Source organism: Hydrogenispora ethanolica (assembly GCF_004340685.1).
Taxonomy (GTDB): domain Bacteria; phylum Bacillota; class UBA4882; order UBA8346; family UBA8346; genus Hydrogenispora; species Hydrogenispora ethanolica.
In genome coordinates this window covers 1-57,671 of the sequence record NZ_SLUN01000031.1, presented here as the reverse complement: position 1 = coordinate 57,671, position 57,671 = coordinate 1, and the positions used below count along the sequence as shown (strand labels likewise).

At 58.5% G+C, this 57,671-nt stretch carries 51 protein-coding genes and 3 tRNA genes (1 of these 54 running past the window's edge); 12 read left to right on the top strand and 42 right to left on the bottom strand.

The window, feature by feature from the left end:
* The 9 genes from EDC14_RS20185 to EDC14_RS20145 all read right to left on the bottom strand — a co-directional run.
* Positions 1–317 carry the 5' portion of an ABC transporter ATP-binding protein gene (locus EDC14_RS20185; protein ID WP_132016123.1) on the bottom strand. It extends 472 nt beyond the left edge of the window, so only the first 317 of its 789 coding nucleotides appear in the window; its start codon is at positions 315–317; its stop codon lies off the left edge, out of view.
* A complete protein-coding gene (locus EDC14_RS20180; RefSeq protein WP_132016122.1) occupies positions 318–1,136 on the bottom strand; it encodes an ABC transporter permease in 819 nt (272 codons plus the stop codon).
* A 429-nt stretch (positions 1,137–1,565) separates the two neighbouring features.
* A complete protein-coding gene (locus tag EDC14_RS20175) occupies positions 1,566–2,477 on the bottom strand; it encodes a sulfite exporter TauE/SafE family protein (RefSeq protein WP_132016121.1) in 912 nt (303 codons plus the stop codon).
* Between the two features lie 7 nt (positions 2,478–2,484).
* Positions 2,485–3,915, bottom strand: a complete 1,431-nt coding sequence (locus tag EDC14_RS20170) for a lactate racemase domain-containing protein (RefSeq protein WP_132016120.1) — start codon at positions 3,913–3,915, stop codon at positions 2,485–2,487.
* Between the two features lie 84 nt (positions 3,916–3,999).
* The gene (locus EDC14_RS20165) at positions 4,000–4,950 is read right to left on the bottom strand and encodes a triose-phosphate isomerase (RefSeq protein WP_243663046.1); all 951 of its coding nucleotides are present in this window, start codon (positions 4,948–4,950) and stop codon (positions 4,000–4,002) included.
* Between the two features lie 54 nt (positions 4,951–5,004).
* Positions 5,005–6,105 (bottom strand): class I mannose-6-phosphate isomerase, encoded by a 1,101-nt coding sequence (locus tag EDC14_RS20160; protein WP_132016119.1) that lies wholly within the window; start codon positions 6,103–6,105, stop codon positions 5,005–5,007.
* Positions 6,106–6,135: 30 nt separating this feature from the next.
* Complete coding sequence (locus EDC14_RS20155) at positions 6,136–7,302, bottom strand: class II fructose-bisphosphate aldolase (RefSeq protein ID WP_132016118.1); 1,167 nt, start codon at positions 7,300–7,302, stop codon at positions 6,136–6,138.
* A 36-nt stretch (positions 7,303–7,338) separates the two neighbouring features.
* Positions 7,339–8,493 carry a diphosphate--fructose-6-phosphate 1-phosphotransferase gene (locus EDC14_RS20150; protein ID WP_132016117.1) on the bottom strand — a complete coding sequence of 385 codons (1,155 nt, stop codon included), beginning with the start codon at positions 8,491–8,493 and terminating at the stop codon, positions 7,339–7,341.
* Between the two features lie 57 nt (positions 8,494–8,550).
* Positions 8,551–9,609 carry a LacI family DNA-binding transcriptional regulator gene (locus EDC14_RS20145; protein ID WP_132016116.1) on the bottom strand — a complete coding sequence of 353 codons (1,059 nt, stop codon included), beginning with the start codon at positions 9,607–9,609 and terminating at the stop codon, positions 8,551–8,553.
* A 430-nt stretch (positions 9,610–10,039) separates the two neighbouring features.
* Between EDC14_RS20145 and EDC14_RS20140 the strand changes: the two genes are divergently transcribed.
* A complete protein-coding gene (locus EDC14_RS20140) occupies positions 10,040–11,152 on the top strand; it encodes a response regulator (RefSeq protein WP_132016115.1) in 1,113 nt (370 codons plus the stop codon).
* Between the two features lie 98 nt (positions 11,153–11,250).
* On the opposite strand, the gene EDC14_RS20135 is transcribed toward EDC14_RS20140, so the two are convergent.
* Positions 11,251–14,550 (bottom strand): hybrid sensor histidine kinase/response regulator, encoded by a 3,300-nt coding sequence (locus tag EDC14_RS20135; RefSeq protein WP_165908173.1) that lies wholly within the window; start codon positions 14,548–14,550, stop codon positions 11,251–11,253.
* 360 nt (positions 14,551–14,910) lie between these two features.
* On the opposite strand from EDC14_RS20135, the gene EDC14_RS20130 reads away from it, so the two are divergent.
* The gene (locus tag EDC14_RS20130) at positions 14,911–15,798 is read left to right on the top strand and encodes an HD-GYP domain-containing protein (RefSeq protein ID WP_132016113.1); all 888 of its coding nucleotides are present in this window, start codon (positions 14,911–14,913) and stop codon (positions 15,796–15,798) included.
* A 51-nt stretch (positions 15,799–15,849) separates the two neighbouring features.
* On the opposite strand, the gene EDC14_RS20125 is transcribed toward EDC14_RS20130, so the two are convergent.
* Positions 15,850–16,044, bottom strand: a complete 195-nt coding sequence (locus tag EDC14_RS20125; protein WP_132016112.1) for a hypothetical protein — start codon at positions 16,042–16,044, stop codon at positions 15,850–15,852.
* Positions 16,045–16,476: 432 nt separating this feature from the next.
* Here EDC14_RS20125 and EDC14_RS20120 point away from each other — a divergent pair, with 432 nt between their 5' ends.
* Positions 16,477–16,806 carry a LysM peptidoglycan-binding domain-containing protein gene (locus EDC14_RS20120; protein ID WP_132016111.1) on the top strand — a complete coding sequence of 110 codons (330 nt, stop codon included), beginning with the start codon at positions 16,477–16,479 and terminating at the stop codon, positions 16,804–16,806.
* A gap of 202 nt (positions 16,807–17,008) precedes the next feature.
* Here the strand turns inward: EDC14_RS20120 and EDC14_RS20115 are convergent.
* The 9 genes from EDC14_RS20115 to EDC14_RS20080 form a co-directional block, all read right to left on the bottom strand.
* A tRNA-Arg gene (locus tag EDC14_RS20115) sits at positions 17,009–17,084 on the bottom strand.
* Positions 17,085–17,342: 258 nt separating this feature from the next.
* Positions 17,343–17,705 (bottom strand): P-II family nitrogen regulator, encoded by a 363-nt coding sequence (locus tag EDC14_RS27415; protein ID WP_243663045.1) that lies wholly within the window; start codon positions 17,703–17,705, stop codon positions 17,343–17,345.
* Positions 17,705–18,091, bottom strand: a complete 387-nt coding sequence (locus tag EDC14_RS27410; RefSeq protein ID WP_243663044.1) for a P-II family nitrogen regulator — start codon at positions 18,089–18,091, stop codon at positions 17,705–17,707. Before EDC14_RS27410 ends, EDC14_RS27415 begins: the two co-directional genes overlap by 1 nt.
* Positions 18,084–18,779 (bottom strand): DUF1538 domain-containing protein, encoded by a 696-nt coding sequence (locus tag EDC14_RS20105; RefSeq protein WP_341540179.1) that lies wholly within the window; start codon positions 18,777–18,779, stop codon positions 18,084–18,086. The genes EDC14_RS27410 and EDC14_RS20105 overlap by 8 nt, the downstream gene beginning before the upstream one ends.
* 29 nt (positions 18,780–18,808) lie before the next feature.
* Positions 18,809–19,498 carry a DUF1538 domain-containing protein gene (locus tag EDC14_RS20100; RefSeq protein ID WP_341540178.1) on the bottom strand — a complete coding sequence of 230 codons (690 nt, stop codon included), beginning with the start codon at positions 19,496–19,498 and terminating at the stop codon, positions 18,809–18,811.
* Positions 19,499–19,911: 413 nt separating this feature from the next.
* A tRNA-Ser gene (locus EDC14_RS20095) sits at positions 19,912–20,003 on the bottom strand.
* A 39-nt stretch (positions 20,004–20,042) separates the two neighbouring features.
* Positions 20,043–20,130 (bottom strand) — tRNA-Ser (locus tag EDC14_RS20090).
* Between the two features lie 405 nt (positions 20,131–20,535).
* Positions 20,536–23,025, bottom strand: coding sequence for a sugar phosphate nucleotidyltransferase (locus EDC14_RS20085; RefSeq protein ID WP_132016108.1), 2,490 nt, complete (start codon positions 23,023–23,025; stop codon positions 20,536–20,538).
* Between the two features lie 102 nt (positions 23,026–23,127).
* Entirely contained in the window at positions 23,128–24,396 is a 1,269-nt protein-coding gene (locus tag EDC14_RS20080; RefSeq protein ID WP_132016107.1) for a glycosyltransferase family 4 protein, read from the bottom strand.
* Between the two features lie 450 nt (positions 24,397–24,846).
* Here EDC14_RS20080 and EDC14_RS20075 point away from each other — a divergent pair, with 450 nt between their 5' ends.
* The 6 genes from EDC14_RS20075 to EDC14_RS20050 all read left to right on the top strand — a co-directional run bounded on the left by EDC14_RS20075 (position 24,847) and on the right by EDC14_RS20050 (position 31,945).
* Positions 24,847–26,379: an ABC transporter substrate-binding protein gene (locus EDC14_RS20075; protein WP_243663043.1), complete on the top strand. Its 1,533-nt coding sequence runs from the start codon at positions 24,847–24,849 to the stop codon at positions 26,377–26,379.
* 171 nt (positions 26,380–26,550) lie between these two features.
* Positions 26,551–28,083 carry an ABC transporter substrate-binding protein gene (locus tag EDC14_RS20070; protein WP_132016106.1) on the top strand — a complete coding sequence of 511 codons (1,533 nt, stop codon included), beginning with the start codon at positions 26,551–26,553 and terminating at the stop codon, positions 28,081–28,083.
* Positions 28,084–28,273: 190 nt separating this feature from the next.
* Positions 28,274–29,065, top strand: coding sequence for a serine hydrolase (locus tag EDC14_RS20065; protein WP_132016105.1), 792 nt, complete (start codon positions 28,274–28,276; stop codon positions 29,063–29,065).
* Positions 29,066–29,080: 15 nt separating this feature from the next.
* Positions 29,081–30,193 (top strand): dipeptide epimerase, encoded by a 1,113-nt coding sequence (locus EDC14_RS20060; protein ID WP_132016104.1) that lies wholly within the window; start codon positions 29,081–29,083, stop codon positions 30,191–30,193.
* 39 nt (positions 30,194–30,232) lie between these two features.
* Positions 30,233–30,733 (top strand): GNAT family N-acetyltransferase, encoded by a 501-nt coding sequence (locus EDC14_RS20055; RefSeq protein WP_132016134.1) that lies wholly within the window; start codon positions 30,233–30,235, stop codon positions 30,731–30,733.
* Between the two features lie 141 nt (positions 30,734–30,874).
* Complete coding sequence (locus tag EDC14_RS20050) at positions 30,875–31,945, top strand: HD-GYP domain-containing protein (RefSeq protein ID WP_132016103.1); 1,071 nt, start codon at positions 30,875–30,877, stop codon at positions 31,943–31,945.
* Positions 31,946–31,987: 42 nt separating this feature from the next.
* Here the strand turns inward: EDC14_RS20050 and EDC14_RS20045 are convergent, their stop codons facing one another.
* The 4 genes from EDC14_RS20045 to EDC14_RS20035 all read right to left on the bottom strand — a co-directional run bounded on the left by EDC14_RS20045 (position 31,988) and on the right by EDC14_RS20035 (position 34,115).
* Complete coding sequence (locus tag EDC14_RS20045; RefSeq protein ID WP_132016102.1) at positions 31,988–33,259, bottom strand: multidrug effflux MFS transporter; 1,272 nt, start codon at positions 33,257–33,259, stop codon at positions 31,988–31,990.
* A 187-nt stretch (positions 33,260–33,446) separates the two neighbouring features.
* Positions 33,447–33,674, bottom strand: coding sequence for a HepT-like ribonuclease domain-containing protein (locus tag EDC14_RS27405; protein WP_243663042.1), 228 nt, complete (start codon positions 33,672–33,674; stop codon positions 33,447–33,449).
* The gene (locus EDC14_RS27400) at positions 33,671–33,817 is read right to left on the bottom strand and encodes a hypothetical protein (RefSeq protein ID WP_243663041.1); all 147 of its coding nucleotides are present in this window, start codon (positions 33,815–33,817) and stop codon (positions 33,671–33,673) included. Before EDC14_RS27400 ends, EDC14_RS27405 begins: the two co-directional genes overlap by 4 nt.
* Positions 33,810–34,115 (bottom strand): nucleotidyltransferase family protein, encoded by a 306-nt coding sequence (locus tag EDC14_RS20035; RefSeq protein ID WP_132016101.1) that lies wholly within the window; start codon positions 34,113–34,115, stop codon positions 33,810–33,812. The genes EDC14_RS27400 and EDC14_RS20035 overlap by 8 nt, the downstream gene beginning before the upstream one ends.
* Positions 34,116–34,221: 106 nt before the next feature.
* Here EDC14_RS20035 and EDC14_RS20030 point away from each other — a divergent pair, with 106 nt between their 5' ends.
* Entirely contained in the window at positions 34,222–34,452 is a 231-nt protein-coding gene (locus tag EDC14_RS20030; RefSeq protein WP_132016100.1) for a hypothetical protein, read from the top strand.
* 79 nt (positions 34,453–34,531) lie between these two features.
* Here the strand turns inward: EDC14_RS20030 and EDC14_RS20025 are convergent, their stop codons facing one another.
* The 14 genes from EDC14_RS20025 to EDC14_RS19960 form a co-directional block, all read right to left on the bottom strand.
* Positions 34,532–35,002, bottom strand: coding sequence for an NADH-quinone oxidoreductase subunit B family protein (locus EDC14_RS20025; protein WP_132016099.1), 471 nt, complete (start codon positions 35,000–35,002; stop codon positions 34,532–34,534).
* A gap of 72 nt (positions 35,003–35,074) precedes the next feature.
* Entirely contained in the window at positions 35,075–36,646 is a 1,572-nt protein-coding gene (locus tag EDC14_RS20020; protein ID WP_132016098.1) for a hydrogenase large subunit, read from the bottom strand.
* Positions 36,643–38,115 carry a proton-conducting transporter transmembrane domain-containing protein gene (locus EDC14_RS20015; RefSeq protein WP_132016097.1) on the bottom strand — a complete coding sequence of 491 codons (1,473 nt, stop codon included), beginning with the start codon at positions 38,113–38,115 and terminating at the stop codon, positions 36,643–36,645. Before EDC14_RS20015 ends, EDC14_RS20020 begins: the two co-directional genes overlap by 4 nt.
* 6 nt (positions 38,116–38,121) lie before the next feature.
* On the bottom strand, positions 38,122–38,802 hold the full coding sequence (locus EDC14_RS20010; RefSeq protein ID WP_132016096.1) for a hypothetical protein: 681 nt from the start codon (positions 38,800–38,802) through the stop codon (positions 38,122–38,124).
* A 36-nt stretch (positions 38,803–38,838) separates the two neighbouring features.
* On the bottom strand, positions 38,839–39,771 hold the full coding sequence (locus tag EDC14_RS20005) for a respiratory chain complex I subunit 1 family protein (protein WP_132016095.1): 933 nt from the start codon (positions 39,769–39,771) through the stop codon (positions 38,839–38,841).
* Between the two features lie 210 nt (positions 39,772–39,981).
* Positions 39,982–41,967, bottom strand: a complete 1,986-nt coding sequence (locus EDC14_RS20000; protein WP_165908172.1) for a proton-conducting transporter transmembrane domain-containing protein — start codon at positions 41,965–41,967, stop codon at positions 39,982–39,984.
* Between the two features lie 182 nt (positions 41,968–42,149).
* Positions 42,150–44,765 (bottom strand): aminotransferase class III-fold pyridoxal phosphate-dependent enzyme, encoded by a 2,616-nt coding sequence (locus tag EDC14_RS19995; protein WP_132016093.1) that lies wholly within the window; start codon positions 44,763–44,765, stop codon positions 42,150–42,152.
* Between the two features lie 405 nt (positions 44,766–45,170).
* A complete protein-coding gene (locus EDC14_RS19990) occupies positions 45,171–46,100 on the bottom strand; it encodes a glucodextranase DOMON-like domain-containing protein (RefSeq protein WP_132016092.1) in 930 nt (309 codons plus the stop codon).
* 61 nt (positions 46,101–46,161) lie between these two features.
* Positions 46,162–46,404, bottom strand: coding sequence for a lipoyl domain-containing protein (locus EDC14_RS19985; protein WP_132016091.1), 243 nt, complete (start codon positions 46,402–46,404; stop codon positions 46,162–46,164).
* Complete coding sequence (gene alr / locus EDC14_RS19980; protein WP_243663040.1) at positions 46,391–47,545, bottom strand: alanine racemase; 1,155 nt, start codon at positions 47,543–47,545, stop codon at positions 46,391–46,393. Before alr ends, EDC14_RS19985 begins: the two co-directional genes overlap by 14 nt.
* A gap of 55 nt (positions 47,546–47,600) precedes the next feature.
* Positions 47,601–49,115 carry an NAD(P)H-hydrate dehydratase gene (locus EDC14_RS19975; protein WP_243663039.1) on the bottom strand — a complete coding sequence of 505 codons (1,515 nt, stop codon included), beginning with the start codon at positions 49,113–49,115 and terminating at the stop codon, positions 47,601–47,603.
* A complete protein-coding gene (acpS, locus tag EDC14_RS19970; protein ID WP_132016090.1) occupies positions 49,084–49,449 on the bottom strand; it encodes a holo-ACP synthase in 366 nt (121 codons plus the stop codon). The genes EDC14_RS19975 and acpS overlap by 32 nt, the downstream gene beginning before the upstream one ends.
* Positions 49,446–50,243, bottom strand: a complete 798-nt coding sequence (locus EDC14_RS19965) for a CheR family methyltransferase (protein WP_243663038.1) — start codon at positions 50,241–50,243, stop codon at positions 49,446–49,448. Before EDC14_RS19965 ends, acpS begins: the two co-directional genes overlap by 4 nt.
* 292 nt (positions 50,244–50,535) lie before the next feature.
* On the bottom strand, positions 50,536–51,159 hold the full coding sequence (locus EDC14_RS19960) for a nitroreductase family protein (RefSeq protein WP_132016089.1): 624 nt from the start codon (positions 51,157–51,159) through the stop codon (positions 50,536–50,538).
* A gap of 301 nt (positions 51,160–51,460) precedes the next feature.
* Between EDC14_RS19960 and EDC14_RS19955 the strand changes: the two genes are divergently transcribed.
* Complete coding sequence (locus EDC14_RS19955) at positions 51,461–52,108, top strand: outer membrane beta-barrel protein (protein ID WP_132016088.1); 648 nt, start codon at positions 51,461–51,463, stop codon at positions 52,106–52,108.
* A gap of 137 nt (positions 52,109–52,245) precedes the next feature.
* Here EDC14_RS19955 and EDC14_RS19950 read toward each other — a convergent pair whose 3' ends face one another.
* Positions 52,246–52,851 carry a TetR/AcrR family transcriptional regulator gene (locus EDC14_RS19950; protein WP_132016087.1) on the bottom strand — a complete coding sequence of 202 codons (606 nt, stop codon included), beginning with the start codon at positions 52,849–52,851 and terminating at the stop codon, positions 52,246–52,248.
* A 384-nt stretch (positions 52,852–53,235) separates the two neighbouring features.
* On the opposite strand from EDC14_RS19950, the gene EDC14_RS19945 reads away from it, so the two are divergent.
* Positions 53,236–54,222 (top strand): magnesium transporter CorA family protein, encoded by a 987-nt coding sequence (locus EDC14_RS19945; RefSeq protein ID WP_132016086.1) that lies wholly within the window; start codon positions 53,236–53,238, stop codon positions 54,220–54,222.
* A gap of 363 nt (positions 54,223–54,585) precedes the next feature.
* On the opposite strand, the gene EDC14_RS19940 is transcribed toward EDC14_RS19945, so the two are convergent.
* From EDC14_RS19940 to EDC14_RS19930, 3 genes are all read right to left on the bottom strand, one after another.
* Complete coding sequence (locus tag EDC14_RS19940) at positions 54,586–55,422, bottom strand: carbohydrate ABC transporter permease (protein ID WP_132016085.1); 837 nt, start codon at positions 55,420–55,422, stop codon at positions 54,586–54,588.
* A gap of 251 nt (positions 55,423–55,673) precedes the next feature.
* Entirely contained in the window at positions 55,674–56,552 is an 879-nt protein-coding gene (locus EDC14_RS19935; RefSeq protein ID WP_132016084.1) for a carbohydrate ABC transporter permease, read from the bottom strand.
* A gap of 66 nt (positions 56,553–56,618) precedes the next feature.
* Positions 56,619–57,671, bottom strand: a 1,053-nt coding sequence (locus tag EDC14_RS19930; protein ID WP_207930761.1) for an ABC transporter substrate-binding protein, incomplete at its 5' end; no start/stop codon positions are given.

Sequence of the window (57,671 nt, the reverse complement as noted above, 5' to 3'; positions counted from 1 at the left end):
AACATCGGCCCGAACTCCACGTTCTGGCGGACCGTCATCCAGGGAAACAACGCGTACTGTTGAAAGATGACGCCCCGGGTCGGCGAAGGCCCGGTGATCACTTGGCCGTCGATGAGGGCCCGGCCCGAAGAGGCTTCCTCCAAACCGGCCAGAATGTTCAATAGCGTGGTTTTGCCGCAGCCGCTCGGCCCGACCACCGTAATAAACTCCTGCGCGTAGATGTCCAGGTTGACCTGGTCCAGCGCGACCACCGGTCCGATCCGGCCTTGATATACTTTGGAGACTCCCTCGATTGCGATTTTTACCGGATTGTTCATTTACGCCACCTTCTCTTGCCAGCCGGCCAGTTTTTTCTCAAGGAACAGAATGAGTTTGTCCATGATCAACCCCAGGGCGCCGATAAGGAAGATACCCAGATACATCACGGCGGGTTGAAAATAGACGCCAGCCTCGGTGACCATGTATCCCAAGCCCCGCGAAGCGGCAATTAATTCCGAGGCGACCAGCGTGGTCCAGCTGGCGGCCGAGCCGAGCCTGGCCGCAACCAGGATATACGGGAATGACGCCGGGATCGCGATGTGGCGGAAGATATCATAATTTTTGGCTCCCAGTACCCGGGACGCCTTGATCAGATTGGGGTCGATATTTTTGATGCCCTGATAGACCGTGATGACAATAGTTAAAAAGGCGGAAAGCCAGATGACGATGATCTTGGAGGGCTCGCCGATCCCCACATACAGGATGAACAGCGGGATCAGTGCGATGGCCGGAATCATTCTAAAAAACTGCACAAAGGGCTCGATCATGCCGCGAACCACCCGATACCAGCCCATCAGGAATCCCAACAGGATTCCGCCGATCATCGCCAGGCAAAAAGCGGTAAAGACCCGGTACATGCTGGCCACGACGTGTTGCAAGAGCAAGCCGGATTGCCATTTTTCCACCCCGGCTCCGATCACCTGGAACGGACTGGGGATCAAAAAATTCTTCGGTGCAATCACCGACGTATAAAAGATCCAAATCCCAAAGAAAACCACGATCGCCAAAATATTCAGCGTCAGATTGGAGATGCCGGTCTTCGAGCGGGCCGACCCTGCCGGAGCGGACCCGGCGGCCGTATTCGCTGTTTTTGCCAAAATATTCACTCCTGTTCGTGCTGGATTATCGATGTAACATCAATTTCATTATAACGACACCTGACGTTCATGATAAGTTGTAACTATTTTCAAACTTTTTAACGAATTTTCACAAGGAAACACGCCAGCAATTTTCGAAACATCCGGGGTACTATCCTTGACAATGCAGCCCGACTACGCTTTTGAAGCGAAGAAGGAGTCACTGTGGCCATACCGTGAAGGATCCCCCAGTCTTTACTTTATCGGTTCCATTTCCAACTTCTTTAATGCACCCTCCTCTTTCGCCAATACATAACGGCATAAAAAAAGCCCGGCTTGGAAGCCGGACTCCAGGGGAAAACACTTGTTGTATCGCTGGGTGTTATGAGGAATGAATCCCATTTTCTTTTTTCCACCCCTTTACGGATGGAGCGGATAGTCTATCGATTTTTAAAACCAAATCTCGCCGACCAGATCCCAGATGATGACGGCGATTCCCAGCCCTATCACCCAGGCAAAATATTTGCGCAGCTTGCGACCGCCGAAAAGGTGGGAGAGATAGACTCCGAACCGCACTCCCGCCAGGGAGCCGACCAGCAGCAGCAGGACTAGAAGGAGCTCCACATGGCCTTGCCAGGCATGCCGCAACGCTCCGTATCCCGAGGCAAAAAGGATCTGAAAAGCGCTGGTTCCCACCGCCACATAGGTCGGAACCCCGATCACGTAAACCAATAAGGGAAAATTGATGAACCCGCCGCCCACCCCGAGCAAACCGGTGAGGATCCCCACCAGGAAACTGGCGATCAAGGGTATCCATAAACTTAACGAGGGGATGTTCGACTTGGGAAAAGCCATTTGCGGCGGCATCCGATAGCCCTGCAGATTTTGCGCGATGGCCGACGCCACTTCATCGCCGCTGGAATGGGACGCCTCATGCTGGATATACAGTCCCGTGACTGTCATCAGCACCAAAAACAGCCCGCTCATGACCAGATCCGCTACGGTGAAGGTCCGGGAATTGAGAATAACCGTTCCTCCGGTGCCCAGCTGCTTCAAAAGCGAGACCCCGATGTCCGTCCCCGCCACGGCGCCGCCGGTCATGAGCAATCCCATGCGCAGATCGATGTTGCCGTTTTTCCCGTGTTTCCAGGTGGAGTAGGTTCCCGCCAAAAAGATCTGGGCCAACCCGCTGCCCACCGCCACCGGATAGGGGATGCCGAATAAAATCTTCAGGCAGGGGGTGAGCAGGAATCCTCCGCCGACCCCGAACATGCCTGTCAAAATTCCGATAAACCCGCCCAGCAACAGTAGTCCCGGCCACCAGACATCCATCTGGGCCAATGAAAGATGAATATGCCACATCGGAAGCTTACTCCTTCATGCCGAGATGGACCGCGGCTACTTTAAAGGTTTTGGGCAACGCCAGAATGTTCGGCTGATTCCCCACATACTTCGCGGCATCTTTGAGCGCCTCCTCGAAGGTGGCCCGGGTCTTCATGCCCATTCCCCGGGCATAGCCGGGTTCGTAAGCCCCGACGATATAGATCGCGGCGCAATTCATCTCGGCGATGTGGCCGCAGGAGATCATCGAAAAGGCGTGGTACGGATGATAGCCGTAGTTAAAACGGTATTTGTCGATGTATTCCTGGTTATGGGAGAAGGCTTCGCCGTATTTTTCGAGATCCGGCAGCGTGTTGTGGTAGTCTTGCTGGAAAAGCTCATAGAGCGGCCGGTACGCCGGGAACTCCTGATCATGGAAGTAGCCGTTGCAGATCGAGGAGCAAATCACCACGCAATTATCCTTCATGATCCGTTTGTGACGGATGATATTGGCGGAGATGGCCTGGAGCATCAGGATGGGGTTGGTGCCCATGCCGTTCCCGTAGTGAAACGCCTGGGGCATGCCGAAGACCATGACGTCATATTTTTTCTCGGCCCAAGGGACATAGGTCCGGCGGTCCGCCACTTCCCAGGCGAGCGGCTGAATCTCCTTGGCATAGCCCGTGAATACCGCGATCTGGCGTTGATAGGTATCGAGCACCGCGTCGCAGGTGAAAAACTTCTTGCCCATGCATTGCTCCATGTATTGGCCGATGGAGTCAAATTTCTCCCGCATCAGGCTATGGTTGGAGACCGGCGTAAAATCGCCCCGGTGCATCACATGCGGCACGTGATGCGCGGCAATGGATTTCCAATGGGTGATTCCGGTGGTGCAATGCTTGTACCCGCCCGAATAGCCGCCGTACGGATTGCCCAGCGCATGGCCGATCAACACCGCGAAATCGGACTCATAAACCTCTTTGTTCATGATCACCCGGTTGCCCATGCCATCGCAACCGAGATCGATGAGGTTATCCCAGTCTTCGCTGTCGTGATTGACGATCTGATGGGTCCACCAGAACTCGTTGAAGGTCTTCTCCCCGAGCAAGCTCTTAATCTCTTCGCGGGTATTCTTACGGTGCAGGCCGTTGCTGCAGATCAGCTTGATATCCTGCTTGGCCACGCCCGCTTTTAAGCATTCCTCGATGATGATCGGGATGGCCACCTTGCGGTGGGAGTTCTCCTGAAAACCTCCCTTGACCCGATCGGGAAAGACGATGGTCACTTTGGAGCCGGGCTTCACCGAATCGGCGATCGGCGGCATGCCGATGGGATTCAAGATCGACCGCCGCGTCTCCCCGGCGATGTCTTCCAAAACCGGCGGATCGGGCACGGTCTCCCCGGGGATGAATACATCCGTTGAATCGGGCAGATTCGCCTCCATCAATCCTTGTCCATATTCGAACGCTAGCTTCTTCATTTGACTGCCCCTCCTTAATATCCCGTCTTTGCGGGAATGACTGGTCCTTTAAAATCCATAACGCTTCATCGTTAGCTTGCCCATTCACCGGCCCGCTGCCGAACGGTCGATGGCGGCGATAATTTCATTCAATCCCGCCGGCTCAAAACCGATCGTGCCGCTAAAACGGGTCAAGGCGACCAGACCGCCGTCGATGGCGTCGATCCCGGCGATGGCCGCCGCGTTCTCCAGTTTGAGGCCTCCGCCGTATACCACCGGGAGCGTCTGCCCCCAAAGTTCCTGGATGATGTTCTTGATGGTGCCGGCCACAAAGGCGATATATTCGGCTCCCGGCGGCGTCTTGCCCGGCCCGATCGCCCAAACCGGCTCATAGGCGATGGCGATCTGCCGCTCCGGCAGGAACTCCCGCACGCCCTGGAGGCCCGCCTCGAGCTGGGACCGTAGCACTGCGGCGATCCGCGGCTGCTGCTCCGCAAAAGAACCTTCCCCTTTTTCGGCGGCAGTTTCGCCGACGCATAACAGGACATTCAATCCGGCCCGCAAGGCGCAGACGGTTTCGGCGTGAATCAGCCCGTCCACCGCCCGGTTGGCCCGATTCTGCCGGCTTTCCTCCGCCAGGATGCTCGGATCGTAGGCGGCGATCACGCCCAGTTTATCCTTTCGTTCTTCGGAATGGCCGGTCATCGCCCAGGAGCAGCCCATGTTCCGGGCGGCGCTGGCCGGCCGGTTGGTGGTAAATGCGCCGAAGTTACCTCCCGGCGCCACATCCTCGCGGAAGACCCCCTGGCAGCCGAGGCGCAGCGACCGGGTTGCCTCGGCCGGGAATGACGACAGCGCGTGGGCCGCCTTCAACAGCAGCCCCTCGGGCAGAAACAGGGTGAGCTCCAGGTCGTCCCGCCGCCCCAGGCCATACTCGACGCATTGGGCGATCACCCATTCCATCCATTGCCCCGGATCGTGCTCCGGGCAGACTCCGCCCAGCGCCCGGGGGATGTCAAACCGTTTCAAGTTTACGAAGATTTTGCGTGTTGCCACGTTCCCATACCCCTTTCTTTATCCATACTTACTAATCCCTCTGCGAACCGCGGATCATAACGGCGGCAGACAATGAATCACATCCAAGGTCTGCCCCGGATCCGCTTCCCAAACGACCGGCCCCACGGCGGCCGGGAGGAACAGCTCAGCCGCGGGTCCGACCGGAAGCGTTCCGCCATGCCAATGCAAGACTCCGCTCCCTTGCCACACCACCGCCACGGAGAAACGCTCTTCCGCCGGCAGTTCCAACCGCCCCCAGATCTCGAGCCGGTTCATGGCGAAGAAGGGGGTATCCTGGTACGTAAGCAATTGCCGGATCCGGCCGCCCGGGGCGCACCGCGCGATTTCCGGAACCAGGCGCCAACGCCGGAGAGTCTCCGCTTCGCTCAAGCCTTCATAGCGGAAGCAATCCAGCATCTTTTGGAAACCGATCCCCTGATGCAGCTGTTCGTCGGAGAGCCGGGCGCCGGAAGGTCCGATCCGCTCGACCCGCATGGTAAAATCGGTCGGTTCCTGAATCTCCATGAAGCAGCAGCCCGGACCGGCCGCGTGCGGAACGCCGCCCTCGACCAGGAAGGTCTGACCGGCCTTCACCGGGAAACGGTGCAGGGCGTCCACCATGCCCTCGACATCCTGGCGTTCGAACAGGTCTTGCCAGACGGCGCGGGTGATTCCCGGTTTGAAGCCCAGCAACACATAAGGTTCCACCCCGTCGATCGCCCGGCCGCCCAGAATATGCCAGGCTTCCGTCTTGCCGAACGCCGAATTCAATTCAGCCCGGGCGAAATCGCGGTCCGGATGGACCTGGAGCATCAACCGGCTGCACGAATCGAGCACTTTGACCAGAACGGCCGGTTGCGGCCCGTGTTTCCGGACATGGGCCGCTCCCAAAAACAGCTCGGGAGCTTCCCCAATCAACTCGGGCAGCGGCAGTGCCGGCCCCTCCGCCGGGAGCACCCGGCTGACGCCTTCCTCCGGGATGGGTTGGGGATTCCGCGCCGCCAGGGTCGAAGCCACCCATTCCTCGGCCTGAAAATCATCGCGCGGATCGGGCCGGCCTTGCCAGCGGTCGAGCAGGAGGCCGCCCCGGAACGGGCGTCTGACCCGGTTCATTTGTAATCGCAAAGGCTGATGGGCCCAATCATGCTGCCGCATCAACAATCACCTCTTTCGCCGTACCTCCTGTCACCGGGGGCGCGCTGCATTGCGGTACCGCTTGGCCATGGCTTCCAGGGAAACCTGCTCCACCCGGGAGGCGAATCCGACCGAGCCGAACTGCACAATCAGCGTTCCCACCACTTCATGGACGCCCCGTTTGATGCAACCGACCAGATCCAGGAGATCGGGGTCGGTAATCGCAGCGCCGGTAATCAACGGTTCCATCACCGGCGGTAAGTAGACTCTGGGGTCGAACTGCTCCGGCTTCTGCTCCATCAGCTCCCAGACCGGCCCGATGGATTGGCTGGCGCGTTGGGCGGGGTGATTGGCAAAATATTCCCGGATATTCCGGGTAACCGCCAGCCGGATGTCGGTATCGACATTGATCTTGCCCACGCCGTACGGAATGACCGCCCGCAGCTCTGCGATGGGAATGCCGTGGGCGCCGCTCACCTTCCCGCCGAGCTGGTTAAGCTCTGCCACGATATACTGCGGCACCGTGGAGGAGCCATGGGAGACCAGGACGCCGAAGATGCCTTCATGGCGCAGATTCTCCATGGCGGCGATGGCGATCTCCTTGCGCAGCTTGACGTGCTCGCCCTTGACCGCGCCATGCTTGGTCCCGTAGGAGATGGCCAGGCAGTCCACTCCGGTCTTTTTAAAGAATTCGCAAACGGTCATCGGATTGGTATAGGTGGAATGTTCGGCGAAGACATCATCCTCCACTCCGGCCAGCACCCCCAGCTCGCCCTCGACGGTGACCCCGAGCGGGTGCGCGTATTGGACGACTGCCCGGGTGAGTTCCACATTTTCGGCGAACGGCAGATGCGAACCATCGATCATCACAGAGGTATAGCCGTTATCGATGGCCACCTTCACCGACTCAAAGTCTTTGCCGTGGTCCAGATGGAGCACGACCGGAACGGGCGAGTCCGCGCCGAACTTCCGCACCGCGGCGGCGATCCGTTGGGCGCCGCGGCGTTTATCTTCCAGCGTTCCGTTCAGGAAATCGGCCCGCCCGCCCATGAAGGCGTTGGCCAGATCCGCTCCCTGCAGAATGGCGGCGGAACGAAACTGTTCATGAACCTCGATCACCGCTTGGGCCTGGGCGACCGCATTGACATTAAACGCCCCGTGGGCGAAACCATGTTGTAAAGAGGCCTCTAGTAAAGGCCGTAAAGGGACTAAGGGCACTGTGACTCATCCTTCCTCATGTTGACGTTTTTCTTCTTACCGCAGCTCGGAAAAGCGCGGCAACGCCTCGCCAATCAAGGGGCGGCAATAGGATAAAAATTCGTCGGTCACGTCGTTGCCGCGCGCATTGATGTAACGATCGGGCATTTTCCTTTCATTCAGCATTACTTCGGCCAGGGGAATTAAGACTGTTTCACAGGAATAGGGCTCATCGGACACTCGGCGATAGCCCACCATATAGCCGGTCTTGCCTTCCAGCAGCGACTGGACTGCGAACTCGCCGACCCGGATCGCTTCTTCCCGATCCACCGCCGATTGCAGCGCGATCGAGGCCCGGCCGAGGATCCCCGGTTTCTCACTGCGGGCTTTAATGCCCAGTTCCTTCATGACCAGCACCGCCAGGTGAGTCCCGACATCCCCGAAATAGACATCCCGGCCTTTGGTCAACAGCGGCTCGACGATGGGACGGCCGTCCGCATTCACCAGACCTTCGCTGGCGACCACCACCACTCCGCCTAGCTCTTTGTGCAACCGGTCCACATCTTCCAGAAACTCCTCCGGATGAAAGGGCCGTTCCGGCAGATAGATCAGATGAGGCGCCATTCCGGCGCGACGGCGCGCCAGGGCGCTGGCGGCCGCGATCCAACCGGCATTCCGCCCCATCGCCTCAATGATGCTGACATGAATCGGCAATGCCTGCACATCCTGGGCCGCTTCAGCCACTGACGTCGCCAAATACCGCGCGGCGCTGCCGTATCCGGGACAATGATCGGTCACGGCAATGTCGTTGTCGATAGTCTTTGGGATGCCCAGCACTTGAATACCGTGGGCCGACGCCAGCTCCTGGATCTTGCCGCAGGTGTCCATCGATCCGTTGCCGCCGTTAAACAAGAGATAGCGGATGTTGTTCCGTTTCAGGATGGAGACGATCTGCTGGTAATCCTCAGCCAGGAGTTTGGTCCGGGAAGTGCCGAGAGCCGAGGCCGGCGTCCAAGGCAGCCGCTGGAGCTGTTCCTCGGGTTGTTGCAGTAAATCAATCCATGCTTCGCGGAAAATTCCGTCCACGCCGCCGACCGCGCCGTAGACCGCCACTTCGGGATGGCGGGCCGCTTCCTGAATCACACCGTACAGCGAGGCATTTATGACCGCTGTAGGCCCTCCGCCGTGAACGACTAAAATCTGATCTTTCATCTTCATGCTCCCTTCGCCAAATTTGTTCCAAACCTTTGGATAAGCGCGAAAAATTTTTTACTGGCCGTTCGGGGCGGCACAACTTTCGCGAACTACCAGTTCAAAAGGGATGTCCAGCCGCACTGGCAAGGTGTGGCCGCCCTCGATCCGGTCGATTAAAATCTTCGCCGCGAATTTACCCAGTTCTTCTTTGGGGACCCGGATGGTGGTCAGGGCCGGAGTCACATAAGCCGCCATTTCGATATCGTCGATTCCGACCAGCGACAGATCCTCCGGTATCCGCAATCCCGCTTCGCGGGCCGCTCGCATGGCGCCGATGGCCACGGTGTCGTTGGCGCAAAAGAACGCCGTCGGCAGCTGCTCCTGGTGCAATAGTTGCTTCATCCGCTGATAACTGGCGTCGGACGTCAGCTCCACCCCCTGGATCCATTCGGAATGGACTGGTAAGTCATTTTCCGCCATCGCGCGGCAGAATCCTTCATAACGGTGTTCATTGATGACTCCATTGCCGCTCTCCGCCTCGGGTACCGGCCCAAGATAGCCGATCTTGGCGTGGCCCAGGCCGATCAAATATTTCACAGCTTGAATCGAAGCGCGGTAAGCGTCGCAAATCACCTCGTCGAAACCGCTATTGACGCAGTTTAATCCGGCGTACACCAAATTGGGGAAGTTGTTTTTGAGAAACTCCAAAAACTCCCGGTCGAATCGGCCGAGCACCACCGCGCCGTCCACCCGGTTGGAGGTGATATTGTTGTAAAGCGCGGATTGGGTCATGTCGCAGGAGGAAAAGGAATAACCCAGCACATAGCCGCGCTGGGCCGCCTCCAACTGAATTCCGCGGGCGATGATCGAAAAGAACGGATCGGTGAAAGTATCCCTGGTCGAAGTGAAAATACAGCCAATGGCCTTGGTCCTGAGCGGTTGTTCCTCCGGGGACTGGTTCTTCAGGGTCCGGGCGTTGAGGTTCGGGACGTAGCCGAGTTCGCGGACGATCTTCCAGACTCTTTCCTTTGTTTCGGGGCTGGCCGGTTTGGATTGATCGTCGTTGATGATCCGCGAAACCGTCGATATCGATACATTCGCCTTGGCGGCGATCTCTTTCAAGGTCGAGCGCATGTCAAAACTCCCGTTTCAGTAGATATTGCTTCAGGAATTCTAAAAGCCATGGGATAAAGTCCTCAAATTCGGAAATCATCCTTTCAATGGACTAAAAAAAGACTTTATCACTTGCTTTTCTGAGCTTTTGTGTTCACCCTGGCCTTCGGACAGGGTTTTTCACAACGCTTCTAAATCCCTAATAACACAGTTCATTTGCATCTTTTTATGAATCGATGGATTCGACAGCGTTGGCTTAAACTCCTGCTTCCTCCAAACGTTTGGAACAAAATATTTTAAACAGCCGGCCGGATCCCGCTACCTCCGGCATCTCAGCTGAAAAAACCGCGCAATTTTTTTGGGAATCATCCGATAATTATAATAAACACATATGCCGCATTGAGCTTTCTGAATGCTCCGCTGAAACGAAAATAACTTTGGGTGAGTGATAATGCATAGCGTGCTGATTGTCGATGACGATTGGTTTCAACGGCGCCTGATCATCAAGCTGTTGAAACAGTTTGAATGGAACTGTTTTGAAGCGTTTGCCGAAGCGGAGGATGGCGAGGCCGCATTGGAGATCATGGAAAGCTTTCCGGCGGAAGTGATTCTGACCGATATCCGGATGCCCCGCATGAACGGGATTGAACTCCTGGAAGCGGTCAAAAAGTCCGGCAAACCCATCGAGGTCGTTCTGATCAGTACTCACAGCGATTTTGAGTACGCCCGGCAAGGTATCATCCATGGCGCTTTCGATTACCTTCTCAAGCCCATTGACAAAACCAATCTGAGCGCGATCATGACTCGGCTCCGAAATTTTCTGGACGAAAGGAGCCAAAAGAAGCGTCAAGCCGGCGTCGAAGCCTCCTTATGCAGTCAATTGGAAACGTTCTGTTCCCGAAGCGATGTCGAGCGCCTCTGTACGCTTTGGTCCACCGACCCCGGCGCGGCGTTGGCGGATGCCGAAACCATCGCCGCCAAGCTGTTTCATTTCTTTGACGGCGATCACCTCAAGGTGGGTCTGGTCCTCGATCTGCTGTTGGAAAAGTTCGTCGCAGCCATCATCGAACGCCATCGCTGGCTCGATACCTTTGGCTTTGGATTGCAATCCAGGGCTTCTTTTCAGTCGCTGACCGGTCTGGACGAGATCGCCGCCCTTTTGCGGCGCGTTTTTCTCGAACTGACCGAACTTCATTCCCGTTTCCATCTGGATCAGCCCGATGCCGTCATCCGGCAGCTGTGCGAGTATATCGCGGCAAATTCCGAAGACCGGATTACCCTGGAGACGGCCGCCCGCCAATTCAATTTCAACGCCGACTACCTGAGCAAGATGTTCAAGTCGAAAACCGGCATGAGCTTTAACGACTATGTCACGAAGATCAAAATGGAGCGGGCCAAACGGTTGCTCCGCTCCGGAAAGTATAAAAATTATGAAATCAGCGAACTGCTGGGGTATCGCGATCGCGATTATTTCTGCCGGCTTTTCAAGCAATATTCCGGATACACGCCGTCGGAGTACCGCAGGCGGCCCTCGGGTCATTCCAATGATCCGTCGGTTCCCTAGGCCGTTGCAGGTAATCGCAACTGCCACCACATCGGGTAGACAGTTCGTGCCCTATATCCTAAAAATGTGCATAAGCTCCGAAAATGATTGCCGCGGTTTCAAGAGCCTCGCGCCTTCTGCAGCGCGTCACAGCAGTTTCTGAGCCGTTCCAACCCGCTGCGGCATCCCGCTTGGTCGGGGCACCGGGCGGCCTCTTCCAGTTCGCCGGAGATTTCGGCCAGCTCTCCGAGGCGCAAATTGGCGGCGGAACCGTACAATTGATGGGCGAATCGTGCAAGCTCCGGAAAATCGCCGTTTTGGAACGCTTCCGCCAGTTTTTCCAGCATGGCCGGTAAAAAGTCAAGATACTCGTCAAACAGTTCCTCAGCCTGGCTCCGGCTGAAACCCGTTTTCGCCATGAATTGGACCCGGCTATCCGCCAACAGATCCCGCTCTTTCGGTCGGAGCGTAGCGGCATAGCGCTCGATCATCCGGAACACCTGTTCAGAATCCACCGGTTTGCTGATATAATCATCCATCCCCGCTTTCAGGCATTCTTCCCGAGCCCCCTTCATGGCATTGGCCGTCATCGCGATAATCGGCGTATGCTTCCGGCCCGCTTCCATGGCCCGGATCCTGGCCGTGCTTTCGTAACCATCCATTCTAGGCATCTGGCAGTCCATGAAGACGATATCATACTCGTTGACCTGCACCGCCTGGCAAGCTTCGTTGCCATCCACGGCGAACTCACAAGCCAGGCCTTGCTTCTTCAACATCAGCGAAACCAGCTTGCGGTTCACCGGGCTATCTTCCACCAGCAAGATGCGCGGCTGGCGAAGCCACTCAACAGAGCCGCTCACCGGATGGTGAGAGGTGAGGCTTTCCGTTGCATCGGACGGGTCACCAGAACCGACCATCCCGGTTTGAGTACTCTTTTTCACAACGCCCAACTGAATGGTGAAAAAAAATTCGGAACCCTCCCCCGGAGCGCTGTGGACCCCGATCTCTCCCTGCATCATCCCCACCAATTCTTTGGAGATCGCCAACCCCAACCCCGTCCCGCCGTATTTGCGGGTGGTCGAAGCGTCCGTTTGGGTGAATGGCGTGAATAGCCGGTTTTGCTCTTCCGGGGTCATCCCGATCCCGGTATCCCGGACCGCGAATCGTATCCGAACCGTATCCCCGATAGTCTCCACCCGTTTGGCGGCGAAGGTTACCGAACCATGGTGGGTGAATTTTATGGCGTTGCTCAAAAGATTGTTCAATACCTGACGGAGACGGGCGGGATCACCCAGGACCGTTTCCGGCAGATCCGTCCCGAAGGAGGTTTCGAAGCGGATTCCCTTTTCACGGGCTTTGCCGACAAATAGAGCGGGAACGTCCGCCAGCATCCCCCGGAGATTAAACTCGATCATTTCCAGATTTAACCGGCCGGCCTCGATCTTTGAAAAATCGAGGATGTCGTTGATCAAATAAAGCAGATCGGCGGCAGCGGACCGGGCATCGCTTACCAGCTCGCGCTGCTGCCCATCGAGTCCCGTACCGTCCAGCAATTCCAGGAAGCCGACCACTCCGTTGAGCGGCGTCCGGATCTCGTGCGACATATTGGCCAAAAACCGGCTTTTGGCGACAGTGGCCACTTCCGCCAGTTCCTTCGCCCGGATCAGCTCTTGCGCGAATTTCTTCGGCTCGCTGATGTCGCCAAACATATAGAACCGCCCGTAATAGCGGTCCCGGTCATCGCGGATCTCCGACGAAAACCGCCGCAATGTCCGGCCATCCTTCAGCTCCAGCTCGTCCTCGACCACACTGCGGTTCCCGGGGTCCGATAGCGTCCGGTAGGATTCCAGAAAAGCGGCGGCATCCCTCACCAGCGAAGCGCACTCCGTCACGAACGCCTGATGGCCGAGGCCGCCGCGGGATAACGCTTCCCCGCGGTCCGCCAGCCCCCAGATCTCCGCGAAGCGGCGCGTATGATAAATAATCCGGTCGCAGCGGTCATCGACTACCGCGAATCCCAGGGGCGACTTTTCGGTCATCAATTGCAGCAAGCTCTCCCGCCAGCGCAGTTTTTGCTCCACCTGCTTCTGCTCGGTGATATCGAGTGCGCTCGTGATCCAGCAGGGGCTACCGGAGACCTGAATCACATCCGCCGCAAAAACCAGGGTATGAATGGCTCCGTCCCGAGTGCGGATCCGGACTTCGCGGTTGGATACCGGACGCTTCTCCATAAACAACCGGATCAGCTCATCGTGTTCCTCCAGGACTTCCAGCAATGCCAATTCACAAAAGTTTTTGCCGACCAGATCCGGCTTGGCTAGGCCGAAAGCGTTGAGAAAGGATTCATTGGCATCGATGCAGCAGCCGTCGGTGAGCCGGATAATGGTCATCGGGACCGAATTTAAATGAAAGGCGCTAGCGAATTTGGTCTCGTTTTCGCGGATCTCCCGTTCCTGCTCTTTGGCCCGGGTGATGTCCCAATTGGTCCCGATTACATAACGCGGTTGCCCTTTTTCATCATAAACCGCCTTCGCGAAGGCGCGAATATGCCGGATTCCGCCGTCGCCGCGGCGAATGCGGAATTCCGTGTCCAACATCCGGCGCTCGCGGAGCATCGCTCGAAGTTGGCCGCAGAGCCGATGCGAATCCTCGGGTAAAACGCAACTCTCCCAGAGGATCTTCTCGGATAATCCGGAACCGGGTTCCACCCCGTACAGACTATACATCCGCTCGTTCCATTCCAGGCGGCGGGCGGTCAGATCAAACTTCCAAATACCGATGTTTCCGGCCTCGACCGCCAGATTGAGCTTCCGGCTCTCCTCGGCCAGCTTGGCCTTTTCCCGCAATATCCGGTGGAAAGCCAGAAACAGCGCCAGGATCACTCCGACCATGGCCAGCGCGTAGAAGACACGGTTCCAGATCACCGCGTTCCAGCGCCGGACGTTGTATTCGACTCCCAAATAGGCCAAAGTCCTGCGGCGTACCGGGTCCTCCACCGGAAGCAGGATTCTAATCAAGGAGCCGCGCTTTTCCTTGTAAAGCGGGCTGCCCAATCGCTTCCCCCGGCGCGCCGCCTGCCGCAAGACCCGGTCATCGGCGGCCATCTCCCGCCCCGGGCCAAAACGAAGAGGGTCGCCGTCCGCCCGGGAATCCACCAGCGCGATGACCCGGCCTTTCCTCACTGTAAAAAGATAAGCCAGCCGGACCTCGGGAGCCACCCGGATCAACTGGGTCAGGCTATCTTTCAACTGCACATATTCGGGCTTTCGAATATCGGCCGGACTGCCTTCAAGCAGGACGAGATCATCGCGTTGAACGGAGGCCTGCGTCATTCCGGCGATCTTCAAAGCATTGGCCCAAGCCCGTTTGTGAACCTGCTGCCATGTATACCCGAAATAGGCAGCACTAAAAATCAGCACCAAACACAGCCCGGCTAGGAAATGGCACCGGCTCGGCGGTTCGTGAAACGGATCCATTTTCCTAAAAGCGCTGTTCATTGGCGTTCTCCCATCCATCGCTCTTTTCCTGAGCATCGGCAAAATAAACGATTTTCTAAATTGGAATTTGTTGGAAAGTCCTTCCTTCAGTTCCAATTCCTTGGTTACATAAATTTAACAATTTCACCGACAATCCGGAAGATTAGCGCAATGGCGGGGGATTGACGGGTCTGCGCTTCCAGTTTCAGGTTTAAGAGATGGAAATGAGTTACCGATATTTTTTTAGTCTTGTGTGATGGTGCCTGCCCGCCATTCGAAGAAAGGAGTTCAACCGAGGAATCTATGAAAAAAGTGCGAACCGAAGAGTTACAGGACGGAATGAAACTGGCCAAGACTATCTATTCGATCGACGGAAAGGTCCTGGTCCGCCAGAAAGCCGAGCTGTCACAGAGTTTAATCCAGAAACTGAAAAGCCTGGGGCTGCCGGCCGCTTTCATCGAAGAGCCCACCGCCGCCAATCAGGCCAAGGTCGCCGATCTGATCTCCGAAGCGCTCCGCGTCGACCTGGTCAGCAGTCTCTCCCAGTTAGATTCGGAGATCCGTTCCGGCCGCGCGGCGACGATCACGCCCAACAAGCAGCGGCTCTTCGCTTTGGTCGATGAGGTTCTGGCCAATCGCAGCCAGCAGATGGGGATGACCGACATCCGCTTTCACGGCGACTATATTTACGGGCATTCGGTGCATGTCTGCGCCATTGCGGTAAAGATCGGAGCGCTGCTGGGCTATTCCCAGGCCAAACTGGCCGACCTGGCGCTCGGTGCTTTGTTTCACGACATCGGAATGACCCAGATTCCGCTCAATCTGCTGAACAAAACCAGCGAACTCACGCCCCAGGAGCGGCAGCTGATCCGGGTCCATCCCGAGCATGGCTATGCGATGTTGCGAAAAAGCGCTCATTTTTCAGCCGTCGCCACGCATGTGGCCTATCAGCATCATGAGCGGTATGACGGCACAGGATACCCTCGGGGACTGGCCGGCGATGCCATCCACGAATTCGCCCGCATTGTTGCGGTAGCCGACGTGTACGACGCGCTCACCACCGAAAAAGTTTACCGTCCCGCCAAAAGCGCAACCGAGGCTTTTGACTACATTTACAGCAGGAGTGAGAGCGACTTTGATCCACAGATCGTGGCGCGCTTCGCTAAGGTGATTCAGGGCGCGCAGCCATGACCCGTTGTATCAGGAATCGGGGAGCGGCGGCAGCCGCCGGCCCCGGTCCCGTTATTTTTGCTCCTTGCAGAGATGCTGGTACATCAGTTCATTGTACAGCTCGTCATTGTTCCAACTCTTGACCGAAAAACCATAATTGCTGACCACCTCCCGGACCGCATTCAACATCTCCTCGACATCGCGGTCCCCCTGTCCCGAACGATCCTCCAACTGCAGGATGAGACCCTGTCCCGCTTTCCAACCCATTGCAAACCCCTCCAATCGCTATCGTCAGGTTCGGCGCGCCCGCTATCCACGCGGCCAACCCGGACTCTTAAACCTTATTGTACCATGATTTCACCCCTTTTTGCGTTCCGGCCGTTTTCCGCCTCATTTTTTTGCCAAACCCATGTCCCGGTCGCAGCGACGGCCGGGACATGGGCCAAAAAGAAGGAATCTTCCGCCGATGCGGATCTAACTTTACAATAAATGATGATCAAAGCGTTGCGATTCGGTTACAATCATTTGAATAGACTTTCCGGTCCGCCGCGAAACCGCAAAGCATAGCCTCAAACCGGCTAACCCGCGGCCCCGGCCCAAGTGGCCCAATCCATGCCAATAAAACTTGTGTCATTGTCTTACGTCAAATTAGCCTAAGTGCTCATAGAATGTATCAAAAAGTGAGGTGAACCAACACTCATGAACCGACGCAGAGGACCCAGAGGACCGGAGCGGCCACGGGGGCGGGAGTACCCGCGGTACCCTTACCCTTACCAGCCTTATCAGCCCGTTCCGTATTACTATCCCCCGGGCTATGCCCCCGGATATGCTCCCGGATACCAGCGACCCCAGCAACCAGGCTATTGCCCCTATGGCGGAACGGCTTACACGGTCCAAGAAGATATGGACGTTTCTACCTTAGCCAACCAGCTCGGTGTCTCCGAGGACACGATTCTCAGCTATAATCCAGGTCTCAGCCCGGATTCAACCATCTCCAGCGGGCAGGTCGTCTGTCTGCCAACCAGCTAAGCTATATTTTAAAAATAATGAAAGGAGCTGACCCTTTTTCCCCGGGGTTAGCTCCTTTAGTTTAGGCGAAGTTCTTTCCAAGGTCCACTCCCGCGCGAATTCTTAACGAAATGCTTCATTGAATGTATCGGTTGCAGTTTCAAAACGTTCGCCTCATAACAGAAAAGCTTCGCGATCCTCTCGCAAAGCTTTGAATGTCAAATGGTGCGCCCGGCAAGATTCGAACTTGCGGCCCTTTGATTCGTAGTCAAATACTCTATCCACTGAGCTACGGGCGCGTGAGACTTGCTATTCATTTAACGGAAGTTAATTATATCATACGGATGGTCAAAAGTAAAGTGTCCAAAAAAAACCAATGACGTAACCAAGCGCCCGGATCGCTCTCCAGGACTTTCTACCTGCTTTATCTTACTTGATAATTGGCGGGTTGTCAATTTCTTTCTTCCCCGAACTTCGTAGCAAATCCTGGACATTCGGCCGACGGCCATGGCCCGGAAAAAAGGATCGGTTTGTCACCCGATCCTTCATAGCCTTACTCAAGACGATTTGGCGTTGCCGAAGGAGTCTTGTTTTGGACGAAGGTGGCAAATGCCCGCCGTCTTCTCGACATTCAATACAAAGGCAATGCCCCTGCTCGGCGTATCCAAATTCACTGCGTTGGAGATGGCGTCCAACACTGCATCCGTTTGGATCCGCTCTACCAATGTCAAGATAATCTCCTTTTCCGGCTCGATCGGTATCCCGAATAATTTAGCGTTTTCATGAATGCCTGTCCCGCGGCTGTGGATGATGGTGCCGCCCGAAGCCCCCGCTTTTTTGGCCGCATCGATCACATCCTCGGCATAGCCCCGATTGACGATGGTCACAATCAATTCAAATTGCGGACAATTCTCAGCCATTACCGCTCACCTCCCGGACTTTGACTTTGGGAAACTGGAAAATTGGCCATTAAGTGAACGACTCCGATCAAGCGTTTTAAATCGAGTACCATCGCAATGCCGTTGCCCGGCTTATCCAATTGCGCCTCCTGAACAATCGTCTGGAGCATGGTATCGACCATATTTCGGTCCGCGACCGTCAGAACGATCTCTTTCTCCGGTTCGTATTCCATGCCCAAAAACTTCAGATAGATATCCTTGTTCGCCGTGCCACGCGCCAAAACGATGGTGCCGCCCGATGCTCCGGCTTTTTTGGTGGCGGCCACCACTCTGCTGGCCACCCCCTTTTTGAGGATGGTGACGATCAACTTCGCGTCGGCCTTCGCATCAACCCCGCCTTCAGCCATTGTTCCGCTCCTTTCTGCTATATAAAAACCCTAAGGATAAAATCGCCAAAATCGGCGTCAAGGCGACCAGTGCAATCATGCCGAAACCATCGAGCAGGGGATTCCGGTTCTCCAAGACCTTGGCCGCGCCCACCGTCAGGGCCAAAATAAACGTCACGGTCATCGGCCCGGTGGCCGCTCCCCCCGAGTCAAAGGCGATGCCCACGAAGGCCGGATCGGAAAGAAACGCGAGCCCGATCACAAGAATATAGCCGGGTATGAGAAAATACCAGAGCGATATCCCCAGCAACACCCGGGCCATGGATAACGCCACCGACAGCGCCACTCCGATGGCCAGGGCGTACAGTAATATTTTCTTATTGATATGCCCGCCCGAGATCTCTTCCACCTGATTGCTCAGGACCAACACCGCCGGTTCCGCCAGCACCGCGGCGAAACCCAGCAAAAATCCCAGCGGGACTAATATCCAATTATGCTTGATAGACCCCAGGGTCTTCCCCAATAGATCCCCCGCGGGGAGGAAGCCGACGTGGACACCTTGGAGAAAGAGCGCCACGCCCAGGAAAACCAGCAGCATTCCGCGAACGATCTTCTTTAACTGCCGTTTCGGAAGCTTCAACATGATGACTTGGGACACCGCAAAAACCGCCACTACCGGGAAGAGCGCCCAGAAGACTTCCCTTAGCACCCCGGGAAATCCTTTAAAGAGCATTGGGATCATTGAAACATCACCCCCAATAACAGCACCGCCAGAATCGGCCCCAGCGAGGCCAATCCGATCCAGCCGAAACTATCCTGGGTGGAGCTTCTTTTGCCCAAACCGGCCACCGCGCCCACGCCCAACGCCAGGATGACGGGGACGGTCATCGGGCCCGTGGTCACCCCGCCGGCGTCGAAAGCGACCGCCAGAAATTGCGGCGGAGTGAACGCCGCCAGCGCAAAAGTGAGAAGATAGCCGCCGGTCAGCAAATAAATGAGCGGAATGTTCAGCGACACCCTCAACAGCGCCAGGGACACAAAAATCGCCACCCCCAGCGCTACAAAGGCTATCAACAAGTTTTTCGGGATGGCGCCTTCGGAGACTTGGGCCACCTGCATCGCCAGGACCTGTACATCCGGCTCGGCAATGGTGAGAACGAAACCGATCACAAAGCCCAAGGTCAAGATCAACCACAGCTTGCCCCGGGCGACGATCGCCGCGCCCAACATCTCGCCCATCGGTAAAAAACCGATTTTGACGCCTATGAAAAAAAGGATTAATCCGATGACTATCAGTACCGCTCCGCCAAGAAACCGGGTGAAGACTTCCATTGGAAGCCTGCCTATTGTCAGCTGTAACAGGATTACGATCGCCACAATAGGGATTATCGCATAAATCACTTCCATTGCCGTTTCTTTGAAATTCACCGTCAGCACCTCCATTTTTTATTTTACGTATTCTCCGCGATTCTAGCCATTTGTCTCCCTCCTTCCCAGCGAACATCGTCCGGTTTTATTAAAAATTGTTTCAGGAATGTTTTCGCCATGGCTTCGGGTATCTCCTACCCGTTTGAGAAATCGCCACCTCCGTTCCTAAATAAGGAAGATTTTTCATCAAAAAGATGGGGTAAGCGTGATTTGCCGCCGTTATCCGGGTTCAGGAGCTTTCAATGGCGCCGGCCAACCGTACGTTAGGGCAATGAGCGGGGTTTGGGCAGCGGAACGAATTCGCCCGCGGAGGATTCTTTGCAGTTTCTTTGACAGGCGGTTTTTGGGGTGCAAGACTTGGAAAATAAAAAAGGGTTTCGCGTTTCGCGAAACCCCGGTTATAATTGAAATGATGGCGGAGAGAGAGGGATTCGAACCCTCGCTAGGATTACTCCTACTAACGGTTTAGCAAACCGTCCCCTTCAACCTGCTTGGGTACCTCTCCGTAAGGTTGAACACTTGAGCGATTCAGATGGCGTACGTCTGGCGGAGGAGGAGGGATTCGAACCCCCGGTACCTTGCGATACAACGGTTTTCAAGACCGCCTCCTTAAACCACTCGGACACTCCTCCGAGTTCGCTCCGAATGCATGAACTATCATAACACACCGGACCCCGCCCTGTCAAGCAAAAGGCGCGGCCGGCCGGCCGCAATGCCGGCGGGCGTTTGACCCTTCCGGACCCCCTCTGGCGATATTTACCGGAACTTTTCCATTCCCGGGCAACTGCCTCAGGCCCCGGGCGGATCTCCCCCGGCGGGCCGCGGCAATTGCCCGGGGCCGGGCCATACCGGCCCGGATCGGGGCGGCTGCCGCCCGGCGACGGAGAACCGCCGCCCTACCGCGGGCCACGCCGGCCCGGGAAGGAGTCCCCGTCGCCTCGTCCGGGGCGGCGCTCCCCTCAAGTGGGGCAGCGGCGGCCCGGCTACGGGCGGCAACCGCCCCCGGACCGCCGTTTTTCCGGTCGTCCCCCTCGTCCCTAACTCAATTGCAGCTCGTTGATGCGGCTCATATAGTATTGGGTCAAGGCGTCCGCTTCCTCGCCGGTCCCGGCTTCGGAATAGATCCGGAAGATCGGCTCCTCGGCGTCGGGCAATACCAGGGCCCAACCGCCGTCGTGGTAGACCTTCAAACCGTCGGTCATCTCCAAAGGCCGCTCCTTCTGCTCCTCATACAAGTTGCGCATGATCCGCCCCTTCTCTTCCCAGGGGCAATCGACCTCGGCGTAACCCCGCTGCACCTGGGGGATGAGCGCCTTGGCCCCGGCCAGGCTCACCCGTTCCCGGGCCAGCAGTTCCAATACTCTGACCAGGGTAAACAAGGCGTCAAACTGCGGCAGGAACGCCCCGTCGCCCTGGCCGGTGGGGAAGAGCCGCTCCTGGGCCAGCTGCTCCATGAGCGAACGCGGATTGACCTTGGTCCGGATCACCCGGCCATGGTACTCGCGGGCCAGATCCTCGATGAATTGCGGCGCGGTCATCGGTACCGGCAGCGCCGCCGCCGGGTGGTACTTCAGCACCAGCAGCGACAGCAGCGCCACCAGCTGCTCTTCCTTGAGGATCTCGCCGTGCTCGTCCAGGAGGATCAACCGCTCGGCGTTGTTGTCGACGATCACGCCCAGATCGGCCTGGTGCTCGCGGACCGCTGTCCCGACCCGGCTGATGGCGCCCAGCAATTCCTGGAGGGTGCGCGGCCGGGCTGGAAGCTCCGCCCCCTCCTCCTCGGTCCCGGCGTGGATCACCTTGCACTGCAACTCCTCCAGCAGCGCCGGCAGCAGCAATGTCAGACTGCCCTGGTCGTAGCTGGTCACCACCTTCAGCCGCGAGGCGGCGATCATTTTTTGCGCCTCCGGCCCGATGAGGCCCTGGAGGTACGGCTGGACCAGCTGCGGCACGAAGGTCAGCTCGCCCATGGCCCCGGCCGGGCTGCGCGGAAAATCCTCGCTGGCGAAGGCGTTTTCCAGCGCCCGTTCGACGCTTTTGGCGACATTCAGGCCCCGCTCGTCTATGAATTGGATCAGGATCCCCTCGGGATCCCGGGGATCGATCCGCAGGTGCAGCCCGCCCCGGGCGCCCAGCGCCACCAGCGCGTAACGGGCCGCCGGCGTCGGCAGGGTCCCGAGGTCGTAGGCATTGACCCCCGCCGCCAGGACTCCGGAGACCAGCGCCCGTTTGAGCACCCGCGAGGCCCGGAAGTTGTCGGAACTGACCGTAACCTGGGCGCCGGGTTTCAAATAGGCGCCAAAGACCGCGCCCAGCTTGGCGCCGACCTCGGGCGTGATCTCCTGATTGACCGTGCCGCTGATCCCCGAGGCGCCGAAGAGGCTCTTGGCTGATTTTTTGGCCCAGATCAGGCTGTCATTGAGCACGCTCCCGCTGTCCAGGATCTTGTTGGGCCAGACCTTCACCTCGGGCCGGACCACCGCCTTCAGGCCCAACTCGACGCCTTCGCCGAGCACCGCCCCTTCATAGACCGCGTTCTTTCCCTTCAAATAAACATGATGACAGAGCGTGGCGCCGCGCACCTCGGAATAGCTCCCCAGGTAGCAATGGTTCCAAAGGATGCCCCGCTTGACGCTGGCCCCTTCCTGAATGATGCCGTAATCGCCCAGCACCGAATAGGCGCCGATCTCCGCCCCCGGCTTCACCCGGGAGTAATCGCCGATTAGGACCGGCGTGGCCACGCTCGCCCCCGGGTCAATCTCCACCCCTTCGCCGACCCACAGCCCGGGCTTGATCTCCCGGCCGGGGATGGAGACCTTGACCCGATCGTTCAAGACGTCGTAATGGGCCTGGCGGTATTGCTCGAGATTGCCGATGTCCGACCAGTAGCCGTCCGCCACATAGCCGTAGAGCGGTTCTCCCTGGGCCAACAGCATCGGGAAGAGGTTCTTGCTGAAATCGAACTCCTGGCCCGGCTCGAAATAATTGAAGATCTTGGGCTCCAAAATATAGATGCCGGTATTCACGGTGTCGCTGAAGACCTCGCCCCAGCCTGGCTTCTCCAGGAACCGCTGGATCGCGCCCCGCGGGTCGGTGATGACCACCCCGTATTCGAGCGGGTTCTCCACCTTGGTCAGGATGATGGTGGCGGTCGCGCCCCGCTCGCGGTGAAAACGGAGCGCCGCCGTCAGGTCGATGTCGGTCAGCGCGTCGCCGCTGATGACCAAGAAGGTCTCGGTCAGATCGGCGGCCGCGTTCCGGACCGAGCCGGCCGTGCCCAGCGGCTTCTCCTCCACGAAATAGCGCATCGCCAGCCCGAACTCCCGGCCGTCCCCGAAATAATTCTCGACCGCCTCGGGCAGATAAAAGAGGGTCACCAGGACTTCAGCGAAACCGTGCTTGCGCAGGAGATAGATGATGTGCTCCATCATCGGCCGGTTGGCGATGGGAACCATCGGTTTGGGTTTGTTGCAAGTGAGCGGCCGGAGCCGGGTTCCCTTCCCGCCGGCCATGATGACTGCTTTCAAAAGACTTCCTCCCTGTTTCGGTTGCGGTTGTTATGCCGATCCCACGGTTCGCCGCGAACCCCGGATCCCAAGCCGCCGGGGCCGCGATACCGGCTGCGGCGTTCATTGCACATTCTGGTAACGGCCGAAGCTCCGGACATCCCGCTGTTCAAAGCGGCCCGGGGCATCCTGATAGGAACCGCGCCAGTTGGAATGGCTGTGCTCCTCCAGCACTTGGCTGTAGACGGCCGCGGTCTGCATGGCGATCTTCTCCCAGCTGTAGATGGTGCGGACATCCTCCCGGGCCCGTTTCACCATCTTTTGGCCGTGATCGGGATGACTCAGCGCCCAGAGGATGTTATCCGCCAGGGAGACCGGGTTGTCGGTGTAGGCTTTCAGGCCGTTCACACCGTGATGGATAATCTCCTGCATTCCTCCGGTATCGGAGACCACCACCGGGACTCCGGCGGCCATTCCTTCCAGCGCCACGATGCCGAAAGGCTCATAAAGGCTGGGGAAGACCGCCACATCGGCGCATTGAAAGAGGGCGTTGCGGGTGTTGTCATCGATGAATCCGGTGAAATAAACCCGGTTGAAGACGCCGAGCTGATAGGCGCGGTGCTTCAATTCATCCAGATAAGGCCCTTTTCCGGCGATCACCAGTTTCGTCTTGGGCTCGGTCTCCAGGATCCGCGGCAGCGCTTCCAGCAGGACGCCCAGGCCTTTTTCCCGGACGATCCGGCCGATATGGAAGATCATTTTCTCATCCGAGGCGCAATAGCGGTCGCGAATCCTGGCCGGGTCCATGGTGGTACCCACAAAATCCTTGAGATAGACTCCGTTAGGAATGATCCGCACCTTGTCGTCGGGCAACTGAAAGACCCGGCGCAATTCCTCGCGCATGTACTGGCTGCAGCAGATCACCCGCCAGGCCTCATACCCCAGCCACCATTCCACATTGCTGATATACCGTTGCAGCTCATTATGGAGCCCGTTGTTCCGGCCGTACTCCGTGGCGTGAATCGTCGCGACCAGCGGCGCCTGGCGGGAATGCTTCAGATTCTTGCCGGCATAGGCCGCCAGCCAATCGTGGGCATGGATCACGTCGAAACTCCAACCGTCCTCGATTAAGCGGTTGGCCTCCTCCACCATGTTCAAATTGAGCTGCAAAACCCAGGTCAAAAAGTCGGGCGTCTCCGGATTATGCATTCCGACGCGATGTACCTTGACGCCATGGTACAGTTCGTAATACGGCGCTCCCTGCACCCCGCAGGTGATCACATGAACATCCTCTCCCTGCCGGGCCAGCGCCCGGGAGAGGTCGTCCACGTGACGGGCGATGCCCCCGATTACTTTGGGCGGAAACTCCCAACTCAACATCAATATCCGCATCTCATCACCTCTACCCCTTATCTTTGCGAGCCGTCGAACGGCCTTGCTATTCCAGTGGTTCAATCATCGAAAGAAATTTTTGGAAAACCGCGATGCTTTAACGATTTTCCAAAATTCAAATCCCACTGAACCACCGGCTTAGTTTGTCCTGGCGGACCAGACATTAAACATAATTTCCTCCGTTACCAACGGCCGACCAGAGCGGATTCCGCTTCACTCGGTTCTGCCACGGAACGCCTTCCATATGTCAACTTAATGTTAAGTTGATTGACTTCGTGGCTGGGAAGTGGTAAATTGAAACCAACTACTAATTGTTTTTATGTCATATCTTTTCGTGTAACAAAACCGGCCACTCTTTCCAACCGCAACAATAGTCAACTTTATGTCATAAATGCGGCGAACCAAGATAGGAATCAGAAGCCTATCCAAAAATAAAGGAGGTTATTTTGCTTGCGTAGAGTATTCTTACTTGCTCTGGTGCTGATGGTGGCCTTCTCGGCTGTCGCCACCGCGGCGGCGCCGAAGATTTTGGTGTATGCCAAAGCGGCCGATCCCCGGGGCCTGGACCCGGCTTATGTCGAGGATGCCGAGTCGGGGAAGATCATTGTCAATGTCTATGAAAACCTGGTGAAGTACAAGCCGGGCAGCACCGACCTCCAGCCCTGCCTCGCCACCTCCTGGACGCAGAGTCCCGACGGCACGGTCTGGACCTTTAAGCTCCGCAAAGGAGTCACCTTCCACGATGGGACCCCCTTCAACGCGGAGGCGGTTAAATTCAGCGTGGAACGGCAATTGCCGCCCAACGCCACCGACGATATGCCCTATGCCTCCTTCACCTTTGAACCGGTGAAAAAGGTCGAAGCCATCGACCCTTACACCGTCCGCTTCACTCTGAAAAAGCCGTATGCGCCGTTCCTGGCCAATCTGGCGATGGCCCTGGCGGCTCCGATCGTCAGCCCGGCGGCGGTAAAGAAATACGGCGCCGATTTCAACTTCCATCCGGTGGGAACCGGGCCTTTCAAGTTCGAGAGGTGGGACCGCGACCAGCAGATCGTACTGGTCAAGAACGCCAAATACTGGGGCAAGAAGGCGCTGGTCGACAAGGTGATCTACAAGACCACCAAGGAAAGTTCGGTCCGCGCCAGCGAGCTGATGACCGGCGCGGTGGACATCATCGACGGCGTCGATCCCAACGATGTGAAGAAACTGGAGTCCAGCGGCCTGAAGGTCATCAAGAATCCGGGCATGAACATCAACTACCTGAGCTTCTTCTGCCATCGCAAACCCTTCAATGATCCGCGGGTCCGCCGCGCCATCTCGATGGCGATCGACCGCGACAAGATCGTCAAATACCTGTATCAAGGCTACTCCCAGACTGCCAACGGCCCGCTGCCGAGCTTCATTCCGGGTTATGATCCCAGCCTGAAGCCGCTGGCCTACAACCCCGAGCAGGCCAAAAAAATGCTGGCCGAAGCCGGGGTCCCCAACCTCAGCTTCACGTTCCTCACCTACGCGGTGGCCCGTTCCTATAACCCGGTGAACGGCCAGAAACTGGCCGAGGCCATCCAGGCCGATCTGCTAAAGATCGGTGTAAGGACCAACATCAAGGTCTATCCGTGGAGCGAGTATAAAGACGCGGTATTCAAAGCCGAGGAGGGCGACGCCTGCTTCTACGGCTGGATCGGCGACAACGGCGACGCCGATAACTTCCTGTCGCTCTTCGACAGCGGCCAGATCGATTCCAGCCTGAACTCATCCAAGTATTCCAACCCCAAAGTGGACCAGTTATTAAAGAAAGGAACGCTGACGCTGGATCCCAAAGCCCGGGTCAAGATCTATCAAGACCTGCAAAAAATCCTGGTTCAAGACGCCCCCTGGGTGTTCATCAGCCATTCCCTGGACATGGCGGCCTACCGGCCGAACGTGAAAGGATTCAAGCTCCATCCGGTCGGAGTCTCCTGGCTGGATCAGGTCTCCAAATAAACCGGCGCCCGAGGTTACCGAGTATTGTTTCCGGCATCGTGAGTTGATATAATCATTTTACGGGTATCCCGAATGCGCCAGATCGTTTCGGGAAAAACGGGCTGGCGTTATCGATAAGCTGGCCGAATGCCTACAATGAATAAGATAGTTTAATTTTGAGGAGGAAATGGGATGCGGAAATTTCTATTGCTTACCCTGGTATTATTCCTAGCCTTCGCGGCTGTCGGCGCGGCCGCGGCCCCGAAAATCTTGGTGTACGCCAAAACGGCGGACCCGCGGGGCCTCGATCCGGCCTATAACGAGGAGCTGGAATCGGCCAAGATCATGGTCAATATCTATGAAAACCTGGTCAAATACAAGCCGGGCAGCACCGAGATCCAGCCCTGCCTGGCCACTTCCTGGACCCAAAGCTCCGACGGCCTGGTATGGACCTTCAACCTCCGCCGCGGCGTCACCTTCCACGACGGTACGCCCTTCAACGCGGAGGCGGTCAAATTCAGCGTGGAACGGCAACTGCCGCCGAACGCCACCAGCGACATGCCCTATGCTTCCTTTACGTTCGAGCCGGTCAAAAAGGTCGAAGTCGTCGGCCCGTATACCGTCAAATTCACCCTGAACAAACCCTACGCGCCATTCCTGGCCAATTTGGCGATGTCCTTCGCCGCGCCGATCGTCAGCCCGGCCGCGGTGAAGAAGTACGGCGCCGATTCCAACCAGCACCCGGTGGGAACTGGACCCTTCAAGTTTGACAAGTGGGACCGCGATCAACAGATCGTCCTGGTCAAGAACGATAAATACTGGGGCAAGAAAGCCCTGGTCGACAAGGTGATTTACAAAACCACCAAAGAAAACTCGGTGCGCTCCAGCGAGCTTTTGACCGGCGCGGTGGACATCATCGACGGGGTGGACCCCAATGACGTCAAGAAGCTGGAGTCCAGCGGCCTCAAGGTCGTCAAGAATCCGGGCATGAACATCAACTACATGGGTTTCTTCTGTCATAAAAAGCCTTTCAACGACCCCCGGATTCGCCGGGCGGTTTCGATGGCCATCAACCGCGACGCAATCGTGAAATATCTCTACCAGGGATACGCTCAGACCGCCAATGGGCCGTTGCCGAGCTTCATCCCGGGCTACGACCCGAAACTGAAGCCCCTCTCCTTCAACCAGGAGCAGGCCAAGAAGTTATTGGCCGAGGCCGGGGCATCGAACCTCAGTTTCACGATCCTCACCTACTCGGTGGCCCGTTCCTACAATCCGGTGAACGGCCAGAAGCTGGCCGAGGCCGTCCAGGCCGAGCTGCTGAAGATCGGCGTGAAGACCAACATCAAGGTTTATCCGTGGAGCGAATATAAAAGCGCGGTATTCAACGCCACCGAGGGCGACGCCTATTTCTACGGCTGGATCGGCGACAACGGCGACCCCGACAATTTCCTATCCCTGTTCGACAGCAATCAGATTGAATCCGGCTTGAATCATTCCAAGTATTCCAATCCCAAGGTGGATGAGATTTTGAAAAAGGGCACCGCGACGCTCGATCCGAAGGCCCGGGTCAAGATATACCAGGACCTGCAAAAGCTATTGATCGAAGAGGCCCCCTGGGTGTTCGTCAGCCATTCCCTGGATATGGCCGCTTACCGTCCGAATGTCAAAGGGTTCAGGCTTCATCCCGTGGGGGTATCCTGGTTGGATAAGGTCTCTAAGTAAAGTGATAAAGTAAACCGAAAGCCGGTGGCGGGGATGCAGCGAATGCATCCCCTTTTTCCCACGGCCTGACTCAAATGATTCTACCCGCCCACGGCAGTGCCCTTCGCGCCGCCATGAGCCGATAGAATCATTTGGACAGGAAGGCATCCTGTCAATATCAATCCCACCCCGCGTGGTTCGAGGTGACTCCATGCTTACGCTTACCGAGCTTATTTTGCAAGCCATTGATCCAACCGCAATGAAATGCGGCTTCGTGATCAAAAATCTGCGGACCGACGAGACCGCCCTTTGGAACGAGCGGCAGCGGGTCCCTTCGGCCAGCCTGATCAAGCTGCCGATCATGGCCGAAGTGCTGCGCCAGGCCCAGGCCGGCTCCTATTCACTGACGCGGCGCATCAGGGTCAAACAAGAGGATAAGGTGCCTTTCAGCATCCTGACCCTGTTAGAGACCGGCAACGATTATTCGCTGCAAGACTTGATCACCCTGATGATCGTCCAAAGCGACAACACCGCCGCCAACCTCCTCATCGACCTGGCCGGCATGGAGAAGGTCAACCGTTTCCTGGCCGGCCTCGGGCTCTCCGCGACGCTGCTGCAGCGCAAGATGATGGACGGCACCGCCCGCCGGGCGGGCCGGGAGAATTTCACCTGCGCGGCGGATATGGCCCGGCTCCTCGAACTGCTCTACCGGGAAGAACTGGTCGATGCGCCGAGCAGCGCCCGGATGCTGGAGATCATGAAGCAGCAACTGGATACGAGCATGATGATGCTGCAGCTGCCGGACGAGACGGTGGTCGCCCACAAAACCGGCGAATTGGAGCAGATCGATCACGAGGCCGGCATCGTCTACCTGGAGGGCCGGGACTACCTCTTCGTGATGCTGGTCTGGGATGCTCCCGCCAATCGCGACGCCCGGCTGGCCATCGGCCGGGCTTCCAGGGCGGTCTATGACTATTTTGCGGCGCAGGACATTTGCGGATAAAAGGAGGATTCATCCTTGAAAATTGTAGCGATTGAGACGGGCCGTCTGGCGGCACCGTTGAAAAGGCCGTTCAAAACCGCGTTGCGCACCGTGAACGCCATCGACGACGTCATTGTGCGCATCGTCACCGACACCGGCCAGGTGGGACTGGGCGAGGCCGCGCCGACCGCGGTCATCACCGGCGACACCATCGGCTCCATAGTCTGGGCGATCGAGGAAGTGATCGCCCCCCAACTGAAGGGCATGGCGATCGAAAACATCGAGGCGATCTTCGAAAAGCTGGACCATTGCCTGGTCAAAAACAGCAGCGCCAAGGCAGCGGTGGATATCGCGCTCTACGATCTTTACGGCCAGCTGTACCGGGCTCCGCTCTACCAGTTGCTCGGCGGCTACCGCCGGCAACTGAGCACCGATATCACCATCAGCGTCAACGATCCGGAACAGATGGCCCGGGACAGCGTCGCAGCGGTGCAGCTCGGCTACGACACCCTGAAGATCAAGGTCGGCAAAGACCCGGCCCTGGATATCGAACGGATGAGCCTCATCCGCCAGGCGGTCGGCAATGATATCAAGCTGCGGCTGGATGCCAATCAAGGCTGGCAGCCCAAGGAGGCCGTCCGCATCCTGCAGCGGCTGGAGGACCGGGGCCTCGAGATTGAGCTGGTGGAACAGCCGGTCCCAGCCCACGATCTGGAGGGCCTCAAGTTCGTCACCGACCATGTGACCATCCCGGTGCTGGCCGACGAAAGCGCCTATTCGCCGCTGGACGCGGTCAAAATCATGCAGTTGCGGGCGGCCGATCTGATCAATATCAAACTGATGAAGACCGGGGGCATTCGCCACGCGCTGCAGATCTGCGCCATGGCCGAGGTCTACGGGGTCGAATGCATGATGGGCTGCATGCTGGAGGCCAAGATCAGCGTCACCGCAGCCGCGCATCTGGCGGCCGCCAAGCCAGTCATCACCCGCCTCGATCTGGACGGACCCTCGCTCTGCGCCACCGATCCGCTGCCCGGCGGAGCGCGCTTCGACGAGCACCGGATCACCCTGACCGATGAGCCCGGACTGGGCTTTGACGCCGCCCTTTGCCCCGGTTTTACGGAACGGCCGGCGCCGGGGAAAATGTAAGGCCAACTGAAACTGGCACCGGAGAATGCCATGATGGAGATGCAAACTTTCGGAGGGGCGGGCTCTCCGGGTCGGCCGCTGGTCATCGTCGCGGCCGACCCGGCCTCGCCTGAAGCCCTGCAATTGATGGCGGAATTGTCGGCGATCCTGGAGGCCATCACCGGCGACGGTGGCCGGAATTCCTTCAAGCCGGAGGACGTAGCCGGGCCGCGCGGCCGCTTTGTGATCGCCCGTGCTCCCGAGGGCGCGCCGCTCGGTTGCGGGGCCATCCGCCCGCTGGATGAAGCCGCCGGAATTGCCGAGGTCAAGCGGATGTACGCCCGGCCCGGCACCAAGGGCGTGGGCAGCGCCATCCTGGCCCATCTGGAGGAGCAGGCCCGCGGCCTGGGCTATGCCGCCCTGTGGCTGGAGACCGGCCTGGTCAACCAACGCGCGGTGGCTTTTTATGAACGCCGGGGCTACCGCCGGATCCCCAATTACGGCGGGTACGTCGGCCGTCCCCAATCGGTCTGCTTTGAAAAACGGCTGCGGGAGGATTGATCCCGGCTCCGGCGGTTTTCGGAAAACCAGCCCCGAATCTCACGGGCTTTTCAAACAAATTTAATCCCAATGTAAAAAAATTATGTTATAATAATTCCAAATTAAGGTTTGGGGAATAACGGACGAAGCGAGCCATCTCTGATGAAAAAGATCTGCTTTGACCTGGATATCCAGGATATTAAACCCGGCATGATCGTCGGCAAAAACCTCTTTTGCGACGGCAGTCTTCTGTTGTCCAAAGGGATGATGATCAAGCCGAGCTATGTGGAGCATATGAAGGACCGGGGCGTCTCGCGGGTGACAGTCTTCGCCGATAAAGCCTATTACGAAGAGATCCTCACCAATCCGGTGGAACGATTTTATACCGAGTCCTACGAGGCGGTCAGCGAGATCATCGATGGCTTCAAGAAAAACACGCCGCCGCCCCTGGAAGCGATCTTCCCCGTCGCCGAACGGATCCTCGAGGCGGTCCGCAGTCATCCCCATTCCATGCTGCTGTTGACCGGATTCCGCGGCATCTGCGACTATTACTACGCCCACTCACTGGATGTCTGCATCTACAGCCTGATCGCGGCCAAGGCGCTGAATTGGCCGGCCGAGGTCATGGTCACCCTGGCGCTCGGCGCGCTGCTGCACGATGTCGGAAAGACCCGGATACCGGATAAGATCTTATTGAAGCAAGGTCCTCTGACCGTGGCGGAATTCGCGGAAGCCCAAAAACACGCCCGCTACGGTTATGAGATGGTTCAAAATATCGCCGGGATCCGGCCGGAAGTGGCCAAGATCGTGCTGCAACACCACGAACGCTGCGACGGCAGCGGCTACCCCGGCGGGCTGAGCGGCGCGGCCATCTCCCCGCTGGCCAAGGTGGTCGCGGTGGCCGACATCTATGACGCCTTGACCTCCGACCGGGCCCACTCCAAACGGATCCTGCCGCACGAGGCCGCCGAATATCTGCTCTGCATCTCCAATTCCCAGATCGATTCGGAGATCGCCAAGGTCTTCCTGAAGAATATCGCGATCTACCCCAAAGGATGCCAGGTGCTGCTCAACTCCAACGAAGTGGCGGTGGTGCTCGATCCCAACGAGGCCATGCCCTTGCGTCCGCTGCTGAAGATCCTGACCGATACCGAGGGAACGCCGCTGCTGCTGCCGTTCGAATTCGACCTGCAAAAACATTCCCATACCTTCATCACCGGAATCTGCAAATAAACCGCGCTTTTTTGGCTCCGCCGCCCGGGCGGCGCCTCTGGATCAACCCCGGGAATCCCGTTTCAACTTCAGCCGCAGTTTCGCTCCAGTCGCCGACGTTTCCCTGGCCAGGCAGAGATAGGACAGGACCGCCGCGCCTTCCGCCGCCGCGATGGTGATGCCCATGGGAAGGGCGTTCCGGCTGCCGGCGATCCCGACCAGCGGCGCCATGAACCCTCCCAATACGAAAGACAACAATCCCAACAAGGCCGCCGCGCTGCCCGCGGCGTGGGCCTGTTCCTGCATGGCCAGGGAGAAGCTGCTGGTGCCGACGATTCCGACGCTGGAAACCACGAAGAATAAAGGCACCAGGATACTGAGCAGTCCGCCGCCGCTGATGATCATCGCCAGCAGGCACAGTCCGCCCGCCAGGGCCATGGTCAGCCCGGCGACCAACAGTTTGCGCTCGGTGACCCGGCCCGCCAGCCTGCCGGTGATCTGGCCGGCCACGATGATTCCCAGGCCGTTGATGGCGAAGATCAAACTGAAAAGCTGCGGCGAGAGGCCAAAGATCTCCTGGACCACAAAGGGCGACCCCGCGATATAGGCGAACATCGCCGCCGAAACGAAGCCCTGGCTCAGTGCGTAGCCCATGAAACTGCGGTTCCTAACCAGGCGGCCGAAGGTGAGCAAGGTATTTTTGACCCCGCCGCTTGAGCGGCGCGCCCGCGGCAAAGTTTCCGCCAGGCCGAACAGCACCGCCAGCAGCATGGCGGCGCCCACCGCGGTCAAGACCGCGAAAACGCCGCGCCAGGAGGAGACCTGCAAAATCAGTCCGCCCAGGACCGGCGCCAGAATCGGCGCCACCCCGTTCACCAGCATCAGCAGGGAATAAAAGCGGGTCAATTCCGGGCCGTCATAGAGGTCGCGGACCGCCGCCCGGGCGATCACGATCCCCGCCGCGCCCGCCAGGCCCTGAATGAAACGGAGCGGCAGGAAGATTTCGATGTTCGGAGCGAAGACGCACGCCAGCGCGGTGGCGGCATAGGTCGCCAAGCCGATCAGCAGCGGTCCGCGGCGGCCCCGCACATCACTGACGGGGCCCACGAAGATCTGGCCGAGGGCGATCCCCAGCAGGCAGGCGGTCAGGCTGAGCTGCGCCTGGGAGGCGCTGGCCTTCAGCGCCCCGGCCAGCTTGGGCAGGGCCGGCAGGTACATGTCGATGGACAACGGCCCGAAGGCCGAGAGCGCTCCCAGGATCAGGGCCATCCACAGGACGGACGGCCGCGGCGCTGGCCCGGAGCGAATCGCGGCCTCAGGATTGAGTCGGTTCATCGGGAGAGTTTCATTCCTTTACCATGGAATCGGCGCGCCATCCCGGCGCGGCTGTCATATTGTTTACCAGGATATCACATCCCGGCCCAAAATTCCAGGCCGTTTACGTTAACGGTCAGCCACCGGAATGGGTTCTTGCGAGTCCGGTCCCGCCAATAAAAAAAACGCCCAAAGGCGCTCTATCATCTTATCCAAGGTCCGCTTGCATCCGGAAAACCGTCCTGACCAGCAACGGCACCTTATCTTGGCATACCCAAAATACAATTTCAGCGTCGATATCAAAATAATGATGACTCATGATATCCCGAATCCCTTTGGCACCCTTCCAGTCAACATCGGGATAGGCCGCAAGCAACTTACCCTGAGTCATTTTATCAAGATATTTTAAACTTTCCCCCACCGCAATCAGCATCATGCAAATAGCATCCAAACGGTCGATTCCATCATCCGACTGAAAAAAACGTTTGGAGATTGAATCGGCGCAAAGCGGCGTTCAATACGTTGCAAAGCTTCCAGCATTTGCGACAGGATCTCCCTGACCGTCTCCTGATCATCCATAGACAGCCTCCGCGCGGATTCGCTCTTTTAAAAACGAATTCATGGAATCCCGGAAACGGACGAGATCGACCGGTCTTTGAAACTCTTGCGCTAATGTCTGCTGGATATGCACCATATAAAAAAGATCAGGCTTTTCCATCTCCACGACGACATCGACATCGCTTTCGGCGTCCGCTTCATCCCGCGCCACCGAACCGAAGAAGCCAATACGAGTCACGCCATACCGGCTTTGGAAATCCTGCTTATATTTTCGCAAAACGGCGAGTGCCGAATCACGGCGAAGTTCCGTTTGAGCCATGCCGCGCCTCCATTCCCCTACTCACTATTATTATACGCGATCGCAGTCAAAAAACAAAGCGCCTGAAACTCCCTTTCGATCATCTGCCGCCAAAAGAGCCGCTTCGATGATTCCAGGAGCGTCTTCCCCCGTTCCGGGAGTTGCTTTTGGGAATGAAGATCTTGCTTGGGTGAGTGAAGGCCTTCCTTTTGTGAAAGAAGCAACTGCGGCAGTCGTCGCCACAGTTGCTTTTGGGAATGAAGATCTTACTTGGGTGAGCGAAGGTCTTCCTTTTGTGAAAGAAGCAACTGCGGCAGTCGTCGCCACAGTTGCTTTTGGGAATGAAGATCTTGCTTAGGTGAGCGAAGGTCTTCCCGTGGCGGGAGAGGAACCCCCCGGCTGCCGGGGAATGGGGAATCCAAAAGACCCCGGTCCGCCTATTTCCGCCGCGCCGCTGCCAGGTCCAGCTCCAGCAGGGCCGCAAGGATCGTCTCCGGATCCGGCGGACAGCCCGGGATCTTCAAATCCACCGGCAGCACCGCCTCGGCCGGACCGACCACCGCGTAGCCGTCCCGGAAGACCCCGCCGTCGCAGGCGCAGTCGCCCACCGCCACCACCAGCTTGGGCTCGGGGGCCGCCTCGTAGGTGGCGTGGGCCGCTTCTTCCAAATTGCGGGTGACCACGCCGGTGACCGCCAGCACGTCGGCATGGCGCGGCGAGGCCACAAAGTCCAGGCCGAACCGCTGGATGTCATAGACCGGATTGAGCAGCGCCGCCAACTCAAAATCGCAACCATTACACGAGCCGCAGTCCAGATGGCGGATCTGGAGCGAACGCCCCCACCGCTCCCCGGCGATCTTGCGGCACCTCAGCCGCTCCGTGAGATTCTGTACCAATAATTTGATCATGACCTACCCCTGCCTCAGTGCATTGCATAATGACGTTAACGAACCCCGGACCGCGAGAGTGATGCGGATCGATCAGCGGTCCAGACAGGCGTAACAAAGTTCAAAGCTCTTATTGATGAGCGGAAAATCGGGAATGATGTTGCCCGGCACCGCGGTCGCCAAGGCCGGCCAATTGGGAAAGGAGGCCGAGCGGACCGCGTACCGGAAGATCCGGCCCCCGCTGTCGGTCTTCAGCCAGTGCAGGTTGGAACCGCGCGCCGACTCGGTGATTCCGAAGGCCTGCGCCCCCGGGGGCAACAGCGCCGGCAGCTCCACCGCCACCGGCCCTTCCGGCAGATCGGCCAGCGCCTGGCGGATCAGGCTCAGGCTCCCTCGGATCTCGGCGAAGCGGATGGCGAAACGGCTGTAGACATCCCCGTCCGTCTCCACCGGCACCTCCAGCTGGAGCTGGGGATAGGCGGCATAGGGCTGATCCACCCGGGTATCGGCCCGGACCCCGCTGGCCCGGGCGGCGGGTCCCACCGCCCCCAGCGCCAGCGCGTTCTCCAGCGTCAGCACGCCGGTCCGCTGCATCCGATCCAAAAAGACATCGCTGCCGGAGACCGCCTCCCACAGCCCGGCCAGGTCCCCCTCCAACTGCTCCAGAAAGACTTCGACCATGGTCAGCTGGGCGGGGTCCAGGTCCTGGCGGACGCCGCCCGGAATCACCGCGCCGCGCAGATAGCGGTGGCCGGTGAGCGCCCGGTTCAGTTCCAGGGCCGCTTCTTTGAATTCGGCGGCCCGCTGCGTGCCCAGGGCCAGGCCGACTCCGGCGCAGATGGCGCTGATGTCGTTCAAGTGGTTGTAGACCCGCTCCAGCTCGGCCAGGACCACCCGGAGATAGGAGGCGCGGCGCGGCGGCGCGATCCCGGTCAAGCGCTCCAGCGCCAGCGCCAGCGAGAAAGAGTGCGAGACTGTGCAGACGCCGCAGAGCCGTTCGGCCAGCGGCAACAATTCCGGCCAAGCCCGCCCCTCGGCCAGCTTCTCAATGCCGCGGTGGGTGTAGAAAAGGCGCGCGTCCAGTTCCAGAACGCTCTCGCCCACCACATGGAAACGGAAATGGCCCGGCTCGATGATCCCGGCGTGAATCGGCCCCACCGGCACCTGGTGAACCCCGTTCCCTTTCACCTGCTGATAGGAGAAGTTTCCTTCGTACCCGGAGGCCTTGACCGCGGTGGCGGGCTGGTAATCCTTGCGCAAGGGATGGCTGCCCTTGGGCCAGCCGCGGTGGATCACCAGGCGGCGCGGATCGGGGTGGCCGATGGGCCGCACTCCGAAAAGATCGCCGATCTCCCGCTCATACCAGTGGGCCGCCGGCAAAAAAGGCGTCACGCTCGGAAAAACCGGTTGATCCTCCGGCACCGGCGCGCTGACCGTCAACACCTGTCCGCCCTCCAACCCGAATAGCTGAAGAATGCGGTAATTGCCGTCGACCGCCCGTTCATCCAGGGCCAGCATCCCCAGGAGCGAAGCCTTCCCCGCCAGCAGCCGGGCCAATTCGGGCAGCTGCGCGGGGGCAATCTGATACTGGAATTCGCCCGGCCGGACCGCTCCTCCGGCGGCGTTCCATCCGGCGAAAACCGGCGTTAATTCCTCCATCGTCATGGCATCTTCCCTCCGATGATCCGGGCTGCTTCGCCGATCAGCGCCCGCCAGACCGGCGGCTGGTAAAATCCCAGCGCCAGCATGATCCCGAGCGGCAGGCCGAGAACCAGCACCGTGGCCCAGTTCTCCTTGCGCGGCGTCAAGAATCGTTTGGGAGACGGCGTTCCCTGCAGGATCCGGCTGAAATAATAAAACAGGCCGCCGCAGATGACCAACAGCAGCAGCAGGAAGAGCAGGCTCGGGCCGTAGCTGCCCCGCTGCAACCCGCCGTAAACGATAGTCAGTTTGCTGAAGAAGATGGCGAAAGGCGGGAAACCGGTGATCGCCAGCAGACCGGCGTAAAAAACCGTCCCCAGCCCCGGCGCCGCCGCCATCAGGCCCTTCATCCGGTGCAGCCGTTTGCTCCCGAAGACCTGGACCACCTCGCCGGCGCTCAAAAACAGGCTGGACTTGGTCAGGGCATGGTTGGCCATCTGCAACAGGCTGCCGATCACCGCCCATTTGCCGCCCAAGCCCAGGCCAAAGGCGATGATTCCCATGTTTTCAACGCTGGAATAGGCCAACAGCCGTTTCAGATCGTATTGGATCAGGATAAAGGGGATCACCGCGGCGATGGAAAACAGGCCGAAGAAGGTCAAAAACTGATCCACGAAACCGCCGCCCGTACCGGCCCGGATGATCGAAGCCACCCGGATGATTCCGTATAAGGCGCAGTTCAGCAAGACTCCCGAAAGTACGGCGCTGACCGGGGTCGGCGCCTGGCTGTGCGCGTCGGGCAGCCAGGTATGGAGCGGCGCGAAACCGACCTTGGTGCCGAAGCCGATCAGGATGAAGATGAAGGCCAGCTTGGCCAGGCCCGGATCCAGCCGCGCCGCCAAGGCGGCCAGCTGGCTCCAGTCCAGCGCCGCTCCCCCGCCCGCGGTCCCCAGCGCGGGCAGCGCCGCGAAGTAGAGGAACATGATCCCCAGCAAGGCGAAGATGATCCCCACCGAACAGATCAGGAGGTACTTCCAGGCGGCCTCGGTGGCGGCCCGTTTGGCTTCGAACCCCACCAGCAGCACCGAGGTGACGGTGGTCGCCTCGACCGCCACCCACAGGATGCCGAGATTGGCCGTGAGCACCACCAGGTACATCGCAGCCAGCAGCAGGTTATACCAGAAAAGATACTCCGCCAGGCGCCGGCCGGACAGCTCGCCCCGCCGCCATTCCCGGCTGTAATAGCCCACGGCGAAGAGGCTGATCACCAGGGAAACCACTGCCACCACCAGTAGAAAGAGCGCGCTGAGACTGTCCAGATACCAGAAGCCCTCGGCCCAGACCTTCACCCGGGCGATCCGCGCCGCCGCCAGGCCGGCCTGCACCGCCAGCAGCAGATGGACCGCAGCCGTGACATGCAACAGCCAGCGTTGTTTCACAAAAGCGGCGGCCGCCAGGACCACCGGCGCCAGAATGAAAAGCCCCATCTCCATATCCCTTTATCCTCGCAATTGTTTCAATTGATCGATCGCGGTCGTCTCAAAGAGTCGGCGTACCCGTTCCAGCAGGATGCCGACCACCACCACCGCCACAAAAAGGTCGAACATGATCCCCAACTCGATCAGCACCGGCATGCCCGAGGTCAACGCCAAGGCCACCAGGTACAGGCCGTTCTCCATCAACAGCAACCCCGCCACCTGGGAATAAAGGAAGTTGCGAAAGATCATCATCCACAGCCCCAAAAAGATGCCGGCCAAGCCGCACTGCAGGGTGCGGCCGGAGAGGACCGGCGCCGCCGCCAGCAGCGGCGGGGTCAGGAACACCGTCAACAGGGCGATGGCGCCGATCCAGACGCCGGCCGCCAGCACCGAGAACCGCTCGTCCTTGCGCCGGTCCAGGCCGGCCTTTCTCAAGGATGCCCAGAGCAAGTAGGGGATGACCGCGCCTTTGAACGCCAGATTGGCCAGGCCCGCCAGGAGCAGGTGCGCCTCGCCGCTGGCCAGGCCCAGAAAGAAGGTCAGCGCCGACAGGCAGCAGGCCTGAATGATGAGGAGCAACGTCATATTCCGGTACTTCTTGGCCAGGCAAATGAGCACCGTGGTCAGCGCCGCGGCCACCAGCCCCAGGTCCCACCCGGGAATGGCCACATGACTCAGATTGTGCAGGGAGTTTTCGAACATGGAGATCCTCCTTATCGCCGGTTCATCCACCCATGATTAAAAAATCGCCGTCAATAACCCCAGGACCCCAAAGGCGAATGCCGCCCATAACAACCGGGGCGCTTTCAACAACCGCATCTTGGCCAGGAGCGACTCCACCAGCGCTACCAGGCCGCCGACCAAGGCCAGCTTCAGACAGAAGTCCGCCAGGCTGAGGAACGGCCCGGGGAACCCGCCGTAGGCCGGAACCGGCCAAAACAGCTGGATGAAGATGCTGAAGAAGAGGTACTGCCGGATCCAGGCCGCCCAGTTGATCAGGGCCAGAAACGGCCCGGAGTATTCCAGGATCATCCCCTCATGGATCATGGTCAGTTCCAGGTGGGTATCGGGATTGTCCACCGGAATCCGGCCGGTCTCGGCGATCATCAGCATGAAATAGGCCACCCCCGTCAAGAGGTGCAGCGGCGAAAGGATCCAGCCCGGATCCTGGGCCGCCCAGTGAAAGAGCGGGTTCAGACTCAGGCTGCCGGCCTTGAAGCCCAGCAAAAAGAGGATCAGAACCAAGCCCGGTTCGATCAGGGCCGCCAGGGTCATCTCGCGGCTGCTGCCCATCCCGCCGAAGGCGCTCCCGGCGTCCAGCCCGGCCAGGGCGGAGAAGAACCGCGCCAGCGCCATCAGATAGAGCAGCGCCACCAGGTCCGCGCCGAACGGAAAAGCCGCGCCGGCCCGGAAAGGCCCGGGCACTACCAGCAACAAGCCGAGCGCCACGCCGATCTCCAGAAAGGGCGGGACCCGGAACAGCCATGAAGTCGTCCCGGAAAGCACCATTCGTTTCCGGAAGAGTTTCATAAGGTCATACCAGGGCTGGAGCAACGGCGGCCCCTGCCGGTGTTGCAGCCGGGCCTTGGCCAGCTTGATCGCGCCGCCCAAAACCGGCGCCAGCAGCAGCCCGAAGAGCCATTGGAACCCGATTCCCAAAAAATCCGCCATATTTTCTAGTCCGCCCCTTCTGGAAGTGAAAAGATGAGAGATGATTCCTTCTTGTATCCGATGTGTGTCATAACGCTTTTAAAAGCCATGAGATAAAGTCCTCAAATTCGGAAATCATCCTTTTCAATGGACTAAAAAACGACTTTATCACTTGCTTTTCTGAGCTTTTGTATTCACCCCGACCTTCGGACGGGGTTTATCACAACGCTTTTAAAACCACCGGATATATATCAGCAGCAATACCAGGACCGCCAGGATGTAACCGAGATAGAGCTTGATGCTGCCGGCCTGGACCCGCCGGACCTGGGCGGATACTTTCAATAACAGCCGGGCGCCCGGCCGGTAAAGCCGTTCTTCAAAATGCGAAGGCAACTGGCTGCGGTATTCCAGAGGCCCGGGGAAAAGCGGATGTTCCGCCGCGGGCCGCAGCACCCGGCGTTGCGGACGGAGCCAGAAGCCGAAGGCCAGCCGGCCCATTTTCGCGAAACCGGTTCCGGTATACCCCATCGACGGTTGCAATGTCGCGCCGCAGTTCCAAGTGGTCCCGGTCCGCCAGGCCAGTTTACGGCGGACCAGCCAGACCGTCAGGGCCACGATGGCCAGAACCGCCAGGATCCCCGCCAGCTGCCCGGATACCTCCCCGAACAAGCCGCCGGCCATCACCGGATGGGAAGCGACCGCGCCGTCCCGGCCCAGCCGGCCGCTGCTGAAGCTGATCAGCCGCCAGCCGAGCCACGGAACGATCCCCAGCAACAGGCAGCAGCCGGCCGCCAGGCCCATCGCCAGCCGCATCTGCCGGTTCACCTCGCGGGCCGCCCGGCTCTGGGGCGAACGGGGCAAGGCCAGGAAAGCAGTGCCGAACAGTTTGACAAAAGTGGCGCCGGCCAATCCGGCGCTTAGGGCCACCATCCCGATGCCGGTGAAAACGATCAGCTTCATCCAGGCCAGCGGCGCCAGGAGGGCGGCCAGGAAGAGCATTTGCAGGATCAGCCATTCGCTGACGAAACCGCTGACCAGCGGCAGTCCGGCCCCGGCCATGCAGCCGATCAGGGTGAAGCAGGCGGTTTGGGGCATCCGCTGGATGAGCCCGCCCATTTTATCCAGGTCCACCGTCCCGCACCCTTGCAACAGCGCGCCGGCGGACATGAATAATAATCCTTTAAACAAAGCGTGGTTCAACAGATGCATCTCCAGCGCGGCCAGGGCCAGTCCGGTCAAACGGCCGTTTCCCAGCGCGTAGCCCCAGCAAAACACCCCGGCCGTCAGGAAGAGGAGCCCCATGTTTTCGATGCTGCAATAAGCCAGGAGCCGTTTGAAATCCTTCGCCATGAAAGCATATAAGATCCCCAAAACGGCGCTGATCCCTCCCATCAGCATCAAAAGCGCCCCAAACCACGCCTCCGTCTGGAAAAAGCCGACGAAACGCAACAACCCGTACAACGCAGCCTTGATCATGAAACCGGACAGCAGCGCCGATACCGGGGCGGGAGCCGCCGGATGGGCCTTGGGGAGCCAGATATGGAGCGGCACGATGCCCGCCTTGGTCCCGAACCCAATGAACAAGGCGACCAGCAAAGCGCCGCGCCAGGCGGGCGCCATCCCGGCCGTATTCAAGCCGGCAAACGAAGTGCCCCCGCTGCCGGCCGCCAAGGTCAGGACCGCCAGCATGATAAAGGCCGTCCCGAACTGCGTCATCATCAGATAAAGAAAGCCCGCTTTCTTGGGCCCGCCCCCGGACCCGGCCACAATCAAAAAATAAGAGGTCAGGCTCATAAGCTCCCAAAAGAAGAGGAACGACAGGATGTCGGAGGCGGCAAGCAGGCCGGTGAGGGACAGCAGAAACAGCGGCTGGAAGATTGCCACCGAGCGGGTGATATGGCACTCATACCCCAAAGCGTAGATCGCGACGAGGCTGGCCAGGAGCCCCAGAGTGAAAAGGAAAAACGCCGCAAGGCCGTCCAGCCGGAACGTCAGTTGCATCCAGGCGAGCGGTCCCTGAAAAGTCGCGCTCCAGTCCACGCCGGTCACCAAGACCAGCAGGGCGACAACGACGGTAACCACGCCGGCCGCGAGCGCTCCCCAATTGCTCCAAAAATAAAAGCGGTGCTGTCTGGTTCTCCCGCCAAACGCACCGCCAACCGCCGCAAGATATAGTAATCCTATCAAACCGCATCCAAATTCGATCCAATCCTTCACGGCAATCCCTCAATCTCATCCGTCAGATTACAACTTTTTCAAGATACCATGCTGTTTGACGGATGTCAATTGAGATTAGGCTAAATTTAAATGAAAAGTAACGAAGCGGAATTCCCGCGCACTCCATCAAAAAACCGGCTTGCGCCGGTTTATCATTGCCAATCCCCTACCGGGTCCGAAGACTACAGGCTGGCCACGGTTTGCTTCAAGGAGCGGCCGCGCGCCTCCAGTACCGCATCCCACGCCTCCTGGGCCAGCGGCCGGTCGAAGCTGCGGAACCCGGCCAACTGAAAGCCGTGCTTCCGGGCCAACCGCTTGGTGTACGCGATGGTCTCCATGCTGATGTCGATGCCCAGGCTGTAATGGCGGTAATCCTGCTCCAGGGCCAGCATGAACGTCTCGGACATGCAGGCGTAGGCGAGGCCTTTCTCAAAACCGAAATTCCAGCCCAGATCGGGCAAGCCGGGCACAGCCATGACGCCGCCGTCGATCACCAGCACGTCGGGACGGGCGTCCTTCACCTCGGCGCTGACATCCTGGGGCCGGGCCACGTCGCAGACGATGGCCCCGAACTTCAGCATCTCCGGCGTGATCAGGCTATTGACCTGACTGGTGGCTGTCACCACCAGATCCGCCAGCGGCAGGAAGTGTTTCAGATCCACGGTGTAGATCACCGGCGACTTGCCGATGACGCTTTCGGCGAAGGCTTGATACTCCTCGAGCGGCGCCCCGGGATGGGGGATCCGCGGGTGATTCCGGACAAACTCGGCGATGGCGCCGCCGCCCGTGAAAGATTCCCGGTTCAAGTGCTGATAGATCTCGGCGGCCACCTTCATCAGACGCCTCCGGCTATGCTCCTGGTTGGCCGGATTGCCGATCAGCACCAGCGAATGGACCTTCTCGGCCAGGAGCATGGCGACGGCCCGGCCGATGGAGCCGGTGGCGCCGACCACCGCGGCGATGGATTCCTGCACCGGAATCTCCAGCCGGCGGGCGGCTTCCAGCGCGGCCTCGGCGGCGGCGGCCACCGTGTAGCTGTTGCCGGTGGTAATGGCCACACCCAAGTTACGCAGCTCCCGGCCGCCTTTGGTCACCACCGAAGTATAGGCGCCGAGGCCGACGATGCCTGCGCCCCGTTCCCGGGCCAGCCGCACTGCGGCTCCCAGCTCTTTCAGCGCCTGTTCCTTGGGCATCGCCATCAGCTCTTCGGAGGTGCGGCAGACGCAGATGAACTCGCCGTAAGCCTGCTGGCCGGTTTTGGAGGTGATCCGGGTCCGGCCGCAGACGAAAGGCTCCACCAGATCGTTCCAACGCCAGATCAGATCCTGCATCTCCCGTTCGGAGAAACTCTGCAGCGCCTCGTCGAATTCGCTATAATTCTTCAGGTACAACGGGTGCACCAGGAAAGCAAACCGGCCCTCGGCCGGATCGCCGGTCGGTTTGGCCAGCGGCTTGGGCGGGATCTCCCGGACCGTTACCGCCGGAGGCTCGGCCCCTACCAGATGGCAAAGGAATGCCGCGGTATTGCCAGTGGCCAAACGCTTGGCCATCCGCTCCAGTGACTCCAAGGCCCGTTCGCACTGGGCCCGGGTGACGATGAGCGGCGGCTCCAGACGGATGACCGAGGCTCCGTTCAGGGTCGGCGCGACCCGTAACCGTTCCACATTCAATAAGTAACTGGAGACCACCGGCGACAGAAACTCCTGGTCAGCCATAATCCCGAGCAAGGAATCGGGCAGGTTCTCCTGGGAGACGCCCAGCTCCAACCCGAGCATCAAGCCCCGGCCGCGCACCGCGGCGATCACCTGCGGATAACGCTCCCGCAGCTTTTGCAATCCCCGGAGCAGGAACTCCCCGTTGGCGGCGACCTCCCGCAGCAGCCGGCCATCGTCCCGGGTGAGCATCTCCAGGACCTTGAGCCCGACCCGGCAGGCCAACGTGTTCCCCGCAAAGGTGGAGGAGTGCTTCTCGCCGAAATCGTCGGTATAAACCTCGGCCGTGCACAGGCAGGCGCCGATCGGCATGATTCCGCCGCCCAACGCCTTGGCGACGGTCATGATGTCCGGGCTGATCCCCTCGGCTTGGCAGGCGAAAAACCGCCCGGTCCGCCCCAGCCCGGTCTGGACCTCGTCGACGATCATCAGCACCCCGTGGCTGTGGCAGAGTTCCAAAGCCTCCCGCAGATAGCCGTCCGGCGGAATGATGATCCCGCCCTCGCCCTGAATCGGCTCCACCACGAAAGCCGCGTAGTAATCGGGCTTGGCCGCCAGCGCCGCCGCCAGCTGCCCGATGTCGCCGAATACCGTCCGGTCGAATCCGGGAACCGGCGCGCCAAAGCCTTTTTGATAGGAATCTTTGCCGGTGGCGGAGAGCGCTCCCAGGGTCTTGCCATGAAAACTATTGTGGGTGGTCAGAATTCCCGGCCGTTTGGTGTAGATGCGGGCCAGCTTAAAGGCAGCCTCGATGGCTTCGGCGCCGCTGTTGGCGAACGTCACATAGCGCAATCCCGGCGGAGCGATCCGCACCAACTCCCGGGCCAGCATCCCGGCGGCATCCAAGGCCGAGGGTTGAATGAAGCTGGGCTCCTGAGTCTCAGCCACCGTCCGGATGGCTTCCCAAATCTCGGGAGGGTTGAAGCCGAACGGCAAGGCGCCATACGAAGCGATAAAATCGAGATATGTATGGCCCGCGTCGTCCACCAGCTCGCAGCCCCGGCCGCGCCGGAAGATCTTGTCCATATTCAGTTGATGTAGCCGTTTCCCCAGAACCGGATTGACATATTCCGCATAAGGATGCATATTGGTCCTCCATAAGCCTTATAACGAATTTCTATTTTCAAAATTCCATGGAATAATCTTACAAATTTGTATGGAGAGGCGAAATTCTTCTCGCAGCTTCGTGACTGAAAGATTATCTCCAGGTTAAGCAATCATGTCCGCGGAGTGAGTATAAAAAGTCAAAATAAGTTTAGCACTAAAAAAATGCTCGGTCAACCTTGATTTACCACGGCTCAGGGATAGTCTCTCCCGTGTTCCGGGAATCCATAAGCCCTGCAACTGGATTTTACACTTTTAAGAAAACTTTAAATCCCTGGGATTTTTTCGGAGTCCGACTGGAAACGCCAGCCGAACCGGCGGAACCTCTCGCGTGCTCTCCCGCCCGGCAAAGTCCGGCCGAACGGCTGCCTCAAATGAAAAAGGCGCTTACGCGCCCTTTTTGGTTTTGGATTCCCGGTTGGGGACCCAGAACCAGCTGATCTGGCCCCGCCGCTTGATCAAGCGGTAGGTCAGGAATCCGATCAGCACCACCAGGAGCAGCAGCAACAGGATTCGGAGCCATCCCGGCAGCCTCCAGCCCGCCAGATCCGCGCCGACCGGCTGCAGCATGGCCAGTTGCCCGGTCTGGAGGTCGAAGGAGCGGAGCTGTTTGACCTGGCTGGCATTGTCCGCCGCCACAATGTCCATCACCTGCGGCTCGAGAACCTCGTCATACCCGCCGCCGATGACCCATTCCCCCGGGTCCTTCATCACCCGGCGGAAGAAATCTTCCCCAAAACCGTCGTAGGATCCGACCAGCACGTAGTAATGCCAGTTCCGGCCGGGCTTACCCACCAGCTTTTCCGGAACGACCGCCCGGAGCGTGCGGTTATCCCCCATCATCATCGTCCGGAGCGGCCGGATCTGCCATTTTTGATCGGCGGTGGCCGTAATCAGCTGGCTATTCCCCCAGCCGGCGATCCGCAGGCAGAAATCCCAGGCGTACTTGGCATCAAACCGGACATAGGCTCCCTGATGCATCAGGCCCGTCGCGCCCTGATTGGGGAGGGAATCCACAAAGACCCGCAGATTTTGATGGATGAATCCTTCCGGCGCCATCCACGGGTTGGTATTGTTGGCAAAAGCGGTATCGAACGCAATCTCGCCCGGCTTTTCTTGCCATACCTTAAACTCGGTGATGTCGAACAGCCCCTGGTACGGTTTGAACGCCAGGTTGCTCGGATACTGATAGGCGCCATAACCGTGTTCGTCGCCGGGCGGGTCCTTCATTTGGAAGTAAACCTCGGGAGTGGCGGCAGCACCGGTCATGCAGAGGACCAAGAGCACGAGGACGGGAATCCAAATGAATCTTCTCAATAAAAACACCCCCACATCATAGATTTATGCGCGGGGGCGGGGGAATAGACCGGCTTCTTCGTTACTCGACGGCCACGATCGCCAATACCTGGCCCGTCTCGATCCAGTCGCCGGGTTCGGCCTCCCTGGACAAGAGCACGCCGTCCAGGGGCGATGGCAGTTGAAATAGGGCGCCGTCGACCATGAGTTCCAGAATGTCTTGATCGATCTCGACCGCCGCTCCGGCCGGGACTAACCAGCGCACCAGTTCGTACGCGGTCTCTTCCGGGCCGAGAAACGGCATTTTAATTTCAATTTTGCGCATCGGAGCTCCCGTCCCGGTAGATCCGCGGCACGCGGTCGCTGATCATACAGATGATCTCATAGTTGATCGTGCCCAATTGGGCGGCAACGTCATCGACGGAAATCGTCGCGCCGTTCTGGGTTCCGATCAGCACCACTTCCTGTCCGATGGCCACCGGTTCGTCGCCCACGTCGATCATGCACTGGTCCATGCAGATGGTTCCGACGATGGGGTACTTCTTCCCATTCACCAGGGCCTGGGCCTTATGGGTCAGGAGCCGCGTCCAGCCGTCGGCGTAGCCGATGGGGATCGTGGCTATCGTCGTCTCGCGGCCGGTATGATAGCGCTGACCATAGCTGATGCCGGTTCCGGACGGCACCCGCTTGACGAAACTGATCTGCGCCTTCAGGCTGAAAGCCGGCTCCAGGCGAATCTTACTCTTATCGACCTCGTCCGACGGGTAAAGCCCATACATGATAATCCCCGGCCGGACCAGGTTGAAGTAGGCCTGCGGCAGTTCCATGACTCCGGCGCTGTTGGCCAGATGCGCCTTGGGCGGGAGCAACCCCTGTTGTTCCAGCTCGGCCGCCATGCGCGTAAAATTGTCGATCTGCAGGCGCGCATAGCTTTTATCCCGTTCATCGGCGGTGGCCAGATGCGAGAAGACGCCGCCCACCTTGATGCCGGGCATGCGCCGTAGGGCGCCGATGAATTCGGCCGCCTCCCCGGGCCGGACGCCCACCCGCCCCATGCCGGTATCGACCTTGACATGGACCGCGGCTTCCTTGCCGGCGCGAACCGCCTCCCCGGACAGCGCCGTCACCGCCTCCAGCCAGCAGACGCACGGCGTCAGATCGTGGGCCACCACCTCCGGCGCCTGATCCGCCTGGAGCGGACTGAAGATCAGGATCGGCGCGTCCAATCCCGCCTGGCGCAGGGCGACCCCTTCCTCGGGCAATGAAACTCCCAGCCAGGTAGCACCGGCCTCCAAAGCGGCCCGGGCGACCGGAACCGCGCCATGCCCGTAGGCTTCGGCCTTCACCACCGCCATCACTTCCACCGCCGGCCCGACCAACTTCTTAATCGCGCCCATATTATGACGGATGGCCGCCAGATCGATCTCGGCCCAGACCGGCCGGATCCGCTGATGATAACGACTCAACCTTCCAACACCTTCTCTGAGCTTTTGTGTTCACCCTGACCTTCGGACTGGGTTATCACAACGCTTTTAATGCCACCGGAAACTCCCCGATCACATCGCTGGCCAGAATCCCAGCCGGACCCAGCCGGCCGGCGGCGTTGTCGCCGGCCAACCCGTGCAGGAAAACCGCGGCTGCCGCCGCCCGCCAAGGCACCAGCCCTTGCGCCAGCAGCGCGGCGATCAAGCCGGAAAGGGCGTCGCCCATGCCCGCCGTGGCCATGCCCGGGTTTCCGGTGGAGTTGATATACGATTCGCCCGTGGGCAAGGCGGTGATCGTCCGCGCGCCCTTCAGGACCACGACCGCGTTCCACTCCGCCGCATACCGCCTGGCGGTTTCCAGGCGGTCCGCCTGAACGGCGGCGACCGATAGTCCGGTGAGCCGGGCCATCTCGCCGGGGTGCGGCGTGAGAATCAGGGACGCCGGATGCCCCCGGAGCAAGGCCGGTTCCGCGGCGAGCAGATTCAAGGCGTCGGCGTCCAGCACCAGCGGCGCCCCGGACTCCCGCAACAAGCCGGCCAGCAATTCCCGGCCGTCCGGGGCCGTGCCCATTCCCGGACCGGCGACGATGGCGCGATAGGCTTCCAACCTTCCGGACAGAGCCGGCCACTCCGTAGCCATGACCTCCAGCGGCTTCTCCGCGAAGGGCATTCCCGGCCGCAAGGCCGCGGTAACCAGGCCGGCGCCGCCGCGCAACGCCGCCAGCGCGGCGATGGCCACCGCCCCCGTCATCCCGGCGCTGCCGCCGCAGATCAACACGTGTCCCGTGCTGCCCTTATGGGAATCGGCGGGCCGCAGCGGCAGCCAAGGCCGGACAACGGACGGCGTCGCCCAAACGGTCCGCGGGTCCTCCTCAAGCAACGGCCGGGGAAATCCGATGGCGGCCGTGATGAGCTCGCCGACATAATCCGCTCCGGGGAAGATGAGCAACCCCGGTTTGGGTAGGCCGAAGGTTACGGTCAGATCGGCCCGGATCGCCGGACCGGCGACCCGGCCGCTATCCATGTCCACGCCGGTGGGAGCGTCCACCGCCACCACCGGCCGGTCCAATTCCAGGATTCTTCCCACCGCGTCAGCGATGCTTCCTTGCAATGGCCCGGCCGCTCCGGTCCCCAGCAGGGCGTCGACGATGATGTCGGCGGCCCCGGCTTGGCGAGGTTCCAGATCGGCCCAGGATTGCACGGGAATCCCGTAGGTCCGGCAGCGTTCCAGGTTCTCGCGGGCCAAACCCCGGCATTCTTCCGGCGCGAAGGTCAACAGCGCCGCGACCTCCGCTCCATCCTCCGCCAGCAAGCGGGCCAAAGCCAGCCCGTCGCCGCCGTTGTTCCCTTTGCCGCAGTAAATATGGATCCGTCTGCCCCGCAATGCGCCATAGCGCCCGGCCATCGCTTGCCGGACCGCCAAGGCGGCCCGCTCCATCAGCACCACTCCGGGCATGCCGTATTCTTCCTGCGCCAGACGGTCGATCCGTTGCATCTCTCGGGTCGAGACCACCCTCATCTCATCCGCCTTCTTCCAGAACAACCTGGGCAATGGCGTACTCCCGCGAATGGGAGATGCTCAAATGAATCCGCGCCACGCCTTTGGCTGCCAAAAAATCTTGGATCTTGCCGTTCACCGCGAACCTGGGCGCGCCCAGGGCGTCATGGCCGATCTCCATTTCCCGCCAGGAAAAGGAGGATAATCCGGTGCCCATGGCCTTCAGCAACGCTTCCTTGGCCGCAAAAAAACCGGCCAGCCGGTGCCCCGCGGCCCCCGACTCCGCCAATTCCCGCGGGGTATAGACCCGCTCCCGGAAGCGCGGGTTTTGAGCGGCCGCGGCGATCCGGGCGATCTCGATCATATCCACGCCGGTTCCGATGATCACCTGGCCTCGCTCCTTTCCTCAAGCGCGGGTTTCCGGTAAAAGGACGGCATATAGCTCTCATACCCCATTTGCCTGTAGTTTAAAAGCGGTTCCGTCCCGCCGACCAGCAAAAAGCCGCCCGGCCGCAAAGCCGCCAGGAATTTGCCATACAGCAGTCCCTTGGCGGTCTCGGTGAAATAGATTACCACGTTCCTGCAGATAATCAGGTCCAGATCGGTTTCGAAGGGGTCCCGCAGCAGGTCCTGGTGGCCGAACTCCACCATCCGCTTGATCTCCACCGCCAGGCGGTAATGCTCCCCTTCGGGGCTGAAGTATTTGGCGAGCATTTCCGGGGGCAGGTTTTTGACCTCATTCGGGCTGTAAACCGCCCGTTCGGCTTGGGCCAGAATCATCCGGTCGACGTCGCTCGCCAAAAGCCGCGCCCGGCTTTCCAGGCCTAACTCGCGCAGGATGATGGCTACCGAATACGGTTCCGCCCCGTTGGAACAGCCGGCGCTCCAGATTGTAAAATTCCGTCTTTCCGCGGCGAGCAGCGGGATAATGGTGGTTTGGAGCTCCGCGAACCGTTCCGGGTTGCGAAAAAACTCCGATACATTGATCGTCAGCTTCTTTTCAAATTCCAAGTATTTACGGGGGTCAGTCTTTAATACCGTCAAGAATTGATCGTAGTCCTCGATCTTCCAGGCATTCATCAGCGAATGAATTCTGCGGTCCATCTGCTGGCTCTTATAATTCTCGAGATTAATTCCGGCCAGTTCGCCCGCGATTTTTTTAAAGGAAAGATAATCAAGCAAGGTGTTTCCTCCTTAATTTTCCTTCCTGTGATTATTCTACCCCGAAAATATGAATCCTCCATCCCGGAGCGGGTTTATCTTCTATATTATCCGATTCCGGACCGTCCACCAAGATCCACGAGCGGCGATCTTTTACGCCGCTGCGGTTCAGAAAGCCACATTCTAGAAGCCGTGTGATAAAGTCTTTCAAATTAGAAATTCTCTTGCTAAAAGGCTTTAAACGACTTTATCACTTGCTTCTCTGAGCTTTTATGTCCACCCTGATCTTCGGACAGGGTTTATCACAACGCTTCTAGTCGAGATACTTCACGATCGCTTCCAGCGGCCGCTTGGCCGGGCCGCGCGCTTCCTTCAGCGGAAACCCGATGGGAATGACCGCCATGAACTCCCCTTTGGGCTCTCCGAGCAGGGTCAGCACTTCGTCTTTTAATAGGTATAGAATCCCCAGCCAGACGGTTGCCAATCCCAGGGACGTGGCAGCCAGCAACAAATTCTGGACCGCCGCCGCCGAACTCTGAATCTCCATCGTGCGGAAGAAATCATGCGCCAGTTCTTGCTCTACCTGGAAAAGCTGCGTCCCGTGCTCGATCAGATCGCCGGTATTGGCGACGGCAATCACCGCCGGGGCGCTGGCGATGGAACGCGAAGCCATCCGCAGCAGGACCGAGGAGGATTTGGGGAACCCGGACGCCCGGCGGTTCACCAACTCCACCAGCTCCCGTTTCTTCTCGCCCCGGATGACAATGAAACGCCACGACTGCTGATTATGGGCCGAGGGCGCCTGGTTGGCCGCCTTCAAAACGATTTGGATCATTTCATCCGTCACCGGTTCATCGGTGAACTGCCGGATGCTATGCCGTTCCCGGATGGTGCTCAAGGTTGAATTCCGGTCATACCATTGTTGAGTCTCTTCCATGCGCGGCTCCTTTTCACGAATATCGCAAATTTGAGTGTATTATAACATATCCCCGCGGATCCGGTGTATCCGGTTTTGTGAAGGAAAGATGAAGGGCCGCCGGGTCGCTCCGTTTTCCGGCCGGTGCGGCGACCCGCCACCCCGCCGGGCCGCGGCCGGTTTTTTACTATATTACCAGGTCCAACCGTTGTTACCATTTTGTAAAACCTCTTGGAATGATCTTCACAAAATTTGAATAAATGATAATATTATTCATGTAAACACGTTTCGACGTGAAACAAATTCAAAAGGAGTGACTGTTATGAAAAGATTGTTAGTCGTCTTGACGCTGGTCGGTTGCATGATCGTCTCCTTATCCGCTGCGGCCATGGCCAGCAACGTGTATGTCGAGGGTTTCGGCGCCGGCAAGTGGGATAGCGAATTGTCATCCAAAGATGGCGATTTGGATCTGGGCTTCGCAGTCGGCGGCGAGTACAACTTCGACCAATTCAAGGTGGGTCTGGAGTATCTCTCCGGAACCGAAGAGAACGGCAAGCCGACCGGTGGCGATCAGGACTATCGCACCTATGAAATTAAAGCCGGCTACCGGGTGTTTCAAAATGATCAGTTCAATCTCGACGCGACCTTAGGCTATTACAACGAGAAATACAAAGACGTCGACCGGAAAATCAAAGGCGCAATTCTCGGCGCCGATGCCAGTTACAAGATTAACGACAAATTCGCGCTCTCCGGTTCGGTGGGCTTCTCCGTGGACGGCGACATCGACGCGCCCGGTTTATACTATGACGGCAACGACGCCGACATCCTGATCGGTAAAATCCAGGGCAGCTATAACTTCACCGACCAAATCGCCGGTTTCCTCGGCTACCGTTATGTCAGCTCCGACATCGACCAATCCGGCAAAATCAAGAACCATGGCGCGACCCTCGGAGTTTCCTACAATTTTTAAATGTTCCCCTCCCCTCCAAAGTAGGCGAACAGTAAAGCAACGAATAAACCCGGCTCTCTGAGCCGGGTTTATTCGTCTTTCTCGAAGTGCAACGATTTAAAAAGCAAAGCCAACTCGGGCCTTCCGGCCCGCGACCCTCAAGTCCGGCTTTTCAGGCCATGGAGCAAGAGACGGTACATAGCCTCCACATCGGTCAAAAGCTCGTCCAGGTTCCGGTTGGACAGGATCAACTGCACGAAATAAATATTGAAAGCCTCCAGAAACAGGTTGGCGGTTTTCGGAACGTCTTCCATCGCAAAGACTCCGTCCCGGACTCCCCGTTCCAGGATGCGGCTGATCAGGGAGAGCAGTTCTTGCTTGATCTCATCGGCCGGGGCGGCCTGGCTGCGATAGAAGCCTAAGAAGCCCTTTTCCTTGACAAATTGATGGAAACCCCGGTTTTCCTGGATAAACTTGCTCATCTGGATGAAAACCTGCTGGATGAAGCAATGCAATAGCTGTTCCGGCGGCACATCCTGTTCGGCAATGTGCGCGCAACCGGAGATGAAGCTCCGGCTGATCCGGATGAGACACGCCTTGACCAAGGCGTCACGATTGCTGAACTCCTGATAGATGATGCCGACGCCAATTCCGGTCTCCTTGGCCACATCCTGGATCGTCGTCTTATCGATCCCAAAACGGCCCAAAAGCCGGATAAAGGCATCCATGATGATTTCTTTGCGATGGCTATCGATACTCTCCATATTATTTTATTTCGCCATATTCTGTCATTCCCCTGCAAATCCCGGGACAAAACATTAGTCTTTTCGACGGAACGCCCCGTTTTCTTCCTTTACAATCCGGTGAAAGCGATTGACAAGCCAAAGGCGAGAGAGTATAGTGAAGTGGTAGAATGGTTTCTAATATCGAGCAATCAAGCGGGAGGTGCAGATAATGACCGACGAAGATGGTTATCCGATAGTATTGGCTTATTATGGTCATTTATTGCCTCTCACCGTCCCATCCCCCGCTCCCTAACGCCATGGCGGAGCGCTCCCATTTCCATGAAATTGGACGAATCAGGGCATAATGACGTAATAAGCCGCCCTGATTTTATTTTTCCCATCATGGCAAAGGGGGAGCGAGCGATGCGCAAATGCTATTTAACCGTCGGCGAAGAGCTGACCGCCGTCCATGATATCGCCGAGAAGGGGGCTTGGATCAATTTGATCAACCCTTCCGAGGCCGAGCTGAACGAGGTGGAAAAGCGGCTGAATATCCCGCCCGATCTGTTGCGGGCGGCTTTGGACGAGGAAGAACGGTCCCGGATCGAGCCGGACGACGGCCAGTTGCTGATCTTGATCAACATTCCCTTCGAGGCCAACGGCGCCTCCAGTTTGACGTATGACACCATTCCGCTGGGGATCATCGTCACCGAGAATAACCTGGTGACGGTCTGTTTGAAGGACAACCCGCTGTTGAACGAGTTTGAATGCAATAAGAACCGTTCGTTTTTCACCTTCAAAAAGACCCGCTTCGTGTTGCAGCTGCTCTTTAAGACCGCCACTTATTATCTGCGCTACCTGAAGCAGATCGATAAGAAATCGGCGGAGATCGAACAACAGCTGCACCGCTCCATGAAGAACGAGGAACTGATCAAACTGCTCAACCTGGGCAAGAGTCTGGTCTACTTCACCACCTCGCTCCGGGCCAACGGCATCGTCATGGAGAAGCTGCTCCGTTCCCAGCTGAAACTGGTCCGGGTTCACCCCGATCCGGACACGGTCATCACCTCGCAGATCCTGAAGATGTACGCCGACGACGAGGATCTGCTGGAAGACGTGATCACTGAGAATAAACAAGCCATCGAGATGTGCGAAACCTACAGCAATATTTTGAACAGCACCATGGATGCTTTCGCCTCGATCATCTCCAATAACTTGAATATCGTGATGAAGTTCCTGACCTCGGTGACCATCGTACTGGCGCTGCCGACGATGGTAGCCAGCTTTTTCGGCATGAACGTGGCGGTGCCGCTGCAGCATTCGCCCCACGCTTTTCTCATCGTCCTGCTCGGGTCGGTGCTGTTCTGCGGGATCGGCATTCTATTGCTGCGCCGGAAGAATATGTTTTGAGCCGCTCCCGCCGGGGAAGGGCTCGTCAAGGACCGGGACCGCTTGGCGGTTCCGGTCCTTTTGTCCTTTATCAGGGGTCTATCCATTCATTTTGGGTTGGGGAAAAACAATCTTCCATCCCCAACCATCACTCTCGAACGACAAACGGTCGCTCTTCAGTCGCAAACGATCGATCTGGAATGACAAAAAATCGATCTTGAGTTGCCGAAGATCGATCTGCGGTCATAAAAGATCGATCTGGAATGATAAAAGATCGATCTTGAGTCGCCGAAGATCGATCTTCAGTCATAAAAGATCGATCTGGAATGATAAAAGATCGATCTTGAGTTACCGAAGATCGATCTTGAGTGCCAACCCTTGGGTTCAGCCTTTGACCGCCCCGCCGGTCAAGCCGTAGATCAATTGCTTCTGCATAAAGAAGAAGACCACGATCACCGGCAGGGACGCGACCACCGCTCCGGCCATGATGCAGGACCAGTCGGTCATGAATTCGCCCAACAGCGATCCCAGGGCCACCGGCAGCGTTTTGGAAGCTTCGGAACTGGTGAGGGTCAAGCCGAACATGTATTCATTCCAGGCGTTCAAAAAGGCGTAGATGCCGGTGGCCACATAGCCCGGTTTGGCCAGCGGCAGAATGATCCGCCAGAAAATGGCGTATTGCGAGCAGCCGTCGATGATCGCCGCTTCATCCAATTCCCTGGGGATGGTATCGAAATACGCCTTCAGCATCCAGGTGATAAAAGGCAGCGTGAAGGTGAGATAGGCCAGGATCAGGGCCAAAACCGTATCAAAGAGCCGCAGCTTGAGCATGAGTTGGAAGAAGGGGATCACCAGCAACGGGCCGGGGAAACTCAGACAGATCAGAATAAATGCATTCACATGCGGTTTCGCCTTGAACCCGAACCGCGACAGTCCGTAAGCCGTCCAGCCTCCGAGCATGGTCGAGAGCAGCACCGAGGAGCAGGCGACGATCAGGCTGTTGACGATATAAATGTTGAAATTCCTGGGACCGAACAACCGCTCATAAGCGCTGACGGTCCATAGCTGCGGCAAAACTTTGGGGGGCACGGTCATTGCTTCCGCTAACGGTTTGAAGGAGGTCAGAACAATCCATAAAAACGGAAACAAAACCAAACCCAATAAGAGCGAAGCCATCACCGTCCGCAAGGTGGTCACCATGATCTCTTTTTTGCGCTGCAATTCAAAGTTCCCCCTCTTTAAGAATCTGCGTCCATCCGCTGTCGCCTTTGCGTTTCGTCCCTTGCAAAGCGCCTGCGACAGCTATTCCTACAGCAATTTCAATTTTCATCGCGAGTATTTTTCAGAATCATCGCGGTTCACCGCGTTATTCTGAAAAAATACGGTCATTATTTATTGAAATGGCTATAACTCCGCCGCGCCGCTCCGGCGGGCATCCCCGCCGTCACAGTCCGTCCCGCTGCCGGGCCCGCTCACGCCTTATCGCTTTTCAGCGAATGCGACACATAGATGAAGCCCGGAATCAGCATCACCAGCAGCAGTAAAATTCCCAGCGCCGACGCCAGCGCGTAATCGTTATAATTGAAGGCGTTCTTATAGATCAAGGTCGGCAGGACCTCGCTGGAGTGTCCGGGTCCGCCCATGGTCATGGTCTGAACCATGGTGAAGTTATTAAACTGCCAAATGGTGTCCGTCAGCAGCATGACGATGGAGACCCCTTTCAACTGGGGCAGCGTCACATACCAGAAGGTGCTGAACCAGTTGGCGCCATCCACTTCGGCGGCGTCATACATCGCCCGCGGAATGGTCTGCAATCCCGCCAGCAGCGTCGCCACATACAGTGGGAAGCCGCGCCAGATGTTGGCCAGGATCACCATGATCAGCGCCGTATTGGGGCTGGCCAGCCACGGGATGTAACTGTCGATCAGTCCCAGGTGTTGCAGGAAGCTATTGACGATTCCGAACTGGCCGTGGAGCATCCAGCGCCAGATGATGCCGGGCACCACCGCCGGGAACATCCAGGGGATCAAGAAACAGACCCGGAAGAAACTTTTGCCGTAGATCCGGTCATTGGTCAACAAGGCGATGGCCAGGCCCAGAAGATAATGGCCGATCACCGAGATGACCGTAAAGATGCAAGTATTGAGGAGCGTCTGCCAGACCAAAGAGTCCCGGAAGATCTTGAAGTAACTGTCGAATCCGAAGCCGTTCGCGGTCTGCAAACTGTTTTGAAGCGCCAGGACGGTGGGGTAAATGATCAAGGCGGCCAGGATCAGCACAGCGGGCATGACAAAGACATAGGGCGCGGCCTTGGGCGAAGACAAAGAAAAATGAACCTGATTTTTGACCAACAGTACCACCTCTTTGCGAATTCCGGAGCCGCGGGACGACCCGCGGCTCCGGACCTTGATGTTGACTTATTTGACGGGGTAGATCAGATTTCCTTTGTCTCCGAGGATTTCCTTGATCCGCTTGGCGGCCTGGTTGACGGCTTCCTTGGGACTGACGCTGCCCATCAGCATTCCTTCCCAGGCGGGACCCCAGGCTTGGTCCTTGCATTTCAGCCATTCGGCGAGCAACAGCTCCTGCGCGGAGAAGTAGGCGTATTTCTGTTGATCGGCGAAGACCTTCATCATCGGGTTATTTTTGACTTGCGGCGTGTTAGCCGCGGTCTGGGTCAGCACGCCGTATCCCTTGCCGGCCATTTCCGCGCCGATCTGGATGGTTAAGTATTTCAAGAAGGTATAGGCCTCATTCGGGTTTTTGCTCCGCTTGCTGATGACCGTGATCAAAGGCGCGGTGCGCAGTTTGGGCGGTTTGCCGTCGGGCGTCGGATGCAGCGCCACCCGGAACTCGATATTGGGATTGGCCGCCTTGATGGTGGCGATTCCCCAAGGTCCGGTGGTCAGCATCGCCACTTTGCCCTGGGCGAAGAGGCTAATCAGGTCGGGATAGGTCAATTCCACCGTGTTGGGCGGGATCGATTTATCATCGACGAACTTCCGCAAATACTGCCACGCCTTGAGCGAGGCCGGGCTGTTGACCAGAATGTCCCAGCTGTTGTTCTTCTTGCGGTTCAGGCGGAGAATGTCGCCATTGGCGCCGGCATTGCTCATGTAGTGCATGATCCGGACGGCATGGACGGTCTTGCCGTAAATCCCCATGCCATATTGGCCCTTCTCCGGCTTGGTCAGTTTCTTGGCGTATTCTTGAAGTTCGGCCCAGGTTTTGGGCGGTTTGTTCGGGTCCAGGCCGGCTTCTTCGAAGAGTTTCGGGTTGTAGAACAAGGCGTCGGTGCCGCCGTACAACGGCAAGCCGTAGATCTTGCCATCCAGTCCGGTGGCAGGGTCGAGGCTGAAGAATTCTTTATTTAACTTAACCTGTTGTGCTATTTGAACTGAAAAAAGGTATAAGAAATCCAGCAAAAAAGTCCGACTTATCAAATGGCTAAAAGAGATAAGGAGAGACAA

Bases quoted from the DNA above. Each gene is read 5' to 3' on its own strand.
- EDC14_RS20175 (WP_132016121.1), bottom strand. From the start codon at position 2,477: ATGTGGCATATTCATCTTTCATTGGCCCAGATGGATGTCTGGTGGCCG.
- EDC14_RS20170 (WP_132016120.1), bottom strand. From the start codon at position 3,915: ATGAAGAAGCTAGCGTTCGAATATGGACAAGGATTGATGGAGGCGAAT.
- EDC14_RS20160 (WP_132016119.1), bottom strand. From the start codon at position 6,105: ATGCGGCAGCATGATTGGGCCCATCAGCCTTTGCGATTACAAATGAAC.
- EDC14_RS20150 (WP_132016117.1), bottom strand. From the start codon at position 8,493: ATGAAAGATCAGATTTTAGTCGTTCACGGCGGAGGGCCTACAGCGGTC.
- EDC14_RS20145 (WP_132016116.1), bottom strand. From the start codon at position 9,609: ATGCGCTCGACCTTGAAAGAGATCGCCGCCAAGGCGAATGTATCGATA.
- EDC14_RS20140 (WP_132016115.1), top strand. From the start codon at position 10,040: ATGCATAGCGTGCTGATTGTCGATGACGATTGGTTTCAACGGCGCCTG.
- EDC14_RS20130 (WP_132016113.1), top strand. From the start codon at position 14,911: ATGAAAAAAGTGCGAACCGAAGAGTTACAGGACGGAATGAAACTGGCC.
- EDC14_RS20125 (WP_132016112.1), bottom strand. From the start codon at position 16,044: ATGGGTTGGAAAGCGGGACAGGGTCTCATCCTGCAGTTGGAGGATCGT.
- EDC14_RS20120 (WP_132016111.1), top strand. From the start codon at position 16,477: ATGAACCGACGCAGAGGACCCAGAGGACCGGAGCGGCCACGGGGGCGG.
- EDC14_RS27415 (WP_243663045.1), bottom strand. From the start codon at position 17,705: ATGGCTGAGAATTGTCCGCAATTTGAATTGATTGTGACCATCGTCAAT.
- EDC14_RS27410 (WP_243663044.1), bottom strand. From the start codon at position 18,091: ATGGCTGAAGGCGGGGTTGATGCGAAGGCCGACGCGAAGTTGATCGTC.
- EDC14_RS20080 (WP_132016107.1), bottom strand. From the start codon at position 24,396: ATGCGGATATTGATGTTGAGTTGGGAGTTTCCGCCCAAAGTAATCGGG.
- EDC14_RS20070 (WP_132016106.1), top strand. From the start codon at position 26,551: ATGCGGAAATTTCTATTGCTTACCCTGGTATTATTCCTAGCCTTCGCG.
- EDC14_RS20065 (WP_132016105.1), top strand. From the start codon at position 28,274: ATGCTTACGCTTACCGAGCTTATTTTGCAAGCCATTGATCCAACCGCA.
- EDC14_RS20055 (WP_132016134.1), top strand. From the start codon at position 30,233: ATGCAAACTTTCGGAGGGGCGGGCTCTCCGGGTCGGCCGCTGGTCATC.
- EDC14_RS20050 (WP_132016103.1), top strand. From the start codon at position 30,875: ATGAAAAAGATCTGCTTTGACCTGGATATCCAGGATATTAAACCCGGC.
- EDC14_RS20045 (WP_132016102.1), bottom strand. From the start codon at position 33,259: ATGAACCGACTCAATCCTGAGGCCGCGATTCGCTCCGGGCCAGCGCCG.
- EDC14_RS27405 (WP_243663042.1), bottom strand. From the start codon at position 33,674: ATGATGCTGATTGCGGTGGGGGAAAGTTTAAAATATCTTGATAAAATG.
- EDC14_RS27400 (WP_243663041.1), bottom strand. From the start codon at position 33,817: ATGGATGATCAGGAGACGGTCAGGGAGATCCTGTCGCAAATGCTGGAA.
- EDC14_RS20035 (WP_132016101.1), bottom strand. From the start codon at position 34,115: ATGGCTCAAACGGAACTTCGCCGTGATTCGGCACTCGCCGTTTTGCGA.
- EDC14_RS20030 (WP_132016100.1), top strand. From the start codon at position 34,222: ATGATTCCAGGAGCGTCTTCCCCCGTTCCGGGAGTTGCTTTTGGGAAT.
- EDC14_RS20025 (WP_132016099.1), bottom strand. From the start codon at position 35,002: ATGATCAAATTATTGGTACAGAATCTCACGGAGCGGCTGAGGTGCCGC.
- EDC14_RS20020 (WP_132016098.1), bottom strand. From the start codon at position 36,646: ATGACGATGGAGGAATTAACGCCGGTTTTCGCCGGATGGAACGCCGCC.
- EDC14_RS20015 (WP_132016097.1), bottom strand. From the start codon at position 38,115: ATGGAGATGGGGCTTTTCATTCTGGCGCCGGTGGTCCTGGCGGCCGCC.
- EDC14_RS20010 (WP_132016096.1), bottom strand. From the start codon at position 38,802: ATGTTCGAAAACTCCCTGCACAATCTGAGTCATGTGGCCATTCCCGGG.
- EDC14_RS20005 (WP_132016095.1), bottom strand. From the start codon at position 39,771: ATGGCGGATTTTTTGGGAATCGGGTTCCAATGGCTCTTCGGGCTGCTG.
- EDC14_RS19995 (WP_132016093.1), bottom strand. From the start codon at position 44,765: ATGCATCCTTATGCGGAATATGTCAATCCGGTTCTGGGGAAACGGCTA.
- EDC14_RS19985 (WP_132016091.1), bottom strand. From the start codon at position 46,404: ATGCGCAAAATTGAAATTAAAATGCCGTTTCTCGGCCCGGAAGAGACC.
- EDC14_RS19960 (WP_132016089.1), bottom strand. From the start codon at position 51,159: ATGGAAGAGACTCAACAATGGTATGACCGGAATTCAACCTTGAGCACC.
- EDC14_RS19955 (WP_132016088.1), top strand. From the start codon at position 51,461: ATGAAAAGATTGTTAGTCGTCTTGACGCTGGTCGGTTGCATGATCGTC.
- EDC14_RS19950 (WP_132016087.1), bottom strand. From the start codon at position 52,851: ATGGAGAGTATCGATAGCCATCGCAAAGAAATCATCATGGATGCCTTT.
- EDC14_RS19945 (WP_132016086.1), top strand. From the start codon at position 53,236: ATGCGCAAATGCTATTTAACCGTCGGCGAAGAGCTGACCGCCGTCCAT.